The organism is Staphylococcus sp. NAM3COL9 (genome assembly GCF_001431205.1).
Taxonomy (GTDB): domain Bacteria; phylum Bacillota; class Bacilli; order Staphylococcales; family Staphylococcaceae; genus Staphylococcus.
Genome location: NZ_LGPC01000004.1, coordinates 57,672 through 115,342 on the forward strand (window position 1 = coordinate 57,672; position 57,671 = coordinate 115,342).

50 protein-coding genes and 1 pseudogene are annotated in these 57,671 nt (G+C 31.9%); 17 read left to right on the forward strand and 34 right to left on the reverse strand.

Annotated features, from left to right (window positions below; all coding sequences use genetic code 11):
- Window positions 1–121: 121 nt before the first annotated feature.
- The 5 genes from ACA31_RS00655 to ACA31_RS00675 form a co-directional block, all read right to left on the reverse strand.
- On the reverse strand, window positions 122–1,621 hold the full coding sequence (locus tag ACA31_RS00655; protein ID WP_057511464.1) for a tripartite tricarboxylate transporter permease: 1,500 nt from the start codon (window positions 1,619–1,621) through the stop codon (window positions 122–124).
- A 14-nt stretch (window positions 1,622–1,635) separates the two neighbouring features.
- Window positions 1,636–2,079, reverse strand: a complete 444-nt coding sequence (locus ACA31_RS00660) for a tripartite tricarboxylate transporter TctB family protein (RefSeq protein ID WP_057511465.1) — start codon at window positions 2,077–2,079, stop codon at window positions 1,636–1,638.
- Window positions 2,080–2,092: 13 nt separating this feature from the next.
- On the reverse strand, window positions 2,093–3,073 hold the full coding sequence (locus ACA31_RS00665; RefSeq protein WP_057511466.1) for a tripartite tricarboxylate transporter substrate binding protein: 981 nt from the start codon (window positions 3,071–3,073) through the stop codon (window positions 2,093–2,095).
- A 355-nt stretch (window positions 3,074–3,428) separates the two neighbouring features.
- Complete coding sequence (gene tcuA / locus ACA31_RS00670; RefSeq protein WP_057511467.1) at window positions 3,429–4,922, reverse strand: FAD-dependent tricarballylate dehydrogenase TcuA; 1,494 nt, start codon at window positions 4,920–4,922, stop codon at window positions 3,429–3,431.
- Between the two features lie 126 nt (window positions 4,923–5,048).
- Window positions 5,049–5,915: a LysR family transcriptional regulator gene (locus tag ACA31_RS00675; RefSeq protein ID WP_057511468.1), complete on the reverse strand. Its 867-nt coding sequence runs from the start codon at window positions 5,913–5,915 to the stop codon at window positions 5,049–5,051.
- A gap of 408 nt (window positions 5,916–6,323) precedes the next feature.
- On the opposite strand from ACA31_RS00675, the gene ACA31_RS00680 reads away from it, so the two are divergent.
- From ACA31_RS00680 to ACA31_RS00695, 4 genes are all read left to right on the forward strand, one after another.
- Window positions 6,324–6,968, forward strand: a complete 645-nt coding sequence (locus ACA31_RS00680; protein WP_057511469.1) for a hypothetical protein — start codon at window positions 6,324–6,326, stop codon at window positions 6,966–6,968.
- A gap of 189 nt (window positions 6,969–7,157) precedes the next feature.
- A complete protein-coding gene (locus tag ACA31_RS00685) occupies window positions 7,158–7,469 on the forward strand; it encodes an ArsR/SmtB family transcription factor (RefSeq protein ID WP_057511470.1) in 312 nt (103 codons plus the stop codon).
- A gap of 58 nt (window positions 7,470–7,527) precedes the next feature.
- Complete coding sequence (locus ACA31_RS00690) at window positions 7,528–7,959, forward strand: DMT family transporter (RefSeq protein ID WP_057511471.1); 432 nt, start codon at window positions 7,528–7,530, stop codon at window positions 7,957–7,959.
- A 12-nt stretch (window positions 7,960–7,971) separates the two neighbouring features.
- Window positions 7,972–8,439, forward strand: a complete 468-nt coding sequence (locus ACA31_RS00695) for a DMT family transporter (RefSeq protein ID WP_057511472.1) — start codon at window positions 7,972–7,974, stop codon at window positions 8,437–8,439.
- Between the two features lie 154 nt (window positions 8,440–8,593).
- On the opposite strand, the gene ACA31_RS00700 is transcribed toward ACA31_RS00695, so the two are convergent.
- From ACA31_RS00700 to ACA31_RS00710, 3 genes are read right to left on the reverse strand one after another with little or no spacing between them, the layout of a single operon-like run.
- Complete coding sequence (locus ACA31_RS00700; RefSeq protein WP_057511473.1) at window positions 8,594–9,769, reverse strand: ABC transporter permease; 1,176 nt, start codon at window positions 9,767–9,769, stop codon at window positions 8,594–8,596.
- Complete coding sequence (locus ACA31_RS00705) at window positions 9,766–10,446, reverse strand: ABC transporter ATP-binding protein (protein WP_057511474.1); 681 nt, start codon at window positions 10,444–10,446, stop codon at window positions 9,766–9,768. The genes ACA31_RS00700 and ACA31_RS00705 overlap by 4 nt, the downstream gene beginning before the upstream one ends.
- The gene (locus tag ACA31_RS00710; protein ID WP_057511475.1) at window positions 10,443–11,555 is read right to left on the reverse strand and encodes an efflux RND transporter periplasmic adaptor subunit; all 1,113 of its coding nucleotides are present in this window, start codon (window positions 11,553–11,555) and stop codon (window positions 10,443–10,445) included. Before ACA31_RS00710 ends, ACA31_RS00705 begins: the two co-directional genes overlap by 4 nt.
- A 171-nt stretch (window positions 11,556–11,726) precedes the next feature.
- Here ACA31_RS00710 and ACA31_RS00715 point away from each other — a divergent pair, with 171 nt between their 5' ends.
- From ACA31_RS00715 to ACA31_RS13180, 3 genes are all read left to right on the forward strand, one after another.
- Window positions 11,727–12,338: a YIP1 family protein gene (locus ACA31_RS00715; RefSeq protein ID WP_057511476.1), complete on the forward strand. Its 612-nt coding sequence runs from the start codon at window positions 11,727–11,729 to the stop codon at window positions 12,336–12,338.
- 189 nt (window positions 12,339–12,527) lie between these two features.
- A complete protein-coding gene (locus tag ACA31_RS00720; protein WP_057511477.1) occupies window positions 12,528–13,328 on the forward strand; it encodes an ABC transporter permease in 801 nt (266 codons plus the stop codon).
- A gap of 148 nt (window positions 13,329–13,476) precedes the next feature.
- Window positions 13,477–13,650, forward strand: coding sequence for a hypothetical protein (locus tag ACA31_RS13180; protein ID WP_156393377.1), 174 nt, complete (start codon window positions 13,477–13,479; stop codon window positions 13,648–13,650).
- A gap of 640 nt (window positions 13,651–14,290) precedes the next feature.
- Here the strand turns inward: ACA31_RS13180 and ACA31_RS00725 are convergent.
- Window positions 14,291–14,875, reverse strand: a complete 585-nt coding sequence (locus ACA31_RS00725) for a TetR/AcrR family transcriptional regulator (protein ID WP_057511478.1) — start codon at window positions 14,873–14,875, stop codon at window positions 14,291–14,293.
- Window positions 14,876–15,041: 166 nt separating this feature from the next.
- Here ACA31_RS00725 and ACA31_RS00730 point away from each other — a divergent pair, with 166 nt between their 5' ends.
- The 4 genes from ACA31_RS00730 to ACA31_RS00745 all read left to right on the forward strand — a co-directional run bounded on the left by ACA31_RS00730 (window position 15,042) and on the right by ACA31_RS00745 (window position 19,604).
- Window positions 15,042–16,730 carry a CocE/NonD family hydrolase gene (locus ACA31_RS00730; RefSeq protein ID WP_057511479.1) on the forward strand — a complete coding sequence of 563 codons (1,689 nt, stop codon included), beginning with the start codon at window positions 15,042–15,044 and terminating at the stop codon, window positions 16,728–16,730.
- 241 nt (window positions 16,731–16,971) lie between these two features.
- The gene (locus ACA31_RS00735; RefSeq protein WP_057511480.1) at window positions 16,972–18,120 is read left to right on the forward strand and encodes an alcohol dehydrogenase catalytic domain-containing protein; all 1,149 of its coding nucleotides are present in this window, start codon (window positions 16,972–16,974) and stop codon (window positions 18,118–18,120) included.
- 369 nt (window positions 18,121–18,489) lie between these two features.
- Window positions 18,490–18,882, forward strand: a complete 393-nt coding sequence (locus tag ACA31_RS00740) for a hypothetical protein (RefSeq protein ID WP_057511481.1) — start codon at window positions 18,490–18,492, stop codon at window positions 18,880–18,882.
- 104 nt (window positions 18,883–18,986) lie between these two features.
- Entirely contained in the window at window positions 18,987–19,604 is a 618-nt protein-coding gene (locus tag ACA31_RS00745; protein ID WP_057511482.1) for a flavodoxin family protein, read from the forward strand.
- Between the two features lie 66 nt (window positions 19,605–19,670).
- Here the strand turns inward: ACA31_RS00745 and ACA31_RS00750 are convergent, their stop codons facing one another.
- The 7 genes from ACA31_RS00750 to ACA31_RS00780 form a co-directional block, all read right to left on the reverse strand.
- Window positions 19,671–21,047, reverse strand: a complete 1,377-nt coding sequence (locus ACA31_RS00750; protein WP_441296187.1) for an MFS transporter — start codon at window positions 21,045–21,047, stop codon at window positions 19,671–19,673.
- A gap of 107 nt (window positions 21,048–21,154) precedes the next feature.
- Window positions 21,155–21,955 carry a Cof-type HAD-IIB family hydrolase gene (locus tag ACA31_RS00755; RefSeq protein WP_057511484.1) on the reverse strand — a complete coding sequence of 267 codons (801 nt, stop codon included), beginning with the start codon at window positions 21,953–21,955 and terminating at the stop codon, window positions 21,155–21,157.
- Window positions 21,956–22,362: 407 nt separating this feature from the next.
- Window positions 22,363–23,145, reverse strand: coding sequence for a glucose 1-dehydrogenase (locus ACA31_RS00760; protein ID WP_057511485.1), 783 nt, complete (start codon window positions 23,143–23,145; stop codon window positions 22,363–22,365).
- A 20-nt stretch (window positions 23,146–23,165) separates the two neighbouring features.
- The gene (locus tag ACA31_RS00765) at window positions 23,166–24,413 is read right to left on the reverse strand and encodes an MFS transporter (RefSeq protein WP_057511486.1); all 1,248 of its coding nucleotides are present in this window, start codon (window positions 24,411–24,413) and stop codon (window positions 23,166–23,168) included.
- A gap of 58 nt (window positions 24,414–24,471) precedes the next feature.
- The gene (locus ACA31_RS00770; protein ID WP_057511487.1) at window positions 24,472–26,067 is read right to left on the reverse strand and encodes a xylulokinase; all 1,596 of its coding nucleotides are present in this window, start codon (window positions 26,065–26,067) and stop codon (window positions 24,472–24,474) included.
- A gap of 1,087 nt (window positions 26,068–27,154) precedes the next feature.
- Entirely contained in the window at window positions 27,155–27,469 is a 315-nt protein-coding gene (locus tag ACA31_RS00775) for an antibiotic biosynthesis monooxygenase family protein (RefSeq protein ID WP_057511488.1), read from the reverse strand.
- A 100-nt stretch (window positions 27,470–27,569) separates the two neighbouring features.
- Window positions 27,570–28,091, reverse strand: coding sequence for a phenolic acid decarboxylase (locus ACA31_RS00780; RefSeq protein ID WP_057511489.1), 522 nt, complete (start codon window positions 28,089–28,091; stop codon window positions 27,570–27,572).
- A 95-nt stretch (window positions 28,092–28,186) separates the two neighbouring features.
- Between ACA31_RS00780 and ACA31_RS00785 the strand changes: the two genes are divergently transcribed.
- Entirely contained in the window at window positions 28,187–28,729 is a 543-nt protein-coding gene (locus ACA31_RS00785; RefSeq protein WP_057511490.1) for a PadR family transcriptional regulator, read from the forward strand.
- A gap of 498 nt (window positions 28,730–29,227) precedes the next feature.
- Window positions 29,228–30,151, forward strand: a complete 924-nt coding sequence (locus ACA31_RS00790) for an SMP-30/gluconolactonase/LRE family protein (protein WP_057511491.1) — start codon at window positions 29,228–29,230, stop codon at window positions 30,149–30,151.
- Window positions 30,152–30,388: 237 nt separating this feature from the next.
- Here ACA31_RS00790 and ACA31_RS00795 read toward each other — a convergent pair whose 3' ends face one another.
- Complete coding sequence (locus tag ACA31_RS00795; RefSeq protein WP_057511492.1) at window positions 30,389–31,810, reverse strand: APC family permease; 1,422 nt, start codon at window positions 31,808–31,810, stop codon at window positions 30,389–30,391.
- Window positions 31,811–32,068: 258 nt separating this feature from the next.
- On the opposite strand from ACA31_RS00795, the gene ACA31_RS13185 reads away from it, so the two are divergent.
- Together ACA31_RS13185 and ACA31_RS00800 are read left to right on the forward strand one after the other, a co-directional pair.
- A complete protein-coding gene (locus ACA31_RS13185) occupies window positions 32,069–32,167 on the forward strand; it encodes a type I toxin-antitoxin system Fst family toxin (protein WP_156393378.1) in 99 nt (32 codons plus the stop codon).
- A gap of 269 nt (window positions 32,168–32,436) precedes the next feature.
- The gene (locus tag ACA31_RS00800) at window positions 32,437–33,270 is read left to right on the forward strand and encodes an aldo/keto reductase (RefSeq protein ID WP_057511493.1); all 834 of its coding nucleotides are present in this window, start codon (window positions 32,437–32,439) and stop codon (window positions 33,268–33,270) included.
- A gap of 285 nt (window positions 33,271–33,555) precedes the next feature.
- Here the strand turns inward: ACA31_RS00800 and ACA31_RS00805 are convergent, their stop codons facing one another.
- From ACA31_RS00805 to ACA31_RS00845, 9 genes are all read right to left on the reverse strand, one after another.
- Window positions 33,556–33,852, reverse strand: coding sequence for a hypothetical protein (locus tag ACA31_RS00805; RefSeq protein WP_057511494.1), 297 nt, complete (start codon window positions 33,850–33,852; stop codon window positions 33,556–33,558).
- A 337-nt stretch (window positions 33,853–34,189) separates the two neighbouring features.
- On the reverse strand, window positions 34,190–35,008 hold the full coding sequence (locus tag ACA31_RS00810) for an oxidoreductase (protein WP_057511495.1): 819 nt from the start codon (window positions 35,006–35,008) through the stop codon (window positions 34,190–34,192).
- Between the two features lie 493 nt (window positions 35,009–35,501).
- On the reverse strand, window positions 35,502–36,020 hold the full coding sequence (locus ACA31_RS00815; RefSeq protein WP_057511496.1) for a hypothetical protein: 519 nt from the start codon (window positions 36,018–36,020) through the stop codon (window positions 35,502–35,504).
- Between the two features lie 105 nt (window positions 36,021–36,125).
- Window positions 36,126–38,051 (reverse strand): hypothetical protein, encoded by a 1,926-nt coding sequence (locus tag ACA31_RS00820; protein ID WP_057511497.1) that lies wholly within the window; start codon window positions 38,049–38,051, stop codon window positions 36,126–36,128.
- A 533-nt stretch (window positions 38,052–38,584) separates the two neighbouring features.
- Window positions 38,585–39,865 (reverse strand): condensation domain-containing protein, encoded by a 1,281-nt coding sequence (locus ACA31_RS00825; RefSeq protein ID WP_057511498.1) that lies wholly within the window; start codon window positions 39,863–39,865, stop codon window positions 38,585–38,587.
- 628 nt (window positions 39,866–40,493) lie between these two features.
- On the reverse strand, window positions 40,494–41,570 hold the full coding sequence (locus ACA31_RS00830) for an acyltransferase (RefSeq protein WP_057511499.1): 1,077 nt from the start codon (window positions 41,568–41,570) through the stop codon (window positions 40,494–40,496).
- A 292-nt stretch (window positions 41,571–41,862) separates the two neighbouring features.
- The gene (locus ACA31_RS00835; RefSeq protein WP_057511500.1) at window positions 41,863–43,806 is read right to left on the reverse strand and encodes a hypothetical protein; all 1,944 of its coding nucleotides are present in this window, start codon (window positions 43,804–43,806) and stop codon (window positions 41,863–41,865) included.
- A 14-nt stretch (window positions 43,807–43,820) separates the two neighbouring features.
- Window positions 43,821–45,272, reverse strand: a complete 1,452-nt coding sequence (locus ACA31_RS00840) for an MFS transporter (protein ID WP_057511501.1) — start codon at window positions 45,270–45,272, stop codon at window positions 43,821–43,823.
- A gap of 480 nt (window positions 45,273–45,752) precedes the next feature.
- On the reverse strand, window positions 45,753–47,114 hold the full coding sequence (locus ACA31_RS00845) for a gluconate:H+ symporter (RefSeq protein WP_057511502.1): 1,362 nt from the start codon (window positions 47,112–47,114) through the stop codon (window positions 45,753–45,755).
- Window positions 47,115–47,454: 340 nt separating this feature from the next.
- Between ACA31_RS00845 and ACA31_RS00850 the strand changes: the two genes are divergently transcribed.
- Complete coding sequence (locus tag ACA31_RS00850) at window positions 47,455–48,276, forward strand: sugar phosphate isomerase/epimerase family protein (RefSeq protein ID WP_057511503.1); 822 nt, start codon at window positions 47,455–47,457, stop codon at window positions 48,274–48,276.
- 102 nt (window positions 48,277–48,378) lie between these two features.
- On the forward strand, window positions 48,379–49,293 hold the full coding sequence (locus ACA31_RS00855) for a 2-hydroxy-3-oxopropionate reductase (RefSeq protein WP_057511504.1): 915 nt from the start codon (window positions 48,379–48,381) through the stop codon (window positions 49,291–49,293).
- 355 nt (window positions 49,294–49,648) lie between these two features.
- On the opposite strand, the pseudogene ACA31_RS13190 reads toward ACA31_RS00855, so the two are convergent.
- From ACA31_RS13190 to rpmH, 8 genes and pseudogenes are all read right to left on the reverse strand, one after another.
- A pseudogene (locus ACA31_RS13190) lies at window positions 49,649–49,786 on the reverse strand (helix-turn-helix transcriptional regulator); the annotation flags it as partial.
- Window positions 49,787–50,009: 223 nt separating this feature from the next.
- Complete coding sequence (locus ACA31_RS00860; protein WP_057511505.1) at window positions 50,010–51,464, reverse strand: carbon starvation CstA family protein; 1,455 nt, start codon at window positions 51,462–51,464, stop codon at window positions 50,010–50,012.
- A gap of 201 nt (window positions 51,465–51,665) precedes the next feature.
- A complete protein-coding gene (locus tag ACA31_RS00865; RefSeq protein ID WP_057511506.1) occupies window positions 51,666–52,505 on the reverse strand; it encodes a ParB/RepB/Spo0J family partition protein in 840 nt (279 codons plus the stop codon).
- A gap of 41 nt (window positions 52,506–52,546) precedes the next feature.
- Window positions 52,547–53,266, reverse strand: coding sequence for a 16S rRNA (guanine(527)-N(7))-methyltransferase RsmG (gene rsmG / locus ACA31_RS00870; RefSeq protein WP_057511507.1), 720 nt, complete (start codon window positions 53,264–53,266; stop codon window positions 52,547–52,549).
- A gap of 1 nt (window position 53,267) precedes the next feature.
- Complete coding sequence (gene mnmG, locus ACA31_RS00875; RefSeq protein ID WP_057511508.1) at window positions 53,268–55,145, reverse strand: tRNA uridine-5-carboxymethylaminomethyl(34) synthesis enzyme MnmG; 1,878 nt, start codon at window positions 55,143–55,145, stop codon at window positions 53,268–53,270.
- A 16-nt stretch (window positions 55,146–55,161) separates the two neighbouring features.
- Window positions 55,162–56,541: a tRNA uridine-5-carboxymethylaminomethyl(34) synthesis GTPase MnmE gene (gene mnmE / locus ACA31_RS00880; RefSeq protein ID WP_156393390.1), complete on the reverse strand. Its 1,380-nt coding sequence runs from the start codon at window positions 56,539–56,541 to the stop codon at window positions 55,162–55,164.
- Between the two features lie 162 nt (window positions 56,542–56,703).
- The gene (rnpA, locus tag ACA31_RS00885; RefSeq protein ID WP_057511564.1) at window positions 56,704–57,048 is read right to left on the reverse strand and encodes a ribonuclease P protein component; all 345 of its coding nucleotides are present in this window, start codon (window positions 57,046–57,048) and stop codon (window positions 56,704–56,706) included.
- 158 nt (window positions 57,049–57,206) lie between these two features.
- Entirely contained in the window at window positions 57,207–57,344 is a 138-nt protein-coding gene (gene rpmH / locus ACA31_RS00890) for a 50S ribosomal protein L34 (RefSeq protein ID WP_000240855.1), read from the reverse strand.
- Between the last annotated feature and the right edge of the window lie 327 nt (window positions 57,345–57,671).

The following is a 57,671-nucleotide window of genomic DNA, read 5'->3' on the forward strand; positions in this document are numbered from 1 at the left end:
TCAACAAAACTAGACTACTTGTATCCTATAGAGTTCAGGAGTTTAGCAGCCTAGAAAATAGTGTTTTTATTAAGTTCTATTTAAGGTTTCCGTGCCTTGAAAAACGAACGGTTTCTTTATGCTATTTTTTTACTTTCATTCTTTTGAATCCTTTAATAATAAGCGGATAAAACAACGCTAAAATAGTCATCAATGATAACACGATACTAATTGGTGACCCTAAAAATATATCTGCTACATTGTTATTACTAACTATCAAGCTTTTACGGAAATTTTGTTCCATATCTGAACCTATAATTGCTGCCAAAATCAAAGGTGCAAGTGGAAAATCTAATAATTTCATAACTAATCCAACAATACCGAAAATAATTAAAATATAGAAATCAGTTATACTATAACCTAATGTATATGTACCGATAAACGCTAGCACCAAAATAATTGGATATAAAACTTTGGGCGGTGTGCGTAATATCTTTAGTAACAAGCCTATTAAAGCAATGTTTAAAATCACTAAGAATATATTACCGATAAACATGCTATTAACGAGTGTCCATATCGTTTCAGGTTCGTTTGCAAATAATAAAGGTCCTGGTTGTAAACCTAGCATAACTACCGCACCTAAAATTACAGCTGTTGTTCCTGATCCCGGCACGCCCATCGTTAATAAAGGTATTAAAGCACCTACTGAGGCAGCATTATTAGAAGCTTCTGGTGCAGCTACGCCCTCTATTTGACCTTTTCCAAAATTTTTACCATTTTTAGATATTTGTTTTTCGGTTGAATAGCTTAGCATTGCCGCAATAGAGCCACCAGCGCCCGGTAAAACACCGATTAAGAATCCAATAGGGCTTTGTCGAAACATAGCACCTCTTGTTTTTTTCCAATCTTCTTTTGATAATTTCATTGATCCTACATCAGCTTTAGGTGGTTTCAATGCGTGTAAATTTAAATAATTATATAATACTTCCGCTACTGCATATACACCAATGATAACGACTAAGAAATTGATACCTTCACTTAAATGAGGAATATCAAAAGTGAAACGATAAATACTTGTTTGTAAATCAACACCTACTGTACTAATAATTAAGCCGATACTCGTAGCGATAAAGCCTTTGACCATCTGCCCAGATGACAAAGTTACAATCGCTGAAAGTGTAAATAAGAATAGTAAAAAATATTCTTGTGGACCAAATTTTAAAGCAAAATCAGACAGCGGCTTAGCTAAAATAATAAAACCAAATACTGCAGTAATACCTCCGATTAATGAAGCAATAGCTGAGATTGTTAGTGCTTTACCAGCCTCTCCTTTTTTGGTCATTGGGTAACCATCAAATGTCGCTGCAATTGCTGAGCCATCGCCTGGCGTATTTAATAAAATTGAACTTCTGGAACCACCATACATGGCTCCATAATAAATTGAAATCATTAAAATCAACGCACTTACTGGCTCCATACCGAATGTCACAGGTATGAGTACTGCAACCGCAGTTGCAGGTCCTAATCCAGGTAACATACCTACCACTGTACCTAGAAATCCACCGATAAGCACCCATAAAAGGTTCATCGGATGAAACGCAGTTGATAAACCTTCTAAAAAACTGCCTGCATCAATCCCCATTTTAATCATCCTCCTTAAGGTAAGCTGACATTCAATAATTGTGCGAATGTGTACCATGCAATGCCAGAAAAAATCACCGTAACTAAAATATTTTGTAACCATCTTTTATATCCATTAATTAAGAACATAATGGCGCCTAAAAATATAATTGTTGAAATTAAAAAACCGAGACGTTCAAATATTAAAGCGTATATTACTGTTAAGAAAATTGTTAAGACGATACGTATAAATGTTTTTCTCTCTAGTAATTGTGAATATGCTGTAAATGTTTCATGACGTTTTTTAAACTCTTGAAAGAAATAAACTATGCTCATTATCAATAGCAATAAACCAACTAACATTGGAAAATACATTGGACTATTTGGATTACCAATGTTTGATTTTGGTATATTTAAAGTCAATACTAAATAAATAACACCAAATAATATTAATAATATTGGAAACACAAGTCGCGACATTCGTACTCCCCCTTTATTTCATACCTGAATCTTTGACTAACTTTTTATATTTCTTACGTTGTTCTTTTAAAAATATCTTGCTTTCTTCACTATCTTTATAATAGTTTTCCCAATCATTATTCTTTCTTATTTTTTGCCATCTATCCGATTTCACTACGTCCTTCATAGTTTCATCCCAATAGGCAATTTGTTCTGGTGTCATATCTTTCGGCCCCATGACACCGCGCCAATGTGGAAAGACGACATCAATGCCTTGTTCTTTCCATGTAGGCACCTCTTCAATACCTTCAACAGGATTATCTGCAGTGACTGCCAACATTTTTAATTTTCCAGTTTGGTGTTGTTCTTTTACTTCAGAGGCAGAAGTAGAGGCAACATCTACATGGCCACCTAATAAAGCTGTTTGTAAATCTCCACCACTTTTATATACTAGGAAATCTATTTTTTCTACATCAACGCCATACGCCTTAGCTGCCTGTACAAAAGCTAAGTGGTCATTATTACCTAAACCTGGTGCAACACCTATGGTTAAAGATTCTGGATCATCTTTTAATTTTTCCATCACTTCTTTACCAGAACTTAAGTTGGATTGATTAGATGCAGTTAAACTAATCCATTCAGTAGCTAAAATAGCAATAGGTGTAAAGTCATCTGTACCTAAATCACTTACGCCTAATTCATTGTTAGACAATAATAAACTGGAATTAATAGATAAAGTGTTCGGTGAACGTGATTTTAAATATTGCCAACCTACTTCTCCACCGCCTCCAGGTTTATTAATCACATTGACGTTTTGTTTGGCTAAGTCCTCATCAATCATGATGTTTTGTATCGCACGAGCCGTTGTATCCCAACCCCCTCCTGGTGAAGCTGGTGCAACAATTTCTATTGTTTCATTAGGAAACTGCTTACTTGATGCACTTGATTTATTGTCGTTGCTACAACCTGCTAATACAATTGAAAAAATGATGATTAAAATCCCCCACCTTTTCATCGTAATCCCCCTTTTATTGAAAGCGTTTTCAAAACTTTGCATTATACTCTACTTAAAAATATTGAACAGAACATAATCATTCATTTAATATAGTTAAGTATCGACTGAAAATTTCGATTATTATAAAGATCAAATGGCAGCAACCTGTTATGATTAGGCCATTTAATGACATTCTTGCCTCCCTGTAATTTCATGCTATGTGGAAATATCCATGGCGATCAGGGGAAGCTGGTTCTCTAACGGTTAATGATACACGTTTGTCGCTAATGGATATTTATTTGCAATGCCTAGTCAATTTGTCTATTAGGAAGCGTAACAGCATGTGTGGTTTTTATATATTGTGTAAAAACTATTCTCACTTGTCTATTTGGTTCTTTTGTACATATTCCGCAGCTGATTTTCCAGCTCTCTTACCAAAAACTGAACCAGACATTAAACCAGATCCTCCCGGATAATTATGATAGAACAATCCTCCTACCATTTCTCCTGCAACAAATAATCCAGCTATAGGATTGGATTGTTCATCTAAAACTTCAGTTTTAGTATTTGTAGAGATACCGCCAAAAGCAAAAGTAATACCACACGTAATAGGAAACGCATAATAAGGTGCCTGGTCAAATTTTAAAGCCCAATTTGTCTTTTCTGGGCTAATACCTTTGGTGGATTTACCATCTTTCACACTTGGATTATAATCTCCATTCTGAACGCTAGAATTATACTCACCAATCATTTCTACAAAATCATTAGGATTTACATCCATTTTTGAAGCTAGTTCTTCTAAGGTGTTGGCTACAATCTTAGTCGCTTCTTTCAAATTATATTCTTTTCTCAGCATAGGACTGACTTGAGAATCATAAATTTGAAAAGCTTTTTGGTCAGGTTGTCTCAAAGTCTCTTTCCCATATTTTGCATAAGTATAATTTCTAAAATCAGCACCTTCGTCTACAAATCTTTCTCCATTTTTATTGATGATTAAGCCCAACGGATAAGATGACTTTTTATAAATATCACCAGGTTTTGAAAAATCACCCACCTTAGGCGCGTTATAATCTGTCGTATGAGCATGGCAACCATTATAGTGACCTGCTTTATTTGCTCCAATTTCTGTTGCCATCTCTATTCCGTCACCTGTGTTATATTCAGTACCTCTAACTATTGCTTTTTCCCATTCTTCTCCTAAGTATTTAACCCTTTTACCTTTACTAGCTTCAAAACTTCCACATGCTAATATAACAACTTCAGTGTTAACAGATATTTTTTTTTTATTATTGTCTAGATAAGTTACTGCTGTCACTTTATTATCATTCATTTCAATTTTGTTAACTTCAGCACTATATATAATATCGATACCTAATTCATGGGATTTTTTAAACAGGGAATTCATTAATCCTATCCCTTTATCTACTGTTTTTATGGGTAAACCACCCCAAAAAGTTTTGTTTCCATTAATTTCAAAGTACTGATTTTCATTTAATTGAAATTCTACTCCCTGTTTTTTCATCCATAAAATAGTTTCAAATGACTCATTTGATAAAAATTTTGCTAATTCTGGATTACTCTCACCATTAGTTACTCTTAAAATATCATCATAAAAATCGTCAATATTATAATCAGGCATTTGGATTTCTGATAAATCACTTTCAGATAACGCTGTGACAACTTCCTTTATTCCATGCAAGTCATTGTAAGCAAATCTTATTGCCCCATCAGTAAATATAGAGTTTCCTCCCCTTTTTTCTTTAGGCGCTTTTTCTAATACAAGCACTTCACTACCATTCTCTTTTGCTGATATTGCTGAACTTAGTGCAGCATTCCCAGTTCCAACTACAATTACGTCATATTTTTTCAAAAATATCCCTCCATAAAAAAAGTAATCTAAAAGTATCTCCCTTTAGGTTACTTAATAAAATATAAGAAGGGAAATACATATATTTTATTTATCGTCATAAAATAATTTTATGACATTTTGTTTATCTTAATTATTATTCTTATAATAATTTTTAATACGTCTAATAAACTTTTGCATTAAAGGGTAATCTTCTTCTTCCCTGTATAATAACCAAGTATCTCTATAAATTATTTCATTCTTTTTATTTTTAATAGGTATAATATTTAAGTTTTTATATTCCCTGACACCAATGTTTGGAGCAATTGCATAACCCATACCTTTTTCTACTAACTTTAAACAAGACTCCAAATTATCAATTAACATCGCTTCATTTGGAGGCTCATTATAGGATTCTTTCCACCAGTTATCAATAGTATTTTGTAGTCCTGTATCTGTCTTAAAAGCTATCCTCGACTTTGAAGGTAATTTTTCTAAATCAATCTCATCTTTACTGATTATACATATGGGTTCTTTATTTAATAGTGTTTTATAACCCTTCCAAGATGCATTTCCTCTTACTATTGCAATCGAAACTTCGTCAGATTCTATTAATTTATAGATAGACTGACTCCAAGAGGTAACAATTTTGAATTGAACTTTTTGAAAATCGTTTGTAAAACTACTAAGTAGTTCAGGTAAATCATATCTGGCTAAATTTTGAGAGACGCCGAGCCTGATGACGCCTTCATCTTCATTATCTATAGTGTGGAGATAATCTTTCATCTTATTAAATCCATTCAATGTTTTCTTAGCATAATTAACTAGATGACTACCTTGAGAAGTAAATCTAATACCTTTCTTAGTACGTATTATTAATGACACTCCAAGTTCTTGTTCAAGTGTATTAATTTTGTAACTTAACGAAGGTTGAGATACATATAATTTTGTCGCAGCTCTTGTAACATTTCTTTCATCATCTAGTGCTTTTATTATCTCTAAATCTCTAAAATCCATAGCTGTTTGCCCCTTTGATTGAGTTAATCACAAATGATTTTTATCATATTTCATTATGTAACTATATTAGAAACTATCATGAAACGTTATTAAACTCATCTTAAAGTTAACATATGATCAAAATAAATAAATTTAAAACTACTTACAATTATATTTGAATGAATCAATTATATTTCTTTAAATGATGAACTTTGATATAGTCGGATATTGAATATAAAATATCAGAATTATATTAATAAGGAGAGTAATGTATTTTGTTGAAATATTATTTCAATTCAAAAAAATATCGGCTTTAGCACTTCACATTTTAATGTGGGGTGTTTTTCTATGTGTTTAAATAATCGTTCAATAATGGAGGTGTGATGACTATCCATTATATGAACAAAAATTTTATAAGGAGCGTAATGTATGATTGCAAAGGATAGTATTATCAATCCATTTAATATCATTTGTAAAAATAAATATGAAGAAACAAATGTCTTCACATACAATAGATTAATAGATTATGGAAGTTCTTATTATTATTTAAAAAATACTTCATTTGATTATATTTCAACAAGTGTTGTTAGTAGATGTGATGGTGAAGAAAACGAAGCATTCAAATCCAGATTCAAGCATTTTGGGGAAACCGAAAAATTTTGTATTGAAAAACTAGAAGTATCATCTACATTTGAAAATAAAGGCGTTATGACCATCATGTTTTGTGATGTTATGCTAGCAATGTTAACTAGCAAAGTATCACACCAACATCATATAGAGATTAAATTTATAAATACATCAGATTTAATAAAAGATGGGAAAATAGTAAATGTTTATCACAGTGTATTACCTAATTATGAATTATCAACAGTTAAACCTGATAGTACAAGAATATCTTTAGAAGGCCAGCGTAATAAATCAAGTATTGAATTTTATCAAGATATTTATAACATATTTCCTTTAGAGACTAGAAAGGAAGATATTGAATATTATACAAATCTAAGAGATGAAAAAATAAAAACCTTTAACGAAAAGTTAAAGGTCCTTTATCTAGTTAACAACAAGCACCAATAACCTTTGTTATTAAGAATAAATTTGATTTTGAAATAATTAAGAGACTCCCTTTTGAAAGGAAGTCTCTTTTAATATATATACTTGGAATATTAGATGTTTTAGTGAGAATAATATTTAAAATTTTGCTACTTTTCTTTTAAATAGTTTTTTGTATTGACATTTCGAATATTCTCGAATATTATGTACATTATGAAAAACTTAGTAGAAACTTTTAAAGTATTAAGTAACTATACCCGTGTTGATATCTTAGTTTGGCTAAAACATCCTAGTGAACATTTTGGACATATTTATACAGGTGAATATTTAAAAGAAAAGGGAGGCGTATGTGTAGGAGATATACAAGAAAAAGCCAATATGTCGCCCTCTACTGTCTCACATTATTTAAAAATGATGCAGCAAGTAGGGCTATTAGAATCCGAAAGACATGGTCAATGGACTTATTATAGAAGAAATGAAGAAAGTATTAATGAATTAGCCAATCTAATAAAAGAAGATCTTTAGAGATCTTTTTTTATTGATTATAATTCGATAATTCGCGAAATAAGGAAAGAGGTAAATCATGAATAAATTTATATTTTATATCCTTGCTATAGTAGCAGGTATATTTTTAAGTATCGAAGGTGCCATGTATGCAGTGTTAGGTAATTCTATTGGAGAATTAGAAAGTAGTTTATACAATTTTGCCATAGGAACAATCATCTTAGGCATTGCATTATTGTTTTTAGGTAAAGGCAAACTATCTTACGCAATTAAAGCACCTAAATGGCAATTAACTGGAGGCATATTAGGCGTTATTTACTTAACTGTTTTAGTTTTCATCATTCCTATAATAGGTGTTGGACTAGCAATGGGCAGTGTTGTAGTTGGCCAAATGATTATGAGTGCTTTAATAGAACATTACGGCATACTAGGTAGTGAAAAACGACCATTAAGAATTGAAAAAGTAGTGGCAATTATACTAATGATAGTTGCATTAACGCTTATTTATTAGGAGGAGTAGAAAATGCAAGTAGGTTTAGTAGTTATAGCTTTAATAGCTGGTATCACTCTAAGTACACAATCTTCAGTAAACGGAGCTTTTAGTAAAAAAGCAGGAACATTAGAAAGTGCCTTTTTAACATTTATAACAGGTGGTATGATTTTATTCATTATTACTTTGTTTTTTGGAGAAGGTAACTTCTTAGATTTCTTTAGCGCGCCTAAATGGCAATTGAGCGCTGTTTGGTTTGGTGTTGGTTATCTCTTTTTAACAATCGTAGCAATTCCCAAAATAGGTGTTATAGCAACAAATATCTCTGCTGTTATCGGACAACTGACGATGGGTATGATTATCGACCATTTTGGTTTGTTTGAAGGCACGGTTATTCACTTTGATGTAAAAAGAATTATCGCATTAATTTTAATGGTTATCGCATTAAGATTAATTTATAAAGCTGATATAAAAAATAGCTTACATGAAAAATTAACTTAAAATATTTATAATATGTTCAAAATCGCAATTACCAATATCTATTACTTAATAACAACTTATTTATATTTTCTAAACTAAAAAACTCCCTTCAAAGCTTTCACATTTTAAGTGTCACTTTGAAGGGAGTTTTTCATGTAAATAGAACTATAGAACTCTATTTTATAATATCAATTAATTCTTTCTTAGCTGCGGATCTGGCTGGAATCCAACCGAATACGATGCCGATTAACATTGATACACCAACCGCTGTTAAAACAGAACCTAGACTGACAACACTCTTAATATAGTCTGGCGTTAACGCATCGACGCCTGACGCTATTAAGATACCTATAATCAGACCAATGACGCCACCAATCGCACAAAGCACGACACTTTCTACTAAGAATTGTAATTCGATATCTCGGGACTTCGCACCAAATGCGCGTCGAATCGCAATTTCTTCTGTACGTTCTGAAACAGAAATGTACATTACATTCATTACGCCAATGCCGGCAATAAACAATGAGATACCTGCGACAGCTGCTACAAAGTAGGTAATCGCATCAAAGACTTGATTGATGCCTTTCATCATTTCTTCAGTATCATTGTAACTATAGCTACCGTCACTGATGCCAGAACCCTTTTTATTTAATTTATCTACGATCTTATTTGCTGTATCCTTTTTATTAGCTCCGTCTTCCAATGAAAGTTTCAATGACGGGAAATCTTGACTTAGACCACTCATATATTGCTCAAAGGTTTTTGAAGGCATATTCACAGCTGATGGATTCATCGCATCATTGGCAATACCAACGACTTCGAAACCTTGATTATCAATATATAATATTTTTCCAATGGCATCTTTATTAAAAACATTTTTGGCAATTTTATCATCAACCGTTACGACTTTATTCCGTAATTCATTATCATCTTCATCAAAGCCTTTCCCCTTTTCAGGGCTATCCATAGCATCTTTTTTCATAATATTGATATCACCTTTTTTCTGCGCATTTGTCATTTTTGCAGAAAAACTTTGATCATCCGTTTCTTTAATCTCGGCATCTGAAACGCCATTAACTTGTTTTATAATACTCAAGTCTTGTTGGCTGAAAGGGTTCGTTTTCGCACCTTCCATATCATTACTCATGAAATTAATAGTTGCAGCATTTTTTCCAGCACCCGTATCTTCAAATTCTTCAGAAGCCGTTTTTTTAAAGCCATTACCTAAAGACATAATTGTAATAACGGCTGCAATACCAATAATAATACCAATCATCGTAAAAATATTACGTCGTTTATTTTTTAAAATAGATTTAAATGAAATGGCGATGATATTAGACAAATTCTTCATCCAACCACCTCTTCTCGTTGAACACGACCATCAAGAATATGAATAATACGATCTGCTTGGTCTGCAACTTTGCGATCATGCGTTACTAATATCATCGTCGTATTATGTTCTTTATTAAGTTTTACGAATAAATCAATAATATCTTGAGACGTTTTCGAATCAAGTGCACCCGTAGGCTCATCAGCAATAATAAACTTAGGTTGATTGATAATGGCACGTGCGATAGCAACACGTTGTTGTTGCCCACCCGATAATTTGTTGGGCACTAAATTTTCTTTATCAAACAAACCTACATCATGTAACGTACGTGTCACATGTGACTTTCGCGCTTGAGTGCCTAAACCTGCATAAACGAGAGGAATGCTGACATTTTCTAAAATTGTATTATTTTGAATTAATTTAAAGTTTTGAAAGACAAAGCCAACTGTTTTATTTCTAATATCTGCAAGTTGATTATCTGAGCTTTCTTGATAATTTTCATGATTAAAAAGATAATCACCTTCATAACCACGATCAATAAACCCTAAAATGTTAATTAACGTACTTTTACCAGAACCTGAAGGACCCATAATCGCAATGAATTCACCTTCATTGATATTGATATGAATATCTTTCAAAATATGATTTTGTTCATCCCCATTTTTGAAATATCGATTGATATCTACAAGTTCTATCATGATGACACCTCAACTTTATCTCCATCATCCATTGTTTTTTTAGGGTTTTTAATGAGTTTATCCCCTTTTTCTAATCCACCTTTTACAAAAATTTCACCATTGATTTCATCTATTTTAATATCTTGTTGTTTAACTTTTCCTTCATCATTTACCACAAAAACATTATTGTCGTTTGTAAGGACAGATTTAGGTAATTTAATAGAATCTAATGGTGCTTTCACTTCCATAGAATAACCCGCACGCACAGGAATATTTATCTCGTCAATAACCACGGTATATTTAGATGCTTCAGAATCATTGCCATCACTAGGATCAGCTTCAACTGGATTTGAGGCTTTCATTGCTGCAGCTTCATCTTCACTACCTGATACAGCTGAAGTGCCACCAGCAGTTGATTTATTTAAATTTTCTTCATAACTCTTAGGTAATTCTGAGATTTTTTTGATTTTACCTTCACCCGTTTCACCCGTGCTTGTCACTTTCACATTTACTTTATTGTCTTTTTTGATTTTATTCAGGTCAAATTCAGAAACTGTCGTCTTAATCTGTGCTTCATTTGATACTAATTGAAGTATCGTTTCACCATCTGTTACATAATCTTCATTTTTAATATCCACTTTTCCATCAAAATCGGCATAGACACTATCATTAACTTGTTTATCATGTGAATTCAATTGTTGTTGTGCTTTACTTAGTACATTTTGATCTTGTGATAATTGCTTTTGTAAATCATTGTTGTTAGGGCTTTGATTTATATTCTGATAGTCTTTATTCACAGCATTTTGAGCTTCATCTACTTTATTTGCTAATTGTTCCCGCTTACTGTTATTAATATCATAGTTAATTAATGGATCTCCTTGTTTAACTGATTGACCATCATCAACTAGTGTATTGATATATGTCCCTAATTGACTGTTGTTGTTATATGTTTTAACTGAATTGGGTGATGCTTTTCCTTCTAAATTGAGTGGACTTTCTTTTTCCACTGTATATGTATCATAACCCTCTTTCTCTGCCGAGCTACTGTTGGCCTGCTTTAAAACCAATGCTACGACTACTAATCCAATTATCGCGACGATCCCTATGAGCCACATCCATTTTTTCTTCATTTTATAAATCCTCTCAATACTTATTTTAAGTGTAATACTATCATATTTATGCAATTAAAAATATATTAATAATCGTATTTATTAATATATTAAAAAATTATAAAACTATTTAAAAACAATATAACGAGTGTTATGATTTGATAAATTATACACATAGGAGGAAAGCATTAAATGGAAGAATCTAAATTACCCTTAGTTCAGCACTTTTCAAATTTACGTAAAAAGCCAAAATGGGGATTAAAGTTTATACTCGCAATTGTAGTAATGACATTATCAGCTGTTATTGGAGTGCTTGCAATTGACTATAACGCACTGTTTAAAGGTGCGGGTATGACAGGAGATCAATTGGAACAAGCTAAATTGTTCGGACAAATCGGTGCTTCTATTGCTGGAGTATTCGGTGCTATTGTTAGTATTGGTATTACATTTGTCATCTTTTTATTAATTTCTAAAATTATGAAATCTGATGCAAGTGGGAAATCCATTTTCTCTGCTACTTTAAGTTATACATTGATTACCGGAATTATTGCTTTAATTGTCATAATCATCCAGTGGATCACAGGCTTATCACCAACAGACTATTCTATTACAAGCCTTAACATTTTTGATAAAGGAAACAAAGTATTAGCTGCATTTAATTTACAAACATTTATAGGTGCATATGTATTTGGAGTTATGTTATTCGCTACAAATCGTTTTTCTAAAAAATTAGCAATTATTTGGGCGATTGTATATTTTGTAGTATTCATAGGTTTTGGATTATTAGGTGCATCTTTCTCATAAAAGAATTATGTGAAAAATGTAGTTGTTTATTAACCGTACACAAAAGATAAGCAAAAAAAAATTGTTTTATATGAATAAAAAGTTGTGTCTGTTATTTAGTTATTGTAAAGTTTAGCAATGTTAACAAATTATATGAATTTGGTTTGTTTGCAAAAGTATCGTTACATATAGAAAGAGTGATATATTCAAATGAATTCAATATGGTTTGTATTAAAAGAACAATTGAAAAATTTATATTTAATAAGAAGATTAGCCGAATTTCAATTAAGAATTTCTAATAAAAAGAATTATTTAGGAATGGCGTGGGAATTAATTAACCCTACCATGCAAATTGCGGTTTTTTGGTTTATTTTTGGTTTAGCTCTAAGAAGCAATAAGATAGTGGAGGGCGTCCCATTTATATATTGGCTGATTGTTGGTATTAGTATGTGGTTTTTCGTAAATGAAGGTGTTCTAGAGGGAAGTAAGTCCATTACTTCAAAATTTAATCAAGTAGCTAAAATGAATTTCCCACTTTCTATTATTCCTAGTTATATCGTTTTTAGTAAGTTCTATGGTCACATTTTTCTACTAGTAATTGTTATGAGTGTTTGTTTCATTGGAGGATATAAGCCCTCTATATATACTTTACAATTATTTATATACTTATTTTATGCATTAATTTTAACCAATGCTATAGCATTATTAGCGTCAACATTAAGTATGTTAATTAAAGATATACATTTAATTTTACAAGCTTTAATGAGAATGGTATTTTTCGTCTCTTCTATACTCTATTTACCAAATAATCAAATAGTTGGGACAGTAATGCAATTTAATCCAATATACTTTTTAGCTGGAGGATATAGGGCAGCCATATTGCATCACGAATGGTATTTTATTACGCATTGGGAACTGGCATTGTATAATATCTTCCTTTGCCTTCTAATCTTTAGTTTAGGATCAATCTTACATATGCGCTTTAGAGATAGATTTGCAGATTATATGTAATAAAAGAGCTGTACTAATTCGATTGTTATTAAGTTAGTATTTGATTTATCAACGCTTAAAAGACTCCATTTTAAAAAGGAGTTTCTTTTAACTTATGTTCCGATAATCGTCGATTATGTAAAAAAATCACCAAATAGCAAAAATACTTTTGATTATTTTATTAGCTTATAATAAGGAAATAGAAACGAAAGTCGAAGAAAATAATAACTCTGAGAATCCTCCAAGTGCTTCTTGCGATACACTATCTGCAGCTGGTGCAAGTCACACGCTTGCTACAACTGGAGCAATGGCAGCTTTAGAAGTTTCTGGACCTGTAGGTTAGAGCGTTGGAGCTGGTATGACAGTAACTTATGCTGAAGGCTCCACTGCTTGAAATCAGGTTTAATAAAAGAAATAGTGTTTAAGATGAAACAATTTATTAATATATTTTATTTTACACTAACTCATTTGACAACTTTAATACTATTTTCACTTCCAATAAAGCATTTTTCCACTAAAAATATCATATTATACAGTATTATGTTCATTGTAATAATACTTAGTACTTTTGTTGTTGAAAGAGAATTAAGTAAAAAATTTTCTTTAAAAGAAAAAGGCTACTACTAAATGTATCTTGCTTCTCTTATATGGTATGACCACTTGAATGTTTTCATCCTTATTATTCTAGCAATCTCTTTTGAGGTCACAACTCACTACTATCTTGGAATTCATATTTAACCAAATAGAAAAACATAAACAAAATACTAAGGATGATTTTTAAATGAGATGGTTTATATTTTTTATAAATCTAATTCTATCAATTTTGATGTTTGCTCTTATGTATTGGCAATTGGATAAAGTTTTGAATACTTGGTTTATTGTTTTAAACGCTTTTCATGTTCATTCCATGCATAGTCCTTTAAATCCGTCTCTTTTCCGCTTCACCCACACGTATAGCTCCAACTAATAACTACTGCTTCACCTTACATAGACTGTTTTACGATACCAATCGTTCCTACAGTCACAATGTTATAGAAATGATTCACAAATTCCTCTTTTGTAATTCTGTGCTCATCTTCTATCCAATGTTTTAATATAGAAATTCCTGCTCCTGACACATAACTCATAAAATAATCAAATGGCATACTTCCAATTTTGTTGTCTTGCCCTTTATATGCACTTAAATGGTTATAAATAAGTCTATATAATTTTTCTTGCAGCATAGAAGCTTTACCTATGTTAAACATGATGGAATAAAATTTTCTATTCTCATCAATATGTTCAATTAAATAAACCATGATATTTTTAACAATATTTGTAAAAACATCATTTTTTTTATCATGTTGATTATCTATAAATCGTTGTAAGTTATTTATCATTTCATTTTCCATCTGTTCTAGTAACTCATATTTGTCTGAATAATAACTATAAAATGTTCCTCTATTAATATCTGCTGTATCTGCTAATTGCTGTACTGTCAGATTTTCAAAATCATCGTTTCTTAGTAACTCTAAAAATACAGATTTAATCGCTTGTTGTGATTTACGTATTCTCCGGTCTTGAACCATAGGATTTTTATACCTCCAATATTCTTTATTTACCAACAATATTAACCTATTCGTTGATTTTCATACAGTTATCACACTCTTGATTGTTGTTTATTACTTATTTTAAATATAAGGTGAAAGTGTATTCAAAAACCAAGTATTACTTTATAGGAAAGGAATGATTTAAATGACTAAACAAATGCTAGGTAATCCAAAATTAACTGCAACACCTATCGAGGATATTACTGAAGGTACAAATCACATCGTTGTTGATAGTATTCAATATGGTAACCAAGAAATGATTATGGAAAAAGATATTGCTGTTCCAATGTCAGATGGCGCAGAATTATACGTTAACATTATCCGTCCTAATAAATCAGGTCAATTTCCTGTCGTGATATCCGCAGACACGTACGGTAAAGATAACAAACCTAAAATCACTAATATGGGAGCTATATGGCCAACACTGGGTGCCATTCCAACTTCAAGTATAACGCCAGAAGAATCTCCAGATCCTGGTTTCTGGGTGCCGAATGACTATATCGTAGTTAAAGTTGCGTTACGCGGTAGTGCTAAATCTAAAGGTTCTCTATACCCTTGGGGACTTTCAGAAGCCAAAGATTACGCAGAAGTAATTGAATGGGCTGGTAAACAAGCATGGAGTAACGGCAACGTTGGTACAAATGGTGTTTCTTATTTAGCTGTGACACAATGGTGGGTTGCTTCACTAAATCCAACGCATTTAAAAGCCATGATTCCTTGGGAAGGCTTAAACGATATGTATCGTGAAATTGCTTTTCATGGCGGTATACCTGATACTGGTTTTTATAGATTCTGGTATGAAGGTATTGTGGCAAGATGGCCAGACACAGATATTGAAGACCTAAAAGGTGTTCAAAAGGATCATCCTTTATTTGATGATTACTGGAAAGGAAAACAAGCTAATTTATCAGCCATTCAAGTACCTATGTTTGTTTGCGCGAGCTGGTCTACACAGGGCTTGCATAATAGAGGTACATTCGAAGGATTTAAACAAGCTTCTTCCAAAGATAAATGGCTTAAAATCCACGGACGTAAAGAATGGGAAACTTATTATGCACGTGAATCTCTTGAACAGCAAAAAGATTTCTTTGACTATTATCTCAAAGGTATCGATAACGATTGGCAAGATACACCTAAAGTGAGCTACGAAGTCAGAGATAAATTCTATCAAGGTTACACAAAATATACGAGCGATTTCCCAATTCCAAATACGAAAGAAACTGCTTTATATTTAGATGGTCAAACGATGTCACTCAATACTTCAAAACCTCAAGACACAGCTAAAATTTCTTATGACAGTGAAGTCGAAGGCAATGATGAAGTAAGATTCCGTAGCTTATTTGATCAAGATACAGAACTTACAGGCAATATGAAATTGAAACTATGGGTTTCTGCCGACGAAGCTGATGATATGGATTTATTTGTAGGTATTAAAAAAAGAAATCGTCAAGGTGAGGAAGTGAACTTCCCTGACTTTAATCATATTGAAGATGATCAAGTTGCTACAGGATGGTTACGTGTTTCTCATCGTGAATTGGATAATAATAAATCTACACCACTACAACCTTGGCATACACACGAAAACGAAGCTAAACTCAATGGAGATGAAATTGTACCTGTAGAAGTTGAAATCTTACCTTCCGGTACATTATTCAAACAGGGTGAAAGCATCCAAGTTGTCGTTAAAGCAAGTGAAGTTGTTAAAGGTAACAGTACGCCGGGACTAAAAACACGTTATGAACATGACGAAACAGTAAATCAAGGTAAACACAACATTTATACAGGTGGGGACTATGATTCACATCTACTTGTACCAGTAATACTAAATCACTAATATTTCATTTTAATGCTAGTCATGCCCATTTTCATACAATATAACTGTTGTATGAGAATGGGCTATTTTTTATTTAATTATTATTAAAAAGGAGTAATTTGAAAATGACATATGAAAATATATTTCAATTTACAAGTCCATAAAGTTTAGTCATATAGGCTACGGGAATATGTTGAAAGAAACAGATTATATTTATGCCACTTGATCACGAGAAATTCTATAAAATTGTGAGGCGTTATTTATGAAAGCTGTTACTTTTCAAGGTCAAAAACAAATGGAAGTTAAGCAAGTAAGTGATCCAAAGATTGAAGCTTCAACAGACGCTATTATTAAAATAACGGCATCAGGCATCTGTGGTTCTGATTTACATTTATATCATCAAGGTGATTTAATGATGGACCCAGGATTTGTCATTGGTCACGAACCAATGGGCATCGTTGAAGAAGTTGGTAAAGACGTTAAAAAGCTTAAAAAAGGTGATCGTGTAGTGATTCCTTTTAATATAGGCTGTGGCGATTGTTACTATTGCAATCACGAAATGGAATCACAGTGTGATAATTCAAATCAAGAGCAAGCGAATTGGAAAATGGATAATGGTGGTTTGTTTGGTTTCGGCAGTATGCACGGTAACCATTGGGGCGGCCAAGCTGAATATTTAAGAGTCCCTTATGCAGACTTTTCTTCTTTTATCGTTCCAGACAATGATATGAAAGATGAAGATGTGTTATTTTTATCTGATGTAGCACCTACTGCATATTGGAGTGTAGAACATTCTGGCGTTAAATCAGGTGATACAGTTGTCATCTTAGGTTGTGGTCCAATTGGCCTTATGTCACAAAAATTCGCAAAACTTAAAGGTGCGAAACGTGTTATCGCTGTAGATAATATTGAGCACAGACTGCAACATGCCAAGGAATATAACCAAGTAGAAGTTTATAATTTTGATAAAGAAAAAGAAATCGGCAAGTTACTGCGTGATACTACGCACGGTGGCGCGGATGTCGTGATTGATTGCGTAGGCATGGATGGCCAAGTCAAAGTATCTGAACGTGACTTGAGTCCGGATTCTGCACAACGTGGCACAATTAGTCCCATTGATACTGCCGCAGAAGCTGTAAGTAAATTTGGTACGATTCAATTAACAGGTATCTATGCAACACCCGCCGATGATTTCCCACTTAATTTGATTTTTAACCGTAATGTTCAAGTTAAGACAGGTCAAGCGCCGGTGATTCATCTTATGCCAAAATTATATGAGATGATTCGTGAAGGTACATTTGATCCAACTGACATTCTTACACATACTATGCCATTAGATAAAGCGGCAGAAGCTTACGAAATATTCGATCAGAAAAAAGATAATAATATTAAAGTAATTTTAAAACCTTAAACCAATTAAAAATGCTCCCCAATTCTATTTGAATTGGGGAGCATTTTTAATTGTTATACAAAACAATAAATATAATACATGTTTATTGTAAAAAGTTTAATATACAAAAATTGTGGAATATATACACTATAACAGTAATTTTTCTTGCGCTTTTGAATATTTTAAATTTTATTCACAATATATACGTTTATAAAAGCAAATAAGTATATTTCCTCAATCTTCAATATAACTTTTAAAATTCATGTCTAATAAACAAGCGACTCAATATATTACTTTTGTATAAACGCCTTTTTTAACAATTTCCATTACAGTTTTAAATTTTCAATTCCAAAGCTAAGATATAAAATTCAAAGTTTAGGTGTGATAATTATGAAAATAGAAGAATGTATAGAAGATTTTATAAAAAGTATTATTAAAAAAGATCCAGAGTTATTTTGTAGTTTATTATGCTCTAAAGATTTATCTCTTTTAAGAAAAAAAATATATATAAAAACAGGACATCTTGGTGTAAATCGTTATATAAAAGATAAATACTTAAAAAAACTCGCACGTTTAGTAACTACTTTTTACAAATATGAGTATTTTAAAGATGGCGATAAATATATAGTAAAATATTCATTTGCTAAAAATAATTCTTATCTTAAGACAGAATTCAAAATCGCAGGCGATCAAACTAAACCATTATTTAATTTAAATATAAATAAAATGCAAGTAAAATTTTTCAACCATGCTGCTACTGTAGGTGATGTACATGCCACTTAATGCAGATTTACATTCGAAACAAAACGTTTGCCACGCATTGGAGAAAATGAGTTATTACTTCTATCTAATATTTAAAATAAAAAGATAAAAATGGAGGTTAAGTTATGACCTTGAAAGCAATTATTTTAAATGCATCTTTAAAACACGGTGATGAAATATCCAATACAGAAGGATTAGCGAAAGAAGTCACTGATATCTATCACAAAGAAAATGTAAATAGTGAGATGGTTCGGTTAAGTGATTATGATATTTCTTATGGCATTTCTGATGATATGGGCAACGGAGACGAATGGCCTCTCATTTTAGAAAAAATTAAAAATGCAGATATTTTAATTATTGGGACACCTTTATGGCTAGGTGAGAAAAGTAGTATCGCAACGCTTGCCATTGAACGCCTTTATGGTAGCACAAGTTTAACCAATGAGCATGGTCAATCCATTTTTTATAATAAAGTGGGCGGTGCCATTATTACTGGTAATGAAGATGGCGCAAAAAATGCTGCGGCCTCAATCCTATACGCGCTCTCTCATATTGGCTTAACAATCCCTCCAAATGTTGACGCTTATTGGGTTGGCGAAGCAGGACCAGGCCCTTCTTATTTAGACATTGAGCACGTAAATGAATTTACCAAAAAACACGTTGAAATGCTGGCCTATAATACAATACATTTAGCCAAAATTTTCAAGGATTATCCTATTCCTAATGAAGGTAACCAATTATAAAATACAATATAAAAAAGCCAGTTGCATAGAAACAATTGGCTTTTTCGCGTAGTGTTTAACACATGTCTAAGCTTTTATATGTTTCGGTATAATAATCTTCGCTAAAACCACACCAATGATCATTAACATTATACTGGCCATGAAAGACCAAGTCGCTGCGACGCTTGCACTATGCGTCACTTGTACCGCAGTAAATATTGTCGTATTCATTGCAATACCAAACGCCCCACCTAGTGAAGAAGACATTTTATACAGACCTGAAGCTAGACCGATTTTTTCATCTGGAATCGTCAAAATGGCTACAGTTAAACCAGGCGTCGCACACAAGCCATTGCCAATAGCAAAAATAACAAAACCAAATGTTACAGCTGCAATATACCAGTCAGATGGCAATACGGTTAAACTAACGAAAATAATGCCTATTGCAGGAAATAATGGCCCTACAAGTAACATTGGTTTACCGCCATGACGCAGTGATATTTTTTCCCCTAAGCGAATCATTAACACTGCCATGATGACATACGGTACTGTCACTAAACCAGATTGAAATGGTGTTAGGCCCAATTCAGTCTGAGCATATATATTAAATACTGTAGTCGTACCTATACCTGTATTAAGTACGAAGTTAACCATAGAGGACCCAACGAGCCCACGGTTACGAAATAATGCGAAATCAATAAATGGAACACGTTTTCGACGTTCGGAAAAGTAAAATACAATTATAGAAATAATAAATACACTAGCACAAATAATTGAAAAGGGACTCGTCCAGCCTTGTTCAAAACCTTGCGTTGCAAACAAGGTGATACTCCCTATTAAAACAGCAAAGATCAACATACCTATATAGTCGAATGGTCGCTTATCGATAATTTCCTTTGCTTCTTCTTTAGTACCAAGTAATAGCACAAAAGCTATGATGGCGATAATGATAGACAAAATGAAGTTAGACTGCCAGTTGATATATGTAGCGATAAATCCACCAACCATTGAAGCTATACCCACGCCTCCAACAGTTCCAATCATTAAGTAACTAATCGCTTTACGTAAATCCTTACCTTCAAATTGATCTTTCAACACACCCACTGTTGCCGGTAATAGTATGGCCGCTGATATACCTTGAATGATTCTTCCAATAATAAGCAGTGTCGTAATATCGGAAATAATAATTAATAATGATGCGATAATACTTAAAATGATTCCTAAATAGGTCATTTTGAGTCGTCCGATTTTGTCTGACACATCACCTGCTCCAACCATAAAGACACCAGTTGCAAAAGAAGTGATACTCACTGATAAGTTAATAATACCAGGCGTTGTTTGATATGTTTGTTGGACTGGTGTAGATATATTTATAAACGATTGGGCAAACAGCCAATACGTTAATATACTTAACACAATAGCTAAAATTAATTTGTTACCTGATTGTTGCTTCGTACTCATGATGTTCTATGCCTCCATCTTATCTAATTCATATATAAAAAAACATATACACTAGATAGATAATATCACAGAAATAACTATTTATTGTTAAAAATTATTATATATATTTATTATTTAAAATCTAATAATAAATTCAATGTTTGTACAACACCATCAGCATTATTATTTATAGCTATTAAATTAGCTTCTTCTTTTAACTCTGGGTAAGCATTATCCATAGCCACTTTATATTTAGCTGCTTTAAATAAATCAATATCGTTTAATCCATCACCAAATGCAATTGTTTCTGATGGACTGATTTGCAGTAAACTTTGAATTCGGTTAATCGTCGTTCCCTTGTTAACTCCTAAATCTGCAATATCAATCCACGCTTCATCAGATGCGATAATATAAACCTCCGACTCATAATGTTTAATTTGGGTAGCAGTCTCTTTACACTTACCTGTCGCATCATGTACAGAAATTTTTAAAATATCTTCTTCAATTTCATCATAATTATTAAGATAAATTACATTTTGAAAAGATCCATGTACCAATTTTTTCTCTGATTCTGGTGTATCTTTTAATACATACGCACCTGATGCGGTGCATGCAAGTACTGTTTGCGTTGGATCTATATCTTTAATTACTTGAATCATTTCCTTAGCTTTACTATTTTCAATCGTGGCATTATAAATAAAATCACCGTTAAATTTAATTCTTGTGGCACTATCTCCTACGATAAACGTATCCTGTGCTAAATCTCCAATAATACTCTCGACACGCTCACATTGTTTCCCCGTACAAAACACAAATCGAATATTGTTTTTCTCGCAATTTTCTTTTAACAATTGGAACGATTCACTATTAAATTGACTATCATTATTTAAAAATGTTCCATCCATGTCTGCAACAATCAGTTTAATATCCATTGTAAATTCCCCTTTAATCATAATTAAGATTATTGTATCGGTTTATAAATGAAAACGATAATATTTATATTGTCTTGGGACGTCAATCCAAATAAAAAAGGTAACTCTATGAGCTACCTTAGACTGTCTACACTGATTTGTGCACGCTTTCCAATGACTTCCCGCTTCATCCTGTGGTCTTCCACTATTACTTATCCCATAAGAGTTAAGACTCTTGCATAAGAACTACTTGTCTTCATAAATAAAATAGTAGTGCTTTAAAAGCTTAATATAATCGTGTTTTCAATTCAGTTAGCTACTGCCAATATAACAAATGAGGCTAAGACATATATTATGTCTTAGCCTCATATCAGTTACTTTGAAGCAATTTCTATTATTGATTAATTAACATTTTTTAATATATTGAATTAAAGTGCCGTATAACCACCATCAATAGTAAATACACTGCCTTGAGCAAATGAAGATGCGTCAGATGCTAGATAAACAACGATACCACCAAGTTCGTCTGGCATACCAGGACGGCCCATTGGTGTGAAGCCCATCCAATCTTCAATCATTTCTCCACCTTGATCAAAGAATGGTTTTGTTAGTTCTGTTTTCATGTAGCCAGGTGCAATTGTATTAACTTTGATATTATATTTTGACCATTCCATTGCTAAACTTTTCGTTAACATGATTACTCCAGCTTTTGAAGCGTTATAAGAACTTTGCTCTTGAGGTTTATTTGCAATTAAGCCTGACATTGAAGATGTATTAATGATTGAACCATATCCTTGTTTAATCATGACACGGCCAACAGCTTGTGCTACTAAAAATATGCCATTTAAGTTTAAATTAATGACCTTATTCCAATCCTCAAATGACATTTCTTCTGCTTTTGCGTTAATTGTCATCCCCGCATTATTAACTAAAATATCCACTTTACCAAATTGCTCTAAAACATCTTCGACCATTTTATTAACAGCCTCAGGATTTGTAACGTCCACTTTTAATCCTATTGCTTCAACATTTTCATTTTTCTTTATTTCTTCTGCTGTTTCTTCAGCTACTGCGATATTAATATCTGCAATGACTATATGTGAACCTGCTTGTGCTAATGCTGTAGCCATTGATTTACCTAGCCCCATAGCACCCCCTGTTACAATTGCTACTTTATCATCTAATTTAAATTGTTCTAAAACGTTTGTCATAATATATCACCTTTCTTTAATTAATGATTAGGTTGGTTAACTTTCATAAAGAACGTTAAAATAAATCCTATAAAATAAATAATTGCGTATGTCCAAATGGTTAATTCAGGTCCTGCTATGGGAACTGTTATTGTTGCAATAGCAGGACCGACAAAGTTACTTAAGCCTGCAGACAAGTTATGAATAGAAACCGCAGCACCTTTGTGATTAGGTTCTAAAATAGGGAAAATTGCGGACATCGGTACAAAAGCTGCTACAGCAAAACCAAACACAACAGCTACACTGCCAGCAACCCAAATATTAGGTCCTGCCCAAATTGGTAAGTAATAAAAGGCTAAGGTTGAAACAACCATACCTATACACCCAAACCAACGGACTTGTCGAACCCAACCGATCTTATCGCCAACAACACCCCAAAATAGATTAGTAAAAATAGTTACAATGTACATGAGCCCCCATATACGTAACCATTCTGATGTTGTAAATCCTACAGTGTCTGTAAATACAATCGGCATAATAACGACTAAGCCAAAGAGGGCTAATTGGTTAATCGTTCTAACAACACTTGCAATTGCTATTTGAGGATTTTTCAAGATGGTAATACCTCTAGCGAATTCAATTAACATTTCTTTTGGTGTTAGTTTATCTGCTTCTTTGTTCTTACCTTTTTTATCCTTAACTAAAAACATTGCCATTAATCCACCGATTAAAATAAAGATTATCGATGACCACAATGTTCCCATGAAGCCAATCCAAGGAATTGAAAAGCTAGGTATATACGTTCCTAGGAAACCTATACCAACAGAATACATGGCCCAAAACCATCCCATCGCAGAAGCCAAACGGTGTCGTGGTGCTGAATATGTAATCCACACAACAAAACTGTAAATAAACATTGGATAAGCAAAGCCTCGTATACCATACATAATAAGCATCATTGTATAGCTATGTTGCTCTATACCTAAAGTCAAGAAACCAACATGAAAGACAATCCAAATAATGAAGGCTAATATCATAATTTTTCTAGGGCTGAAAATTTCTGCTAAAATACCAGAAAGCCATGATGCGATTGCTACTACTAAGCCGTAAAGCGTTAAAATAGTAGAAGCTTGATGGGCTTCAAATCCAATATTAACAATGTATTTAGATAAAAAGGCCTGTTCTATTCCATCACCTGTCATAAAGATGGCTATTGCAACATAACCCCAAATCAAGGTTCTGGGTAAACCTAAAAATTGCTTTGCCTTATCTGCATTTAATGATTCCACACTAATCTCTCTCCTACTTATTAAAATATGCTTTATTCACTGTAACTAACGCCTTAAATTAAGCGTGTTCATCTACTTGTTGTTCCAATTGAAGAGATGATTTGAAACGTTGAATATATTTTTTAAAACTCATAATATCCTTCTCGTTAGGTTCTATAGTAAATTGCTCAGTATGTTTAAAAGCATGGATATTTAAATAATCGGTTAAATTATTATGCTGTTTTTCTACCAAATAGCGTGCTAAAACAGCTATTCCCCATGCGCCGCCTTCACTTGCTGTCTTCATCACACTAACCGGACTTTCTAATGCAGCTGCTAAAAACGATTGCGCTACTTTTTCCGTTTTAAAAATGCCTCCGTGACCTAACATGCTGTCTATTTGAATATTTTCTTTTTCTTTTAATAAATCAATACCTATTTTCAAAGTACTAAATGCACTAAAAATGTGTGTTTTCATAAAGTTTTCGATATTAAATTCACTATCAACATGACGTAAAAACATTGGATAGCCTTGTTTTACATCTGTGATAAATTCACCTGAGATGTATCCGTATGATAATAACTTGCCTAAATCTTCATCTCCATTAAAAGCGCTTTCAAACAATTTTGTAAACAGCTCATTTTTATCGTATTTAACGTCCATTATTCTAAATACATCTTCAAAAAGTCCAATCCATGCATTGATATCAGAGGTACAATTATTCGCGTGAATCATAGCAACATCATAACCATCCGGCGTTGTTACTATATCTACTTCGGGATATACACTTTTGATTGGTTGTTCTAATACAATCATGGAGAAGATACTTGTTCCTGCTGAAATATTACCTGTTTTAGGAGCGACACTATTCGTAGCAACCATACCGGTAGCTGCGTCTGATTCAGGTGCACACATTGGACAACCTGATTCCAGTTGGCCGTTAGGGTCAATCAATTTAGCACCTGTTTTTGTTAAATATCCCGCTGACTCCCCTGCTACAATTACTTCTGGCAAAATATCTTTAATATCTTGTTGATAGCCTAATCCATGAAATAGTGTGTTAAAGCGTTCCATTAAATCTTGCCGCAACTCTTTTTTATCAGTATTAATTGGAAACATGCCAGATGCATCGCCGACACCTAATACTTTTTTATCTGTTAAATACCAATGCACATAACCTGCTAGCGTTGTCATATAATTTACTTTGGATACATGAGCTTCGTTGTTTAAAGCTGATTGATAAAGTTGGGCAATACTCCAACGTTCAGGGATATTCACATTAAAATTATTTCTTAATAATTTAGCAGCTTCGTTCGCATTGTTATTTCTCCATGTTCTAAAAGGTACTAACAAATCATCATTTTCATCAAAAACTAAATAACCATGCATCATCCCACTAATGCCTAAAGATGACAAATGAGTGATATGTGTACCACATAGATTTTTAAGTTTTTGAGCCATTTCGTTATAACTTTTTTGAATACCTACCCAGACATCATTCATTGAATAGGTCCAGTAGCCATTTTCATATTGGTTTTGCCATTCATAAGAACCAGTCGCAACTGTATTGCAATCGGGGTCAATTGCTACAGTCTTAATTCTTGTCGAACCAAATTCAATGCCTACTGAAAGTTGACCATTATTAACATAATCCTTCAACACTTCAATATTCATTTGCTCACCTCTTTCCAAACTATTTATGCAACCGTTACCAAAAATCAGACTACTTTAAAAATTTAGATAAGTCAATGCTTCTTCCTTACTAGCAAAAGGATTACTACTTTAAAAATGTAATAATTCTAATAAAAAATTAATTTACAATTAAAATTTAAATTAGTGACTAAAATACAACAATTAATAGTAAGCGTTTTCATAGAATCGTATATAATAGAGCGTACATGTTCGAATCATATCCCTAGGCAAGCATGCACATACGAAATCGAAGATTGCCTAATATAAAATAAGCACAAACTTAGTAAATATGCCGAAAGAAGCTAATCAGTTAGAGAAAACGTTCAAAGTAACAAAACAGTGATTAAAAATGCTGTATAGTTTCAATTAGATAATATTTAATAAACTAAAAGTAAGTTAAAGGTGATGATTTTACTATGAGTGTTTTCTATTTTGTAGCTTCAGCTATTTTTTGTTTTTTATCCTTTACATTACTATAAATTCTGAAAAAGATAAAAAATAAATTCTTAATAACTATACTTTTAAAACGTTCCTTATATACTTTTTATTTTGATTTTGTGGGTTTGTTTAAATCTTTTAAGAATATTCGAGGATTAAAATAAAAACTACTGTTAGCAATTAATGCCAACAGTAGTAAGTGTGAAACAAATAGTTATGCTGAGGTCCTATTATATTAATACCTTTAATTTACTTAATTAAACAAATTAGACTACTTGGTTTTATATCATATCAAGAGACGTAGAAATTAGGAGGCTGATTAATTTGAATAATTTAGGAACTTTATTTTTTTATCAGGAAAAATGGGTGCAGGAAAGACAACAAAATCGAAAGAATTAAAAAAAGAGAAATAGCAGTATTATTATCAGAAGATGAATGGCTTGAAAGTTTATATCCAAATAAAATTAAGACAAACGATCAAAACACATACATATTTTGTATGTGTTTTTGTTATTTATAAAAAAACGAATTTTAAAATTCACATATAGGAAATATTAGAACTTATTAAATAAAGGCGCTTCTTTTAAGAAAGAGGCGCCTTTATTATTTCTTGGAAATTACAGATTATATTTTATATATCTAGTAACTCAAATTGCTTTATTTCTTTTTCAATATTTACTGAAGAAGTGTTTTCTTTTTCTGCCTTGCGCATATGCTTATGCTCTTCAATATGTGATGGACGTGAAAGCCACGCTTGGAAATCTTCTTTTTGTCTCCACTTAGATACAATAGAATATGAAATTTTAGATTTTGTTTCATTTTTCCAAACTTCGGCTTCTATTAAGCCATCATATCCTGAAAAATCATCTTTGGCATGGCGTGCTTTATTATCTAAAACAGCTCTATCTTCTATATTAGCTGTAAAATTGGCTTGTGCAATGAACATATAATCAATCCTCCTTAAGAATATCGATTAATCATAGCAAAAACAAAATATTAAAACATATAAAATGCATTAAATTAATATTTCCATTAATAAAATTAGATTATTTATTTTCTCCATAATAGCTACCATTTCGTATTTCATCTAGTATGCCATCATATGGTGCTTCGCTAATTACGGTTTCATTATTTTGTCCTGGATTACCAATATAAGATATTTTAGCAAATTCGGGTACTACATATTTAGGATAAGTATCGTATTTTTCACGAGACTCCTTCATAAGATCAATGTGATCATTTTGATAAGTAACCGTTATTTCTGGGTGTTCTTCGACCCATTTAGGGAAGAAAATTGTACCATGCATTATACTTTCATTAGGTAAGAAATCTAAAGCAACATCTGTACCCGTTGGTTCAGTCCATGTGATTTTGAAAACGCCATCAGTTAATCTAACGATATTCGCTTCTTGGTCTCTCACCCATCTTCCTGCTACCATACCACCGTGTATACGGTAATCAATTGTGTTATCATTTTTTACATACATCTCGTATTCCCAACCATTATCATAAGTATAAATAAGATGTGTACCTAAAAAATCATTTAATTCATTAAAATTATTAGTCATAAAAAATTCTCCTTTGGAAATCATGTATTTAATTACATGTTATTATTTACACTTATATGTTATGCTTGTTAAGAAAAAATGTCAAGGAGGCTACCATGGCTCAAAAAAATATTTTACAGTACGTATTGCTAGGTCTTTTAAAAAATCAAAGTTTATCTGGATATGATATTAAAAAATCATTTGAAAAGGATATTGGCGAATTTTGGCAAGCAAACCATAGTCAAATTTATCCCCAACTTAAAAACTTAAATGAACGTACCTTAATTGATAAAGAAGTAATAATAGCAGGAGAAAAATTAGAAAAAAAAATATACTTCATTACAGATAAAGGGCTAAAAATGCTAAATGATTGGATTGTTTCACCAACACCTGAGTTGTCTGTAAATAAAAATGAATTTCATTTGAAACTATTTTTTATTTCTGATAAAAATGATCCAAACTTACCTATTATGTTCCAAGAACAAATCCAATTGCATCAATCTAAGTTAATTAATTTAAAAGAACGTCGTACTATATTATTTGGAAATAAAGAGAATCGAGAAGTGAATTATGGGCATTATCTTGTTTTAGACTATGCAATCCAAAGAGAAGAAAATCATATAGAGTGGCTAAATAATTTCTATGACTATTTTGAATAATTATAAATTAAATTTAAAGAGTATATTATTAAAGTATAGCTTATTACTATATGAGTTATTTCTTAATTTTAAAGCGAATGAAATTTAACATAAAGCGCAAATAAAATCATGTACTTACACACATGATTAAGGAGATGTATTTGTAATGAATAATCATTCAATTGTTCAAACGAAGTAAGGTAAAGTACAAGGTTTTCAAGAACACAACTTAACAAAATGGTTTGGTATTCCTTTTGCTAAAATTCCAAGAAATTATTTACATTCATTAAATTATGAGTGTTAAATGAACTGAGGATTGATTTTCTATCATATATATATGATAGAAAATCAATCCTTTGAAAGATGACCAATCTCGAATGTAATAGCACAACTTATAAGCAGAAGGTAACGAGTCTAAATTAATCTACATCTCTATTAGTATTTTCATTTATTAACAATCTGTTTACTATAAGGTGATTTCCTATAAAACACTTTTATGGAAAAATTAGGAGGAACATTATGAAAGCTGAATTACTAAAAGAAAGCGTACAATCAACTTTTGGAGAAGGCCCTTTATGGGACGACGAAAATCAATGCTTATTTTGGATAGACAATATAGAAAATAAAATCTGTGCATATTATCCCCACTCTAATCAATATACTTTTTACCAACTTCAGAAATCTCCAATGTCACTTGCTAAATATTCACAGAATGAACTTATAGTGATTATGAAAGATGGGTTTTATCTGTATGATTTAGAAAAAGAATTATTAAAAGAGATTTTCAAACCAGTGGATTTAAATAATAAAATACTTTTAAATGATGCTAAGTGTGATCCTCAAGGCAGACTTTGGGCAGGGACAGTTAACGATGACTTTAGATTGTTTAAAGAAAGCCAAGATAGCACTCAAACTGAATTTCATGGCCAAATTGCAAAGCTTTATCGCGTAGAAAAGGATTTTTCTTATATTGAAACAGCAAAAGAGAAAGTAACACTTTCTAATGGGCTAGATTGGGATCCTGTTCGCAACATTATGTATTATATTGATTCTGCTAACCAATCAGTTTGTCAATTTAATTATGATTCAAAAACTGGTCAAATTTCAAATGAAGAGACTGTTTATACCTTTAAAGAATCAGATGGCTTACCCGACGGCATGACAATAGATCAGGAAGGCATGTTGTATGTTGCTTTATTCAAAGGAGGCGTAGTAGCAAAAATCGATCCTTTCCATAAAAAATGGACACACAGTATTACTTTACCAACTTCTACTGTTACTTCTTGTGCGTTCGGTGGAGAAAATTTAAAAACTTTATTTATGACTACGGCATTAGCGCCATTAAATGCGTATGAAAGAAGCCAAGAACCGACGGCAGGATGCATGTTCTCAGTCGATTTAGTAGTTGGTGGATATAAAACGAATATATTCAAAACAACTTAAAATGTGTTGGAGTTTATTTCATGAATAAAATTCAGTATATGATACCAATTTCAAGCAGAGTTTTTGTACTTTTTTACTTGAAAAACCAACTACACTCATAGAACAAATTACTTCATTATATTAAAAAATATTACTGACACCCCCCTTCACTCTATCTACTAGTGAAGGGGGGTGTCATTTGTTTTATAGAGTCTAGGGGTAAAATGTGTATTTATACATTGACCAATACTTAACTATTTATTTCTGCTGACCATTCATCTTAATGGCATAAAACAAATAATATATCATACCAATCATAAACCAAATCAATGTATAGAATTTAGCTTGTCCGCTTAATCCCCAAAATACTGCAAATACACAGATAAAGATAAATATCGGCATAACAGGATAAAGTGGTAATTTAAATGCTGGTTCTGGTAAATCTTTACCTTCTCTTTTACGTAATGCATAAATTCCAATTGTCACAAACATGAATGCGACGAGCGCACCTGCTGAAATCAATTCCGCTAAAAATCCAAATGGAAATACAGATCCAATAATTACTGCTACAATCGTTAAGATCACTAAAGAACGATTAGGTTGATTTTTCTTATTTAATTTCCCTAACCAAGACGGAAGGATGCCATCACGGCCAAATGAATAAAGTAAACGTGAACCGGCAAGCATCATACCAATAAGTGCCGTAAACATACCTATGACTGATACAGCCTGTACGATAACAGCAACTGTGCCATGTCCACTCATACGTAGTGCCCAGCCTACTGGCTCTGCATTACCTTTGTATGCTGAGTAATCAAACATACCCACTAATACGAGTGATACAGCAACAAATAATCCAACTGCGATGAGTAGTGATCCTAAGATACCTCGAGGCATTGTTTTCTGTGGGTTAATTGCTTCTCCAGAATTGGCTGCAATAGAATCAAAACCGATATAAGCAATGAAAATAATTGAGCTGCCTGCGTAAATACCTTGCCAACCACCAAAGGCGCCTGTTGCTGTTTCTTTGTATTCAGGAATAAATGGTATGTAGTTTCCAATATTAATAACAGATAAACCTACGATAAGAAATAATAAAATCGCTAATATTTTTAACACAACAAGTATATTTTGTATGCGTGCTGTTTCTGATGCACCTCTCGCTAACAACAGTGCTGTGATAATAATTACAATTGCTGCAATAATATCCATTATGCCACCGTTAGTTCCAAGTGAATTAGACAACATGTCTGGCAATGATATATGGAAGGGGTCTAAAAGCCCTCTTAAATTAGCTGAAAAACCTGATGCTACAAAAGAAACTGCAATAATATACTCTGCAATAAGCGCCCACCCTACTATCCAACCAAAAAACTCGCCGAACAATATACTAATCCAAGTATAAGCTGAACCTGCGAATGGCATCACAGAAGCCATCTCAGCATATACGAAAGCTACAAGTGCCGCTACTATAGCTGATACTAAAAATGAAAGTGTCACAGATGGACCTGTATGATCTGCAGCTACGACACCTGGTAGTGTAAAAATAGCAGTCGATACAATCGTTCCGACGCCTAATGCTAAAAAGTCCCTCACACGAAGTGTTCGCTCTAAATTTGACTCTTTATTTTGATAACGGGATAAATCTTCTTTCCGAAATACTCTTTTAATGATACTCATTTTGTATAACTCCTTGTTGTTTTAAAAATAAACATGTTCTTAAGTATAATGATTTTCGAATACAATGTACATGTTGTTTTAAGAAGAAATTAAATAAATTGAGAATGATAATTGTTGAATTTTGTATAATTGAGGAAATATTTGAGCATAAAGTGACAAAATCAAACATATGATAAAGTCGCCTAATCCCTAATATATAATATGGATGTCGCCTATCTCTCAGGCGTCAATTTAGACGTTGAGAGGGGGTGAGCTAGAATGGTAGCATTTTTTATAAATGTCTTTGCCACAATCATCAGTGGTTGCATCATCGCCATGTTTGCACAATGGCTTCGTAATCGTGGCGAAAAACAATAGGCGATAACGTAAGCCACACCATAAAAAGCCCTCACTATTCTCTCCAGTAGTGAGGGCTTTTTATGGTGAATTTAATGGTAACATTTTTTATAAATATATTATAATCACAGCGGTCTTAAAAATCAATTAAAAATATAATTATTCATAAAATAGCGATTCAGGTTACTTTAAAGTGCGTACTTACATTTTCACTTAATTATCGGTAATATAACTAATATAAACATTATTTAAAAATATTTTTACATCAAACACAGAAAAGAGGAACAACTATGCAATATATTGACTTTTATAACGGTAATGCTATGCCTCAACTTGGTTTAGGCGTTTTTAGAGTAGAAAATGATGACACTGCAAAAGATGCAGTGAAACACGCGATTATCAACGGCTATCGCAGTATTGATGCCGCTTTAGTTTACGGAAATGAAGAAATGGTGGGTCGTGGTATACAAGAGGGTATCGAGGCAGCTGGTATTCAAAGAGAAGACTTATTTATCACATCAAAACTTTGGTTTGATAGTTTTGGCAAAGACAATGTAGAAAAAGGATATCAAACTTCTATAGATAACTTAGGTCTAGACTACTTAGATCTTTACCTTATTCATTGGCCAGGCACAGATGAGTCTATCATGATTGAAACTTGGAAAGGTATGGAGGCTTTATATGAATCAGGCAAAGTTAAAAATATTGGTGTAAGTAACTTCAATATTGAACATTTAGAAGTGTTAAAATCACAAACTTCTATTAAACCTGTCATCAATCAAGTCGAGTTTCATCCTTACTTTACACAACAAGAATTGAGAACTTACTTAGATTCTGAATCTATATACACGGAGTCATGGTCTCCATTAATGAACGCGGAGATTTTAACAGATCAAACAATCAATGCGATTGCAGAAGAAATTGGAAAATCTCCAGCACAAGTTGTTATTAGATGGAATATTGAACATGGTATCGTAACAATACCTAAATCAATTACACCTCATAGAATAGTAGAAAACATTAATATCTTCGATTTCTCATTAACAGCTGATCAAATGGAACGTATTGATGCATTAAACGAAAATAAGAGAATTGGACCTAATCCATTAGAATTAAATGGCTAATAAAAATACAGCATGCTATGCTGTAAGTACAAATTAACAATTGCACAGTAGCAGTCTGATATCTAGTAAACCTAGTGGGAGCGGCAATACGTAATCAAATTTCAACTTTTGATTTCTGTTCCGCTCTCATTTTTATGTTGTCATTTATATTTCTAATAATTTTTAATATTCTAGACACACTTTAGTCCCCTCTCTCACTAAAAAGGCTACTGATAAAGTTATAATAACCCTATCAATAGCCTTAATTTACTAACCTTATTATTCAATTGAAATTAAATTCAAACACTATTTCATACGGTTCAATATCTCTTCTTGAAGTACTTCCAACGCTTCATTGTAATCTGTGTTTGTGTTCTCTTTTGCATTTACAACTAATAAATCTATAAGTTCAATGTCACTCTTTTCGCTCACTTCATTTTCAAATTGGTGTAAATGCTCTTCTGAAGTTTTTGTGTTTTGCTTTTCTATTTGATAATATTGATCGGCTCCTAGTCCACCTTCCTCAATCATCACAGAAATACCGCTAGAACGTGTTTCATTCAATCTTTTAACTTTGATACGTTTATTTTCACGAATAACCATTTGAATCCCTCCTACATTATGCGCATTTTACAAACCCTTACTGCTTATAAACTACTTACATATCGCCACTGATGGATTGAAATCAAATCGTCTTGATGTCTTTATTATATGTATTAAAGACTAAATTCAAGAATAAATATCTTTAAATAACTGCACCAATTCATTTCAATGTTTATTTAAGTGTAATACCCATAGTGTAAAAATACAATATCTTTGTTTACTTATCTATACCCTATGTTCAACGTGAATATATATTTTTGTGTTTTATTTTAATAAGTTACTGTCTGGTTGAAATAACATTTAACTGAATTATACTAAATTTAATGGTTAAATCAATTTATTTAGAAATCGCTCTTTTAAGTAGCCAAGCAAATGTTCTAATCGGTAATATAGCATGTAAAAAAAGCATAGGTTTGGCAATCAATCCAACTGTATAACGTGGTTTTGTATGATTGTTTTCTATAATTTTAACAATACGTTTCGCAGCAACAGAAGGATGAGAAAACATGCCGGATTGATGTTGTTTATTCATCAATTGTGCCATATTTGAAGCTTTCGTTTCATATGGGCCACCTTTTGAAGATGTTTCTAAATAGTTAGCTGCAATTGGAGCCCAGTTAGTTTTTATACCACCAGGTTGAATGACAATAACGTCTATCCCAAAATCAGACAGCTCTAAGCGCAAACTTTCACTATACCCTTCTAAAGCATATTTTGAAGCATGATACCAAGATCCAAAATTGTTAGGCGTACGTCCACCGATAGATGAGATATTTATAATCTTTCCTGAATTTTGATGACGCATTGAAGGTATAATTGCCTTCGTTATCTCAGATAAGCCAAATAAATTTACTTCAAATTGTTTTCTTGCCTCTTCAATTGATACGTCTTCAACAGCACCATATGACCCATACCCAGCATTGTTAACTAAAATATCTATATGGCCGTCTATATTAAGGACGTGATCAACCAAATTATGAATTAAAGTTTGGTCTGTCACATCTAGATGGATTATTTTCACGTTATAAGCTAATAAAGATTTCATATTTTCTAAATTTCTTGCAGCAGCATAAACACAGTAGTCTTTTTTAGCTAAAGCTTTAGCTGTTTCGTATCCAATACCACTACTTGCTCCTGTAACTACAGCTACTTTCATTTTTATCATCCTTTAAGTTAATTGTTTTAATTAATGCAAATTCAAATCATCATCGGTTAATATACCATAAATTAATATTTAGAAATAATTTTTCTAATGCATTAAAGTTCTGAATAAAAACAGTAAAATATTAAATAGCTCGTTATAGAAATTAATAATTAAGTAACACTCATTATACTAATTTATGATGTATCTCCATTTTAATAAGTGTAAATATGAAAAGAAATGCAAGTTTTGAGTATATCAGAGATTTTCATTGACCACTATGTAATATAAACAAATTCTTCTCAAATTACTTTGAATATAAAAAACGACTGTTAATTTTTTAATTAAAAATTAACAGTCGTTTTTATATCTAGGACTTATATCCTAGTATCAATTTTAATATTTATATAAATATTAAATCAAATCCCTCTAGCTCATTGCTCACTAGAAATTCTATTCATGGCGTTAAAATCATAGTATGTATGGTGTTCTAACTTTTTAGATTTACTTATTCCTTATTATTGATTTGTGCTTGTAACGATTGTGAATTAGATCGTGAAATATTGAGTAAATATACCGATTTTGCTAGTGATTGCTTACTATTGTTATAGGAAACTCCAGTTCGCTTAGAAAGTATAACTGTAACGAGTGAACCTAACATCGCTACCACTGTAATTGTAATAAATGGCGACACAGTCGTAATTGGATTAACAAAAAAGATAATCACAGCAATAAATATAGATACTACAGCAATACTAATTAATATTAACGTAGCATACATATATTGTGTTGCTTGTTTTAAATCTTTTTGAAATTGTTCTTTAGAGCGCTTGTATTGAATATTGTTTTTATATAATTTCAAATCTTCATTTGCATCCATTGTTTGCGCAAAATCTACAATTTCTTTATTATCATCTTTTTTTAATTCCTCAATGATTGGTTGATAACCAAAGGTAAGTGCAATTTTTTTTTCTTTTTCTGTACCCTTTGCAAGTCGATTCAATTCTTCTAATTTTTGTTGGTTCATTGTTTTCACTCCCATATTGTTTAATATTGATCCGCGTTATTAAGCTAGTGCTCATTTATCTATTGGGTCTACTATTTTGTTAACAATAGGTGCTTCTAAACATTATTATTTCTTTTGTGGCTCTTCTGTTTTGTGTGAATTTTGAACTTTAGTTTGCGTGTCTGTAGTGCTGTCATGTTTTTCTTGGGCATTAGCTACGTGACTACCAAACAAAGTACCAGAACCTAACAAGGCACATAAAAAGAGACCACCTAACCAAGTGAAGAATGTTGGTTTTTTTCTACGTTCATAGCGCTTTGCTTTTTCAACATCATCGTCTAACAAGTTGCCTATATCGATGTTTTGCGGTTCAACACCTTTATTAAAATTCGATTGATTTAAATCATTATTTGAAAAACTTAAAGCTTGTTGTTTAATTTCCATTGCACGTGCTGAAATACTTAAACTTGTTTGGTTACTTTGTTCTAATTGTTGATTTAAGCGGTCTAAATGACTTCTATTATTTTGAAGTTCCATTTCTTTAGAACGGATTGATTCATCTTTATCAGTGCTTTCTCTTTTCGATTTTTCTAATTCTACTCTTAGCCAATTAATTTCATCTGTCATTTGTGAGTCTTTTAATTCATAATCAGTTACTTTTTGATTCACTGCCAAATCTAAACGTTCATTAAATGTTGATTCGTTATGAATTAAGTCTTGTTCTAACTTACTAATCTCGCCTCTAAGTTTATCGACATCTTCACTTCTTTTTTGAACTAATGTTTCTACATCTTTTTCCATAATATTTTGAAGTTCCGACTTTTTAGTATCAATCGTCTCTTGATGATGTTGGACGATGTCATCTACAATTTTAGAAATATGCAAATCATAGTTGTTTTTTACATTGGCATCTAATACTTTGATTTGATTATGATAGGCATTTTTTGTTTTATCTAATAATGTCTTTTCATATTCACGAATACGATTTGTTAAAATAGGTCTTTCTTCTCTTTCTATTTTTTCTTGCATATCTCGGCGTGCTTTTTCGCTACGTTCATTTTTACCTGTTTCAAATTCTTTTTCTAATTTTTTAGTTTGTTCTTCAACTTTATTTGGAATAACACCTAAATCTTCTTGGAATTTACTTTCTATTTGTGTGTATGATTTATGATATTGAGAATCATTCGATTTATAATTACGCGTTTTATCCGCTTCAATACTTTTGCTCCATAAATCAGTAACAAGTTGATTGAATATACCGTTTATAATATCTTCTCTCTTTTTTTGTAAAACTACTAATTTGTCATTTTTTGTTTTATTAAAGTCATCTTCAGTTAATTGCTCAAGCTTTTGGTAAGTTGGCAATACTTTGTCATTATAACCTTTGTCATCGACAATACTTCTAAATTCTAAATTTTCATCATCTAAATAAACTTTATCTATAAGTGAATCCAGCGTGCTATATAGATTATCTTTTAAAAATTGAATGTCTGAAAAATCTTCGTTTTTGTTAATAGACATAATGTGTTTTTTCTTTTTTTCATTAGAGAATTTTTGCTTAGCACCACGTTTATTTTTATTTTGAATTTGTTTTATAATCGCATCTTTCAATGGTTGTAACATTTCAAATTTTAAGCCCTTACTGATATCAGAAATATCAAAATCAGGTATGTTTAGCTCTTTTAAGATTTCATTATTTATAACGTTCACTTTAAATTCATTTTCATGTGGTATATAAATCCTTAAACCAAAATTACAGTCAAGGCGTTTATTTTCTTTTATGTTATGTAAGGAAGTTAAGTCTGTAACACAGTATTCTTGATCTTCAAATATTTTAAAAGGCTCATTTTCATCATTGTGATCTATCGTCACATCAAAAGATTGCACAATTTTAGAGGAACATAAAATTTGTTTGAAAGATTCCACAGCACTTCCTTTGGAATATCCTTTTCTCAATACTGGTGCAACGATTGGTACAATATATATTTCCGTTTCTCCTGCAAGTACATGGTCTATTTCTAAAGAACTAATATCTAAAACGTTATTGCTCATTACATGTCATCCTTCCATTCGAGTTATTGTTTAAAATGTTGGTAATAATACTTAAATGTTTCATTTTATGTTTAACCGTTGTTCAAGAAGCAATATAATAATTGATTGAGTCGTTACGTATATAAAAATATGTTCGATAATAAATGGATCAATTGGTAAATTCATGTAAAACAAAATTTTAAATGTCACAACAAAAACATATTATAAAACCTAGCTTATATATATATCGTAACATTTGCACAATTAATAATTATTAATTATCAGAATTCTATGATAACATATTAATTAAAGTTATAATACGAACTTTTATAAAGAAAATATTAATTATAATTACTAGTTGTAAATAATTGTTGTTTTAAAAATTTACAATTGTTTTTTATGTAATGGTCATAAACTACGTCCAATTACTCTACTGTTCAGAAAATGATTTATAATTAAAAAAGAGTGTTCAGAAAATGATTATTTTCTGAACACTCTCATTCAAATTTTATAATTGTCTATGTTTTAAATTCTACGACTTAGTATTCAATGCTTTATTGACTTTTATCGGTATAAATATCTATATCTTTAATCGCTTTATTTGGATTTTCTATTACGACTTTTAAAATTCCCATGATATCTTCATGCAAATTCATGACTTCAACTTCATTCATAATATCTGTTTGATAATTATAATCTATATCTATCATGCTATTACCTATTCTATTACTTATATTTAGGCCTAACGGAACATTATGAGTGTCAGAACTAAACCATTCATCTGAATAACCTTTTTCTAGAAAATCAGAATTATATTGCGTTTTTTGAAATGAAACTGTACAGTCTAATAACCCTTTTTTGTTTCCATTATTTTCCACTATTTCTTTATAAGAATATTTTCGATGTTTAAGTAAATTGAAAGTTTCTATTTTTACTGTTGTTAGAAAATGATTAATTGAAGCATGCTTATCGATATCTACTATAACTGGTAAGATTCGTGCATACACGCCTATGATGTTCTTTTCAAACGGTTCATTTCTATTATGCACTAATAAACCGACTGAATTTTTATTTGATGCAGTTTTTTTATGTTTTAAAATAAGCATAGCGGCAGAAAATAAATTGCTAATACTCATTTTGTTACTTTCACAAAATGCTTTGATATCTTGAGTACATCTTTCTGATAAAACATAACTTTGTCTGCTTCCTTGACCATTAGTTACTCGTTTATTTTGAAACAACTCGTTATTTTCAAAACCCTTCAATTTTTCAAACCAGAACTGTTTATCCTTTTCAAACCTATTTGAGTTTTTATAATTTAATTCATTATTAACAGAATCTAAATATGAAAATTTAGAAGTTTCTTCTTGAATTCCATAAATTAAATATTCACATAAAGCATTTCCACCTAATGTCGTGCTCCATCCATCCGAAATAATATGATGGTGTAAGGAGAATATACCTAGATTTTTGTCAGGTAGTTTTAATATCGTAAATTCGAATAATTCACTATCCGTTGCAAATATATTCTTTTTGACTTGTTGCTTAATCCATCGATCGTAACCCTCTTTATCATCAGTAAAATCGATATAATCAAACTGCTTTTTTTTAAATTTATCAACATACTGTCTATATTCAGAATTTATTTTCGTAACCCTTATTTTATAACTATTATTTTGGTTTATTATATGATTCATAGCATTTTCTATTGTCTCTAATTTTAAATCTTCTTTAATAGTGATGATACCGGCTATATTATTAATACTAGTATTTTCGTAAAATTTTTCTTTATTAATTACTTCAGTTTGTGCATCTGATAATCTAAATGTTTCCATTATTTATCCTCCGAAAATTGTTACGTTTTGAAATGCCGTAACATGTTTTGCTAAATCTTCGTTAATTGCTTGTTATAAATTGGAATACTCACACACTAAATATAGATCTCGATAACTATTTAATTACAGTTATCAGGTCATTTTCAGTAAGCTGAATATATCGTTGTTTGATTATTTATCACGCTTTTTAGTCTAATATGAAAATATGAGTTTCATACCTACGATAAACGGACTTTACAAATGCTATAAATAAAATTTTAAATATATGTCGCTTCCTTTCTTATCATTAAAAATAAAAAAAGGAAGACATCAATCTTTACATTTTAACACGTCCATACTTTTATGAAAATCTACTTACATATTTATTGATTATATCCATTATAATAATAGATATATATTTTAGAGTTTAGATTCAAATGTTTCATATAGAGTGAAGTTTTGGTAGTTCTTAGAACTTCCTTTTTCTTATGATTGAGCCATTCATGCTATTCAGGCTCTCGATTCACTTTAGTTGTATTAGGAAGTGGCATGACCATATTATAGCTTCAAAATTAACTTTTTCACCTTGCTATTAACTAGACTTTATACCTTTATTCACTGACTAGCAATTACTTTTTTGAAACCTTCACTACGCCTTCTCATTTCGAATACGCTTATTAATAATTGTTTTTTTAGCTGGAATCGGTACAATATAACTTGAAAAAGGCAATTTACTTATTAAATAAATGGACACTACAGAAAGACACAATATAAAGATATAAGATATAACAAATGTAGATGGATTATTAACTATATCTGCATAAGGATACTGTCTATATATCATAATTAATAAAACATGAATCAAGTAAATCCCCATTGAATAATTTCCTATAACTGTTAAAGATTTCGTTAAATACTTATAATCTTTAACACGATGATAAAAGATAATTAATAGCGCAAGAAAGAATGGTATATAAATTATGTTAGCTATACTGCTTGAGCCATATAAATTTGTAATATCAATGCTGATTATTAAATTAATAAATAATACCATCCCTATTATTTTGAAATAAATTTTATATTTTAATATTGTACTATTAATTTCTTTATAAAACTTCGCATAGCAAATACCAAGGAAAAAGAAAGAAAGCCAATTCAATATAAATGCTTTACTATTAACAAAAGAGTTTAGCAAATCATTTTGGAATGTGATTTCACCTTTACCATAACTCAACCAAATTATATTTATTATTGTGGCAATGATATATGCCGTTATTAATGGCAGTCCCTTTTTAAGTTTGTGTACAAATGGAAATAGTAAATAAAATTGAATGACTACTAAAATAAAATATAAATGTATTTCAGCTGTACCAAGTATATAGTATTTTATTATAGGCGTCCCCGGAGGATAATATGTATTAGTAAAAAGATATCTTAATACTATATATAAAGTTGTCCATAATATATAGGGTATAAAGATTTTAGTGAATCTTGATTTGATAAAGTATAATAAACTGAATTTTCTATTCAAAGTTGAACTTGTAAGCAAAAATGCACTGATTACTGCGAAAATTGGTGTTCCTAATCTCGATATTTGATTAAAATATGACAAAATGGGATCTGTTATGACACCATTTGAATTGTACAATTGAGCTGTTAAATGTATACAAAGAACTAACATCGTGGCTATAGCTCTTATAACAGGTATTTCTTCATAATATTTCATAAACTAATATCTCCTATGATTTTAATAAAAATTTTTAAAGAAATTAAATAAAAAACAATCATTTCATAATATCACAACCATTCATTAAAGCACATTGCTTTTTTATAAAATATTAATAGGTAGAGTTATTAAAAGCGCTCTAATTACTTTATGTGTTATTAGTTAATATCTGAGCTAACAAGGTTTCAGATAAAATAAAACAATCTCAATTTTAAAAAATTGAGATTGTTTTTTATTTATTAAAGATATATCGCTTTAATTACCTTGTACATTTTATCTGTCTTCTAATGACTTAGTCCTTTAGATTTTCAGCATGTTTCCAAATTAATACTTTGTTTTCACCAGCTTGCAAACTTTCAATTGGCCCTAATAATGTAGTATCCGTTCTCATATTTTCTACTAAATCAGTATTAATACTGATTGGCAATTCATTTGGACTTTCAAAGTCTGCATCTACTAATCTTACTTTTGGTAAAGTATTACTTGATTGGGTTTCACCTTTAATTTCAAAAAATGATGTTGGTAATGTAATGTTAAGATATAAGCCATCTGATGCTTCACTTAAAGATATCTCAGGATTAAAGCGCTCATCTATTAAGTTATTTTCTTCTTTTTCAAAGTGTTTGGCATTATTGAAATAAGCATTATGATTAATAAACACTGGCTGCTTAATTTTATGATAAGCTTGGTGATCTCCCTCTTCTTGAGAAACCAAACACTTATATTCTTCTAAAGATGTTGTATAACCATTATACACTTCAGTTCCAATATTATTTATATCCTTTTTCCCTATGAATATATTATTATAGAATCTATCGTCTCCCCCATAAACAGGAGCAAAACCAGAAACCAATGTACTGTGTGGCACATGGTAAGGCGTTGATCTATCCAACATTAACCTATGAACCATCTCTCCATGGATAATGTTGTTAACATAAGCACCACCTTGTGCATGATTGTCTAAAGCATAATCAGCTGTCAATATATTATTATCGACGAGATAAGGCCCACTGCTTACTTCTACAAAAAGATCTCTCGTATTTTCTGCAAATATATTTTTACTAATTCGTGTGCCTTGTGTTTGCCAATCAAACCACATACCTAAAGAGCAATTATGAACATAGTTATTATAAACTTGTGTATCTATAGCTGCATGCAGTTTAATACCAGCAATTTCATATCCAAAAAACTCTCTTCTATTACCAATATTAAAGATGTGATTATTATATATTTCACTAAAAATACATCCTAAGTGACCCACAATTGCATTTTGTCCACAATCATTAATTTTATTATCTCTAATAATATGTGATCCTATCGTTTCTTTATTCCAATCAGAGTTAACTGCACTAAAAACTGTTTCTATTTGATACTGATAACCAGGTTTATCTTTCCTAATTGTACTAAAATTTTGTCCAGTAGATATTTCTTTACCAATTGAAATACCACTACTCATTGAATCATGTATATAATTATTTTCTACGATCCATTTTTTACTCCAATTCGTATCAATCAAACCAGTCTGTTTAGCTGTAGGTGGAGACCATTGTGTTGCCGCATGAGCTAATTCAAAATTACGAATCGTTATATAATTAGTATGTGTTTGACTTGGTGAAAATATGTGTTCTCTGACATTAATTTCTATTAATTCTTCATTTGGGTTATAGTTTTGAAAATTAGCATAAATAGTAGTACTATTTTCATCTACTTCTGCATACCATAAAAATGTCGATAAATCAGTGTAATCAAAATCAACTTCTTTTTCAGTCCAATGATCAAATACTTTTTCGACTCTTTGTGGATTTTTCAATCTATCAAAAGCATTTACTTCAAATAATGCATCACCGTTTAAATAGACTTGTCCTAACGTCTTATCGTTATCAACTTCAAGCCAATCGCCAAATAATTTTACCGAAAATGGATTGAAATTATGGAATAGTTGATTTGACACCTCTGCTTTCCAAATATTACCTTCTACAAGGCTCCAGTCATTTATTTCTTCAGAACCTTTTATAGTAACTTTTTCATTTTTTGCACCTTCAAATGTAATTCTGCGAGATTCACTTAACCCAGAATTTATGTCATTTATTTCTTCTCTATAAGTTCCTTCATGAACAATGACAGTATCACCTGGTAGCGCAAGCGATGCTGCTTTATTAATTGTTAATAATGGTTCTTCTTTAGTCCCACTTGAAAAATCTGATCCTGTTTTAGCTACATATAAATTGTTTATCATAATATAACCTCCATTTATTTATATATTTGTTTATTTCTCAGTTCGCCCACTTCATTATTTCTTATTTGTTTCTTAACTTTTCCTATGAATTTTTCATAATTTAAAAAGAGTGTAAAAATTAAAATTAATGTGACCATAGCTAATGGGAAGTATATTTGCATCGCTTTTATCGCAAAAATAGTACTTTCAGATTGTATTGTAGCCCCTGCAACATAACCACCTATGGACAATGACCACCCTACTATAGCTGATTGTAGACCTGATCCAATTTTCATCCCAGCACTAGCCAAACTAAACACTGACCCTTGTACTGGAACCCCTGTTTTCCAATATATAATATCACCAATATCTGCTACTATACCGCTTAATGCAGCCGTAAATGGTACTAACCCAACACCATGAATTGCTAGTCCTATAACTAGCATAGTTAAATTCTCTGAAAATACAGCCATTACAACATATGAAATGATTGAGATGATTATACCAATAATGATACTTTGCTTAATCCCAACTTTCTCAGCAAATTTAGCTGCAAATAATAAGCCCAAAATTGTAGGAACCAAAGTAGCAATACTTAAAATTGCCATAATGTTTGGTTCTTTAAATATATAAGTAGCGTAATAAATTCTCATACTATTGTCTGTTTGACGTAAGTACCAAAGTAAATAAAGAACAATCGCAATAACAAAGTATTTTTCTGTGATTAACACTTTAAGAATCAAGGTAAACGGTATACGTTTATTTTTATTTTTTTCCTTGTTCGTATTGTCATTTGTATTTTTACTTGTTTCTTTATATTGCTTAGTTGCAACGTTTCTCTCTTTTACAAAATAGCCTGTAATCATTAACGGTATAGCACATAATGCAGCATAAATCATTGCTGTATATGTCCAACCTTGCTGATTATCTCCAAATCCAGAAACTAAATATGTCGTGAATGTTGAGATACATAATACACTAAGATTAGAGAAAATAAAGCGAATACTACCTAATGAAATACGATCAGTGTCATTTTTTGTCATAAATGAAATAAGCGAAGAATATGCAACATTATTAGCAGTATAAAAAACTACTGATATCAAAAAATATATTGAAAATATATATATAATTTTTCCAGTATCTCCAAGTGATTGAGGCACGTTAAATAATAAAAAGGTTAAAATACCCAAGATAGGAGCAGTCCAAAATACCCACGGCTTTGCTTTACCCATTTTTGTATTTGTATTGTCAATAATACTTCCCATAAATAAATCTGAAAATCCATCTGCAAATCGACAAATTAGAATGATAGTGCCGATAACAGCACCAGCAATACCAACTACATCAGTCATATAAATTGTTATAAAAGATGCAATAAAGGTCCAACTATAATTCGCTCCAAAATCACCGATACCAAAAGTGATTTTTTCTGGCAAACCTAATTTTTCATTTTCGTTAATTTGTTCAGTATCATTACTAACGGACATAATCCCCCACCCCATTAATTTTTTAATGTATGCCTGCTCATAGATGACCAACAAAACAACTATTCATAAATTAACATGTCCAAATCAGTAATATGTATAGTTATTTTCACACGTTAACTTTTTAGTGATTCCCCCTTAATTTAGTTGGTTTGTTAATTTAACTAACCAAATTAACGTTAATATATCACCTTATTTCTTTTTTGTAAACGCTTTCTCATCAGGACGTATTTTTATACTTTAAAAAAACAACGAAACTTTGAGTGTAAAATTATATTTTGTTTTTTATTTTATAAAGTCATTATTAAACGCTTTTAATTTGGATGAAAATTACGAGAAAGCTACACATATTAAGGTTTTCATAAGTTTTAACCCAATATAAATCGTTATGTAATTAATTGATTATAAGCTACTTATGAACATACTTACTTTTATATAATCTAATGCAAAAAAATATGATATATATATAACTATAAAAGTATTTTAAATAATAGCATTCACAATTAATATAAATCCTAGGCCTAAAACAGATAGCAATGATTCCAGCAATGACCATGTTAAAAACGTTTCTTTCATACTTAAATCGAAATACTCTTTAAACATCCAAAATCCTGCATCATTAACATGAGAACAAAAGACACTACCTGCACCGATAGCGAGTACAATTAGCGAAATATTTACATCACTCGATTGAATTAATGGTAATACAATACCTACTGATGATAGTGCAGAAACCGTTGAAGATCCTAGCGCTAAACGTAAGATAGCTGTCGCTAACCAAGCTAAAATAATAGGAGACATTTCAGTACCTTGGAATAATTTAGATATTGTATCACCTACGCCACCGTCAATGAGTACTTGTTTAAACACACCGCCTCCGCCAATGATTAACAGCAACATAGCTATCGGTGTAATAGCATTTGAAACAGTTGTCATGATTTGATTCATAGATTGATTTCTTTTAATGCCCATAGTGTATATCGCGAATAGAACTGCTATCAGCATAGCTGTTGTTGAAGAACCCAAGAAATAAATAACACCTTCGAATCCCTCAGCTTTACCGTCTTCATGTCCCGTTATCAATTGCACTATCGTAGCTAACAACATCAAAATAACAGGACTTAGCGCTGTTAATAAACTCAAGCCGAAGCTAGGCATATTATTTTCTTCAAATTGTCTGATTTCACCGATATTAGCGCGTTTTCCCATTTTCGAAAATGCAGAAGGTACAATTTTATATGCTAGTTTAGTATAAAATGAGCCAACAATGATAGTTATCGGAATACCTATGATTATTCCGTACATCAATACATGTCCTACATTGGCTCCGAGTGCTTGTGATACAGCTACTGGACCCGGATGCGGAGGTAAAAATCCATGAGTTACAGCTATTGAAATTGTCATCGGTAAGCCTACCGTCAAATTAGAAATATTCATTCTTTTTGCTAACGTAAAAACAAGTGGTATAAGCAAAACAAAAGCCACTTCTAAAAATAATGAAATACCAATAATAAATGAGGCTACCAACATCGCCCAATTTACATATTTTTTACCAAATGTATTTATCAGTTCATCTGCGATTTTAGTCGCGCCACCACCATCTGATAGTAATTTACCTAGAATAGATCCTAAACCAAATATAATTGCAATGCTTCCAAGTGTCTCCCCCATGCCTTTTTCAACTGATGATACAATTTTATCTATCGGTATACCAAGAATAATCCCTGTTACCATAGACGTAAGTATCAATGCGATAAAAGTATTTAATTTCAATACAATAATTAAGATAAGTAAAATAAACACTCCTATAATTATACCTATAATTGGCCATATTTCTTCAAACATTCGAACCCCTTCTTTCTAAAAAGTAGTTGTAACATATGATTATCTTCAAAAAAAGTTGAATAGTACGGAATTGAAAATTAACAAAACTTGAAACCGCTTACAAATATAATTTTTATCTTATAATAGTTTCTTTTTATTTTCAAATATTTTCATTTCCTTTCATTTACTTTCGTATTTTTGTTGACAAACGGATAATTGGTGTTAATGTTGAAATATATTGTTAGCGTTTTCATTTAAATTTTATCAGTCTTAAATGACTCTATTAATTTATAAGTACTGAATATAAATGGTACTGTCATTATTTAGATTTTTACTATTTTTGTTATTAGGAGGAGAAATTATGACAATTAACTTTGGATGCCAAGGATCAACTTGGGTGCTAGATTATGATGTAGCAGTAGATAAAATGGATCAGGTCATGGATGATGTTGAAAATGCTGGACTCGTGGGTGTCGATGTACAAATCACTTTACTCGGTAAATATCAAAACGAGCCAAAAAAATTAAAAGAAGAACTTGATCGTAGAGATCTAAAGTTAGCGGCATTAACAATACCCCATGCCTTTGAAGGTGGATATGCATCTGAAAAAGAACAAGCACTCGAAAATTATTTTTTTGAATATCTTAAGCATTTCCCTGGTGCCATTATGAATGTGCCATCAAGAAGTGGAGAAAACCGTAATAATTTACTACAAAGACAAAAAGAAATAATAAAAGGTGCAAATAATCTTGGAAAACGCGCATATGAAGAACACGGTATAATAACTTCAATGCATCCGATTTCTTATGAAACATCATACTGGAAGTATAAAGAAGACTATGAAGTTCTTTTTAACGGTTTAGATCCGAAATATATGGGATATACACCTGATGCTGGACACATTGCAATGGGCGGCATGAACGCACCTGAAATAATAAAAGAAGCATTACCTTTGATAAAACATGTGCACTTTAAAGATGTTTCAAAGGATTTGATATGGAAGAACATGGGTGAAGGAAATATAGATTTAACAAAATGCACAGATATTTTAAAAAATAATAATTATGGCGGCTGGATTATTTTAGAAGATGAGATTGGGGAAGATAACATGAATACCAGTCAAGTCGTTAAAAATCTTGGAAACTATGCAAAACTAAATCTACAGCCAATTATAAGCGATTAATAATTACAGAATAAGATTTAAGTATTTTGAAATGACGAATAAATGATTAAACATTTTTAATCACGTACTTTACTAAACTTAAAAAGATTAGGAGCGATTCATATGAAAGTAGGGTTTATTGGATTAGGCATAATGGGGAAACCCATGGCACTTCATTTAATTCAAAGGGGCTTTGAAACTTATCTTTTTGATATTAATACTAGTGCAGTTAATGAATTAAACGCGCTCGGTGGTCATGCATGTGCCTCACTTAAAGAAATTGCCAACAATAGTGAAATCATTATTACGATGTTACCTAAATCACAACACGTGACACAAGTATTATTTGGCGAAGAAGGTTTAGCTGAGCATAGTACACAAGGCACTATTGTTATTGATATGAGTTCTGTATCTACAGAAGATTCCAAAATATGTGCCAACAAATTAAAAGAATTTGGCATTGCGTTTTTAGATGCACCAGTAAGTGGTGGCGAACCTATGGCACTAGAAGGAAAACTTTCCATCATGGTTGGGGGAGACGAAAGGGATTTTAAAAAGACGCTCCCTTTATTCCAAGCAATGGGAGAAAACATTGTTCACTTTGGAGAAAACGGCAATGGTTCTGCAGCTAAATTAGCGAATCAAATCATCGTAAGTGCGAATCTCGCAGCACTTTCAGAAGCTTGTGTATACGCAAGTAAATCAGGTATCGATTTAAATAAACTTTTCGAGGCACTGAATGGCGGATTAGCTGGTAGTGCAGTAATGGATGCTAAAATGCCTTCTATAATTAGTGGAAATTACGAACCAGGTGGAAAAATAGAAACGAACTTTAAAGATTTAGGAAATATCCAACAATCCGCCAACGCGATAGGTGTGCCCCTGCCTATTACCAACTTAGTAAAAGAGATTTTCAGTTCAGAAATGGTGAATGGAAATGGTAAAAAAGACCATTCATTTATTATTGATTTCTTTGAAAAAATGGCGAATCATAAAATACCCGTAACGAAAATTAGAGAATCAAATAAAGCTCTATAACCATTGGACCGAACTAACCACAAATTGTGGGAATACAATAAAACACTTTCGTTGAATTCATATATTAAAATGAATTCAACGAAAGTGTTTTTTCTATGAAGATAGTAGCTTATTCGTTAAAAAATAAGGCAATTGAATGATTGCTGTTTAAACAGTGGTCAAGGTAGTGTTTACACATCGTGTGAATATTATAAATTGTGCAAAGAAAAGGTATTACTAGAAGTATATCTCGTAAGGCACACCAGCTGATAATGCCCCGCTTGAGTATATTTCTATTTCTCTTTAAATTATCAATAAACAAAGCGTTCAAAACCCCTAATCATATTGTAATAGATATTATCGAAAACCATGGGAAATTATGAACATCCGGATAGCTCTTATCATTCTCCCAATTTGAAATTGTTTGTCGTGAAACATATAATCTCTCTGCTAAATCTTCTTGAGATAAATGATCATGTTGTCTGAAATACGTAATCTGATAATCTAAATTCATTTGTCGTGCTCCTCTAACTAGAGATTAATATAGAAAATACTATTAGACTACCAAAGCTCTTTAACATATGTGCCCTTTCAATTGTATAAATGCTTTTGAACACTATGATACCAGCGTTTTTAAGACTCCCTTTAGACAGAACAAAAGGGAGTAGGATAGAAATCAGATTTTGATTTCTTTCCTACTCCCAACTATACATCAGTAAGCTACTGCCAATATAAAACTAAGTCGCTTGTTGCTGATATTGAATTTGGTGATCTAATTCAAACGCCTCGCCTGCAGTGATTTTCTTATATTGGTAACCAAAGTACAGAATCCATAGTATCGTCAGGACAAATGCTAATACATAGCTTAACGTAAGATCTAATCCTAAACCGATTGGCTGACTGAGAATGTACGTAAATATATTCCATGTCATGAACACAGCAGGTATTGCTGCAACCCAGAAATTCTTTTTAGCCATGAGTAAATACATAGCCCCGACCCACAAAGCAACAGTTGCAGTAGTTTGGTTTGCCCAAGAGAAATAGCGCCAAAGTACTGTGAAGTCTACTTGAGTCAAACCGAAACTAATTACAAATAATGGTGCTGCTACGATAATTCTTTTTACAATACTGCGTTGTCCATAATTTAAGTAATCTGCAATAATCATTCTGGCACTACGGAAAGATGTGTCTCCACTCGTAATCGGCAAGATAATTACGCCTAACACTGCAATTGTCCCGAAGACAGAACCTAATAATAGATGAGAAGCTTCACTTACCACTAATGCTGCTTCGCCACGCGCTAATACATCGCTAAGCCCGTTGTAACCATTAAATAGACTCATGCCTGCTGCTGCCCAAATCATAGCGATAATCCCTTCAGCAATCATCATGCCATAAAAGATAAAACGACCATTATTTTCTTTTTTCGTTGTTCTAGAAATAATTGGCGTTTGCGTCGCATGGAAACCAGATAACGCCCCACAAGTAATTGTGAAGAATAATAATGGGAAAATAGATGCCCCATCAGGATGCATGTTTTTTAAATTAATCTCTGGAATTGGCGCGCCTGTTTGAATAAGACGGAAACCTATACCAACCGCACTAATTAATAATAATGCCCCAAATATTGGATAAATACGGCCAATAATTTTATCAATAGGTAAAATTGTTGAAAGAACGTAATAAACAAAGATAACAAAAATAATGATGCCTAATGCAATACGTCCGTCTAATAAATTATGTAATAATAATGCCGGACTTGTAACAAATACTGTCCCTGTCAAAAGTAATAATAAAATAGAGAAAATATTAACAAAATGTTTCATCACTTTTCCTAAAAACTTGCCGGCAAGCTCAGGTAAATGAGCTCCTTTATTTCTGATTGAAATCATTCCAGTTAAATAATCATGAACCCCCCCTGCAAAAATACAACCCACAACAATCCAAATAAATGCGACGGGACCATATAGTGCTCCCATAATTGGTCCGAAAATAGGACCAACCCCTGCAATATTTAATAATTGAATGAGTGAATTAGATGATGTCTTCATCGGTAAGTAATCGACATCGTCCCTCTGATGAAATGCTGGTGTCGGACGTTCTTCTTTCGTTCCAAACATCTTATCGATATATTTACCATAAGTAAAATAACCTACAACTAACAAAATAATAGACACAATAAACGTGATCATATTATCATCCCCCCTTTAGATAATGTGTAAGCGTTTTCTTAATTTAATCACAGTTTTTGATTTATCACAATATTACAATAGCGTTTTTTATATAAACTTAATAAAATTCAAATAAAAAAGACTGTTAGGTTTCCAATTAGGATTCTAACAGTCAGTTATTTAGTCTAGGATATATTTCCCAGATGGTTTATTTTGGTTATATTAACGTTTGTATAATTTAATCTTTATTTCATAATAATCGTCGTGATCTTTAGCTTGATGTTCATATTTAATGCCACTTTTTTCTATGCTTTCAAGACTTTTACCAACTGCATCGCGTGCGTCAGTTAAATCTTTTTCAAATCCAAATGTTTGAGCCGTCACCTTTTCAGGGCCAACTTTTTGTTTCACTCGTGCTTCTGTTTGTTTTACATTTAGCTTCTGGCTAATAACTGTTTCAACCATTATTTCCTGATCTTCTTCTGATAAACTTAACAGTGCACGAGCGTGACGTTCAGTAATTTTACCTTCACGTAAACGTTCGATGACTTTAGGTGCTGATTTTAATAAACGCAATTTATTAGCTATGAAACTTTGGCTTTTACCAACACTTTTAGCTAATTCACTCTGTGTAGTATCACCGATGTCCAATAACTTTTTATATGCTTCCGCTTCTTCAACGACGGATAGGTTTTCACGTTGAATATTTTCAATAAGTGCAACCACAGCAGTTTCTTCATCATCTAAATATCTAATAATGACTTCTGCGTGTGTTTTACCAAGTGATTGAAACGCTCTAAATCTACGTTCACCAGCAATGATTTCAAACATATCTTCTTCAATTGGACGTACGACCATAGGCTGTAACAAACCATGTTCTTCTATTGATTCTGCGAGTTCTTTTATCTTATTTGGCTCAAATACTTGTCTTGGTTGATAACGGTTTGGCACAATACGTTCGATATGAATAGATTCAACGCTATTATTATGATCTTCTTCAATATAACCAACAATGTCATCTTTGTTCTTTAAACCAAATAATTTAGAAAAAGGTTTCTTCATTTTCCATGCGCTCCCTCTAAACTAATTGTATTGATTTGTATTTACTTGTTAAGCAATGGAGACTTATTCGGTGTTCCTGGTTTCCTAGGATACTTCTTAGGTGTCTGACTTCTTTTGTCTATAATCATCATTTGTCTCTCGCCTGCTTCTTCTGGCAATTCATATGAAATTGTTTCTCGAACTTTACCACCCAAAATACCTAAACCAAAACGTGCTTCTTCTAATTCTTCTTCACCTTTAGAAGATTTTAAAGCGATGAATTGACCACCCTTTTTAACTAAAGGCAGACACAATTCACTTAATACTGAAAGTCTAGCAACAGCACGTGCCGTAACAATATCATAAGACTCCCTGTAGACTCCTTTGCCAAACGTTTCAGCACGATCGTGCACGAAATTTACGTTTTCAAGATCTAGCGCCTCTGCTAATTGATTTAAAAAGTGTATACGTTTATTTAACGAATCTACAATTGTAACTTTCAAATTCGGAAAAATAATTTTTAAAGGAATGCTTGGGAAACCAGCACCAGCACCTATATCACAAATTGTTAATTCTTTAGTCAAATCTGTATAAAAACTTGGCGCAATTGAATCATAAAAATGTTTCAAATACACTTCATGTTCTTCAGTGATACTTGTTAAATTCATTTTTTCATTCCATTCAACAAGCATTTGATAATACGTTTGAAATTGTCGTTGTTGTTCTTCTGAAAGTTCTATTCCTTGTGTACTGAGTTGCTTAGTTAACCATTCTACACTCATCTTAATTTTTCACCCTTTGGATTTTTCCTTGTTCAAGAAAAACAAGTAAAATTGAGATATCAGCTGGATTCACGCCCGAAATACGAGAAGCTTGCGCAATATTTAATGGCTTAACTTCTGATAATTTTTCACGTGCTTCAGTCGCTAAACTATCTACCTTACTATAATCTAAGTCTTCTGGAATTTTTTTCTCTTCCATACGTTTTACTTTTTCAACTTGTTGTAATGACTTGTTGATGTAGCCTTCGTATTTCGTTTGAATTTCCACTTGTTCTTCAACATCAGATGGAAGTACATGTGATTCATCTAGAATTTCAAGAATTAAATCATAAGTCATTTCAGGACGGCGTAATAGTTCTATTGCTAAAATACCATCTTTCAAGCGAGAACCACCTTGTGCTTCAATAATTTCTTGAACGCGATCATGCGGTTTCACTCGAATGCTACCTAAGCGTTCTTGTTCTGATTTTATCATGTCTCGTTTTGCATTAAAACGTGCATAACGTTCTTCAGAAATCATTCCTAATTCATGACCTAAATCAGTTAGACGTAAATCAGCGTTATCATGTCTTATCAATAGACGATACTCTGCACGAGATGTTAATAAACGGTAAGGTTCATTTGTACCTTTCGTAACAAGATCATCAATTAATACACCGATATATGCGTCAGAACGACTTAAGACAACTTCATCTTTATCTTGTACTCTAGCTGCTGCATTAATACCAGCCATAATACCTTGTCCAGCCGCTTCTTCATAACCTGATGTACCGTTGATTTGACCAGCAGTATATAAGTTTTTTATTTTTTTAGTTTCAAGCGTTGGCCATAATTGTGTAGGTACGAGTGCATCGTATTCAATTGCATATCCTGCACGCATCATGTCTGCTTTTTCTAGACCAGGGATCGTTTCTACCATTTGTCTTTGTACATGTTCTGGAAGACTTGTAGATAATCCTTGTACGTAAACTTCATTCGTGTTACGTCCTTCTGGTTCTAAGAATAATTGATGACGTGGTTTATCGTTGAAACGCACAAATTTATCTTCAATTGATGGGCAATATCTTGGACCTGTACCTTTAATCATTCCTGAATACATTGCTGATAGATGCAAATTATCATCAATCACTTGGTGTGTATCAGCATTTGTGTATGTTAACCAACATGGTAATTGATCTAAGATATATTCAGTAGTTTCAAAACTAAACGCTCTACCTACATCATCACCTGGTTGGATTTCAGTTTTAGAATAATCAATTGTTTTCGCATTTACACGAGGTGGTGTACCTGTCTTAAATCTAACAACTTCAAAGCCAAGATTTCTTAAATTATCAGCTAATGAAATAGATGGTAATTGGTGGTTAGGGCCACTTGAATATTTCATGTTTCCTAAGATGATTTCACCGCGTAAAAATGTACCTGTTGTAATAATAACTGCCTCTGCCCAGTATTCTGTTCCAATGTTAGTACGTACGCCTTTAATTACATCATCTTCAATCATTAAGTCGTCTACCATACCTTGCATAATATCTAGATTATCTTCATCTTCAATTACTTTTTTCATTTCTTGTTGATACAATACTTTATCTGCTTGTGCACGTAATGCTCTCACTGCTGGACCTTTACCCGTATTTAACATACGCATTTGGATGTGGGTCTTATCAATCGTTTTAGCCATTTGTCCACCTAAGGCATCTATTTCACGCACGACGATTCCTTTTGCCGGTCCACCAACTGATGGATTACATGGCATAAACGCAATATTATCTAAGTTAATCGTTAACATAAGCGTTTTTGCACCACTTCGAGCTGAAGCAAGTCCCGCTTCAATACCAGCATGCCCGGCTCCTATTACTATTACATCATATTCTTGAGCCATACTATTTTCCTCCTTATTATTTTCCTAAACAGAACTGACTAAATAATTGGTCTATCAATTCGTCACTTGCGGATTCTCCGATGATTTCACCTAATATTTCCCAAGTTCTCGTCAAATCAATTTGAATCATATCCATTGGTATATCTGATTCTGCAGCATCTATTGCGTCTTGAATTGTGTTTCTAGCTTCTTTTAACAATGAAATATGCCTTGAATTAGATACATATGTCATATCTTGATTTTGAACATCGCCACCAAAGAATAAATCTCTAATTTGTATTTCTAATTGATCTATTCCCTCTTGCTTCAACATAGAAGTTTGGATTAACGGCATATCTCCAATCATTTCTTTAACTTCATCTATATCTAATTGTTTATCTAAATCCATTTTATTTACAATAACAATCGCATCTTCGTTTTTAATTACTTCATAAAGTTTACGGTCTTCTTCAGAGAGCGCTTCGTTATAATTTAGTACAAATAAGATTAAGTCTGCCTCGCCTAGTGCTTTTCGAGAACGTTCAACACCTATGCGCTCTACAATATCCTCAGTTTCACGAATACCTGCTGTGTCTACTAATCTTAATGGGACGCCTCGAACGTTAACGTATTCTTCTAGTGTATCTCGTGTTGTTCCAGGCACTTCTGTAACGATAGCTTTATTATCTTGGATCAGATTATTGAGCATTGAAGATTTACCAACATTGGGGCTACCAACAATTACTGTAGATAAGCCTTCCCTCATAATTTTACCTTGCGTACCAGTTTCTAATAATTTATTAATTTCTTCTTTAATTTCATTTGATTTACCTAATAAAAATTCTGTAGTAGCGTCCTCTACGTCATCATACTCTGGATAATCTATATTAACTTCGACTTGTGCAAGGATTTCGAGAATGGATTGTCGCTGTCGCTTAATCATATCACTCAAACGGCCTTCTATTTGATTCATTGCAACTTTTGATGCACGATCGGTTTTAGAACGAATAAAATCCATCACTGCTTCCGCCTGAGATAAATCAATACGTCCATTTAAGAATGCACGTTTCGTGAATTCGCCTGGCTCAGCCATACGTGCGCCATTACTCATCGTTAATTCAAGCACTTTATTAATTGTTAAAATACCACCGTGACAGTTGATTTCAACAATATCTTCACGCGTAAAAGTCTTCGGTGCGCGTAGTACAGAAACCATTACTTCCTCTATAACTTCTTCTGATTCTGGATCAATAATATGACCATAATTAATTGTATGAGATGTTACATCTGCAAGTTTTTGTTTTCCTTTAAATAACTTATCAGCCACATTGACTGCATCAGCACCAGACAAACGTACAATACCTATTGCACCTTCACCCATCGGCGTGGATATACTCGTTATTGTATCTAAATCCATCATCCATCTCGCCTCCTTTATCGTCTAAATTTTATCATTGTAATATTGTAAAGAGTTTCCTATCAAAAAGCGAATATCTTGATTGAAAAAATACACAGTTAGTCTTAGGTTTGTCTGAGGTTAGACTTCCGTTGGTCTAACCAACCACTTCCCCTACCCTACTTAGATGCGCTTATTAAAAGCCTTGGCTATTTTTAATACATGTTCAAGGCTCGATTGAATTTGTAGCGTATCCATATCTTTAGCTGGCTGTCTCGCTATTACCACAATATCTAATGGAAGCATATCTTCTTTATGTATCTTGAAGTTTTCACGAATAGCTCTTTTAATACGGTTTCTGACCACAGCATTGCCTATTTTTTTAGAAACACTTATTCCTAAGCGAAAATGCTCTAAATTTTTGTTGGGTTTTGTGTATACTACAAATTGTCTGTTAGCAACTGATTTCCCTTTTTTATAAATAAATTGAAAATCACCATTCTTTTTAATTCGATACGCTTTTTCCACCAACCATCACTCACTTATCTCTTCATTAGATATATTATGTTATATATATGTTTAATCTATATCATTAATTTTCTTAAATTGCTAACGAAAATCAACGTAATTTCCTGTCATTTTCCTTCATTAAAACCAAAAAAAAGACCACTGATGAGTCAGTGATCTTATGCTGATAGTACTTTACGGCCTTTACGACGACGACGCGCCAAAACTTTACGACCATTTTTTGTGCTCATGCGTTTTCTGAAACCATGAACTTTACTATGTTTACGTTTATTTGGTTGATAAGTACGTTTTACCATGCAAAAACACCTCCATCTTTATTCGGTTATCTAACTATTATAATAGATAAATTAATATACGCTTCTGCTCTTAAGTCTTGATTTAACTGTTATTAATTTCTAGTCATAATTCAAGCAACTTCTACAATATAACAAAATATATTTTATAAAGCAAGTATCAATTTGAGTCTTTGCAATTTTATAGCCAAATTCAAAATACTTCTAAATTTAATTACATATAAGGAAGTGTTGAATTATAAAATTCCTAACTTCCTCCTATTATAGTAGCAATATCACTATCTAGAAAATAATCCGCATTATCCTTTGTTTTTCTTTATACATTTTCCA

Excerpts from the sequence above, each read along its gene's own strand:
- ACA31_RS00655 (WP_057511464.1), bottom strand. The coding sequence starts at position 1,621 with ATGGGGATTGATGCAGGCAGTTTTTTAGAAGGTTTATCAACTGCGTTT.
- ACA31_RS00660 (WP_057511465.1), bottom strand. The coding sequence starts at position 2,079 with ATGTCGCGACTTGTGTTTCCAATATTATTAATATTATTTGGTGTTATT.
- ACA31_RS00665 (WP_057511466.1), bottom strand. The coding sequence starts at position 3,073 with ATGAAAAGGTGGGGGATTTTAATCATCATTTTTTCAATTGTATTAGCA.
- ACA31_RS00675 (WP_057511468.1), bottom strand. The coding sequence starts at position 5,915 with ATGGATTTTAGAGATTTAGAGATAATAAAAGCACTAGATGATGAAAGA.
- ACA31_RS00680 (WP_057511469.1), top strand. The coding sequence starts at position 6,324 with ATGATTGCAAAGGATAGTATTATCAATCCATTTAATATCATTTGTAAA.
- ACA31_RS00685 (WP_057511470.1), top strand. The coding sequence starts at position 7,158 with ATGAAAAACTTAGTAGAAACTTTTAAAGTATTAAGTAACTATACCCGT.
- ACA31_RS00690 (WP_057511471.1), top strand. The coding sequence starts at position 7,528 with ATGAATAAATTTATATTTTATATCCTTGCTATAGTAGCAGGTATATTT.
- ACA31_RS00695 (WP_057511472.1), top strand. The coding sequence starts at position 7,972 with ATGCAAGTAGGTTTAGTAGTTATAGCTTTAATAGCTGGTATCACTCTA.
- ACA31_RS00700 (WP_057511473.1), bottom strand. The coding sequence starts at position 9,769 with ATGAAGAATTTGTCTAATATCATCGCCATTTCATTTAAATCTATTTTA.
- ACA31_RS00705 (WP_057511474.1), bottom strand. The coding sequence starts at position 10,446 with ATGATAGAACTTGTAGATATCAATCGATATTTCAAAAATGGGGATGAA.
- ACA31_RS00710 (WP_057511475.1), bottom strand. The coding sequence starts at position 11,555 with ATGAAGAAAAAATGGATGTGGCTCATAGGGATCGTCGCGATAATTGGA.
- ACA31_RS00715 (WP_057511476.1), top strand. The coding sequence starts at position 11,727 with ATGGAAGAATCTAAATTACCCTTAGTTCAGCACTTTTCAAATTTACGT.
- ACA31_RS00720 (WP_057511477.1), top strand. The coding sequence starts at position 12,528 with ATGAATTCAATATGGTTTGTATTAAAAGAACAATTGAAAAATTTATAT.
- ACA31_RS00725 (WP_057511478.1), bottom strand. The coding sequence starts at position 14,875 with ATGGTTCAAGACCGGAGAATACGTAAATCACAACAAGCGATTAAATCT.
- ACA31_RS00730 (WP_057511479.1), top strand. The coding sequence starts at position 15,042 with ATGACTAAACAAATGCTAGGTAATCCAAAATTAACTGCAACACCTATC.
- ACA31_RS00735 (WP_057511480.1), top strand. The coding sequence starts at position 16,972 with ATGAAAGCTGTTACTTTTCAAGGTCAAAAACAAATGGAAGTTAAGCAA.
- ACA31_RS00740 (WP_057511481.1), top strand. The coding sequence starts at position 18,490 with ATGAAAATAGAAGAATGTATAGAAGATTTTATAAAAAGTATTATTAAA.
- ACA31_RS00745 (WP_057511482.1), top strand. The coding sequence starts at position 18,987 with ATGACCTTGAAAGCAATTATTTTAAATGCATCTTTAAAACACGGTGAT.
- ACA31_RS00755 (WP_057511484.1), bottom strand. The coding sequence starts at position 21,955 with ATGGATATTAAACTGATTGTTGCAGACATGGATGGAACATTTTTAAAT.
- ACA31_RS00760 (WP_057511485.1), bottom strand. The coding sequence starts at position 23,145 with ATGACAAACGTTTTAGAACAATTTAAATTAGATGATAAAGTAGCAATT.
- ACA31_RS00770 (WP_057511487.1), bottom strand. The coding sequence starts at position 26,067 with ATGAATATTGAAGTGTTGAAGGATTATGTTAATAATGGTCAACTTTCA.
- ACA31_RS00775 (WP_057511488.1), bottom strand. The coding sequence starts at position 27,469 with ATGTTCATTGCACAAGCCAATTTTACAGCTAATATAGAAGATAGAGCT.
- ACA31_RS00780 (WP_057511489.1), bottom strand. The coding sequence starts at position 28,091 with ATGACTAATAATTTTAATGAATTAAATGATTTTTTAGGTACACATCTT.
- ACA31_RS00785 (WP_057511490.1), top strand. The coding sequence starts at position 28,187 with ATGGCTCAAAAAAATATTTTACAGTACGTATTGCTAGGTCTTTTAAAA.
- ACA31_RS00790 (WP_057511491.1), top strand. The coding sequence starts at position 29,228 with ATGAAAGCTGAATTACTAAAAGAAAGCGTACAATCAACTTTTGGAGAA.
- ACA31_RS00795 (WP_057511492.1), bottom strand. The coding sequence starts at position 31,810 with ATGAGTATCATTAAAAGAGTATTTCGGAAAGAAGATTTATCCCGTTAT.
- ACA31_RS13185 (WP_156393378.1), top strand. The coding sequence starts at position 32,069 with ATGGTAGCATTTTTTATAAATGTCTTTGCCACAATCATCAGTGGTTGC.
- ACA31_RS00800 (WP_057511493.1), top strand. The coding sequence starts at position 32,437 with ATGCAATATATTGACTTTTATAACGGTAATGCTATGCCTCAACTTGGT.
- ACA31_RS00805 (WP_057511494.1), bottom strand. The coding sequence starts at position 33,852 with ATGGTTATTCGTGAAAATAAACGTATCAAAGTTAAAAGATTGAATGAA.
- ACA31_RS00810 (WP_057511495.1), bottom strand. The coding sequence starts at position 35,008 with ATGAAAGTAGCTGTAGTTACAGGAGCAAGTAGTGGTATTGGATACGAA.
- ACA31_RS00815 (WP_057511496.1), bottom strand. The coding sequence starts at position 36,020 with ATGAACCAACAAAAATTAGAAGAATTGAATCGACTTGCAAAGGGTACA.
- ACA31_RS00820 (WP_057511497.1), bottom strand. The coding sequence starts at position 38,051 with ATGAGCAATAACGTTTTAGATATTAGTTCTTTAGAAATAGACCATGTA.
- ACA31_RS00825 (WP_057511498.1), bottom strand. The coding sequence starts at position 39,865 with ATGGAAACATTTAGATTATCAGATGCACAAACTGAAGTAATTAATAAA.
- ACA31_RS00830 (WP_057511499.1), bottom strand. The coding sequence starts at position 41,570 with ATGAAATATTATGAAGAAATACCTGTTATAAGAGCTATAGCCACGATG.
- ACA31_RS00835 (WP_057511500.1), bottom strand. The coding sequence starts at position 43,806 with ATGATAAACAATTTATATGTAGCTAAAACAGGATCAGATTTTTCAAGT.
- ACA31_RS00840 (WP_057511501.1), bottom strand. The coding sequence starts at position 45,272 with ATGTCCGTTAGTAATGATACTGAACAAATTAACGAAAATGAAAAATTA.
- ACA31_RS00845 (WP_057511502.1), bottom strand. The coding sequence starts at position 47,114 with ATGTTTGAAGAAATATGGCCAATTATAGGTATAATTATAGGAGTGTTT.
- ACA31_RS00850 (WP_057511503.1), top strand. The coding sequence starts at position 47,455 with ATGACAATTAACTTTGGATGCCAAGGATCAACTTGGGTGCTAGATTAT.
- ACA31_RS00855 (WP_057511504.1), top strand. The coding sequence starts at position 48,379 with ATGAAAGTAGGGTTTATTGGATTAGGCATAATGGGGAAACCCATGGCA.
- ACA31_RS00860 (WP_057511505.1), bottom strand. The coding sequence starts at position 51,464 with ATGATCACGTTTATTGTGTCTATTATTTTGTTAGTTGTAGGTTATTTT.
- ACA31_RS00865 (WP_057511506.1), bottom strand. The coding sequence starts at position 52,505 with ATGAAGAAACCTTTTTCTAAATTATTTGGTTTAAAGAACAAAGATGAC.
- rsmG (WP_057511507.1), bottom strand. The coding sequence starts at position 53,266 with ATGAGTGTAGAATGGTTAACTAAGCAACTCAGTACACAAGGAATAGAA.
- mnmG (WP_057511508.1), bottom strand. The coding sequence starts at position 55,145 with ATGGCTCAAGAATATGATGTAATAGTAATAGGAGCCGGGCATGCTGGT.
- mnmE (WP_156393390.1), bottom strand. The coding sequence starts at position 56,541 with ATGGATTTAGATACAATAACGAGTATATCCACGCCGATGGGTGAAGGT.
- rpmH (WP_000240855.1), bottom strand. The coding sequence starts at position 57,344 with ATGGTAAAACGTACTTATCAACCAAATAAACGTAAACATAGTAAAGTT.